The sequence below is a fragment of the Mycobacterium sp. 48b genome (assembly GCF_048282725.1).
In the GTDB taxonomy this organism is placed as follows: domain Bacteria; phylum Actinomycetota; class Actinomycetes; order Mycobacteriales; family Mycobacteriaceae; genus Mycobacterium.
The window spans coordinates 3,393,721-3,450,170 of the sequence record NZ_JBLVUL010000001.1 but is presented as its reverse complement, the minus strand read 5'-3'; the positions used below and the strand labels follow the sequence as shown (position 1 = coordinate 3,450,170).

Here is a 56,450-nt window from a genome sequence, read left to right as displayed (position 1 = left end):
CAGTGTTTCGTTCTTCCCGTCCGGGGCAGCGATGTTGTTGGCTCCGTTGATCATCCGGGCTGCCGAACACGGAGTCCAGGTTCTCGGGCGCGACATCGACGTGCCGGCGTCCCGGGCACCGGCGCAACTCGCCGACTTCGATGTCGTGGTGGTTCACCGCGATGAACGCGACGCGTCGCCTTGGGGTCCGCGCTTCGAAGCCACCGAGCTGTTACGGGAGCCACTGGACGTCGTCCTGCCGCCGGGACACCATCTCGCCGGCCGCCATCAGGTCCGGCTGGCCGATCTGGCCGACGAACGCTGGATCGGTGTCGAAGGCGGATTGATGGTCGACGACGTGCTCAACTCGATTACCATCCTGTCCGGAATACGGCCACGAATCACCCAGCGAATCAATGACTTCCGCGTCGTCGAGGAACTGGTGCACGCGGGTACCGGTATCGCCCTGATGCCCCGCTACGTGAGGCTCGCGCGTGAGTTGGTGAGGTTGCCGATCACCGACATCTCGGTGGCCCGGCGGGTCGAAGCGGTCACCCGCGCGGGTGCGACGGCGCGGCCCGCGGTGGCCGTTGTGCTCGATGTGCTGCGCGCCGCAGCCGCGGAGATCAGCTCGGCGCTCACCTGACATCCGCGTCCGTGGTGCGCCACGACACGCCGCGCCGGTCTGCCCGCCCGGTGCTTGCCGTACCGCTGAATGCTTGGTGCAGTAGTCATGATGACGAACCCTGACCGCATCGAGGCCGAACGCTGGTTCCTGACCAACGGGCTGCCCGCGGTGTTGCGCCCGGGAGCGCTGGTCCGGTCGGTGTGGGCGCGGTCGGCACCGGCCCTGGCCGCCTACGCGTGGGTGATGGTGAGTTCGGTGCTGGTGGTCGCCCTGACCGGCAAGCACACCATTGCCATCGATGGCACCCCGACTCGCACCGAGTGGTTCGTTCTGGCGGTCCTGCTACTGGTGTTGCCGACCGCCGCCGTGGTGGGGTGGGCGGTGTCCCGACTCCCGACCGGGCGCGCCGCCGATGCGGTGTCGGCGGCGGCCTGCCTGGCGATCGTGGCGAGCGGATTCTACGGCGGCCTCACCGCGCGCAGCGGCGTGAACCTGACCATCGAATTGGTGGTCATCGCCACCGTATTGGTTTGCACTGCAACAGGAATCGGATCGATCCTCGGTTTCGCAGCCCGGGTGACGATCTCTAATCTGGCGTCGGTCGGCAGCCTGTTCGTCCGGGCACTGCCGGTGGTCCTGCTGACCGTGCTGGTGTTCTTCAACACGTACGTGTGGGTGATGGCCTCCACCCTGAGCCGTCCCCGCCTCTGGCTGGCTCTGGTCTTCCTCTTCGCGGTCGCCACGGTGTTTCTGGTCTCCAGCACGCTCGAGCGGGTGCGGCCGATTCTGCGGCCCGACGCCAAGGAACCCGAGGACGACGGGCGGCTGGCCGGCACCCCGTTCGCCGACATGCCCGACCGGCCGCGGCGGGTGCGACTGTCGAAGCCCGAACGGCTCAACGTGGTGTTCGCGCTCGTGCTGTCCCAGATCGTCCAGGTGCTCACGGTCGCAATCGTGACCGCGCTGATCTTCTTCGTGCTGGGACTGATCGTGCTCAGTCCCGAACTACTGGCCGCGTGGACCCACAACGGATCACCCGACGGCCGGCTGCTGGGAATGACCTTCCCGGTCCCCCAGGCCCTGATCCAGATCACCATGTTCCTGGCCGCGTTGACGTTCATGTACCTCAGTGCCCGGGCGGTGTCCGACGCCGAGCAGCGGACCCGGTTCCTCGACCCGCTGCTCGATGACCTGCGACTCACCCTGGTGGCGCGCGACCGCTACCGCACCCACACGGCGGAATCCTGACGGGTCAGAGCTTGTAGCCGATCGCGCGCAACAGATCCCGCCGGGCTGCCACGTCATCGTCGGATTCGACGCCCAGTGGCGACTGCCCGTCCACCACTCCGACGACGCCGCGGCCCAGCGGGGTGACGGCGACCAAGACGTCGACCGGATTGGCGGTGGCGCAGAAGATCGAGCAGACCTCGGGGACCCCTTTGACCGGGTTGAGGATGTTCACCGGGAACCCGTCGCGCAGGAAGATGACGAAAACATGTCCTGCGCCGATCGCCAGCGCATTGCGCACCGCGAGCTCGACCAGGTCGGGATCGTTGCCGCTGCGGCGCACCAACCGGGGACCGGACGCCTCGCAGAATGCCAGCCCGAACCGCAACGACGGGCTGACCCCCACCATTGCCTCGTGCAGGTCCTCGACCGTCTTGATGAAGTGCGCCTGCCCGATGACGACGTTGAGGTCGTCGGGCTTGTCGACGGACACCACGTCCCAGGACAGCGCCGGTGTGGTCACAGCATCATGCTGCCACCGGCGCCGCCCGGTTGGGGCCGATTACGCCCAGCCGATCCCGGCTAGAGGTATTGCCCCAGGTTCGACTCGGTGTCGATAGCCCTGCTGGCCGACGAACTCTTGCCGGTGACCAGCGTGCGGATGTAGACGATCCGCTCGCCCTTCTTGCCCGAGATCCGGGCCCAGTCATCGGGATTGGTGGTGTTGGGCAGGTCCTCGTTCTCGGCGAACTCGTCGACGATCGAATCCAACAGGTGCTGGATCCGCAGACCGGGCTGACCGGTCTCCAGCACGCTCTTGATGGCGTTCTTCTTCGCGCGGTCGACGACGTTCTGGATCATGGCGCCGGAGTTGAAGTCCTTGAAGTACATGACTTCCTTGTCACCGTTGGCGTAGGTGACCTCCAGGAACCGGTTGTCGTCGATCTCGGCGTACATCCGGTCCACAACCTTCTCGATCATCGTCTTGATCGTCAGGGAACGGTCGCCGCCGAACTCGGCGAGATCGTCGGCGTGCACCGGCAGCGCCTCGGTCAGGTACTTCGAGAAGATGTCCTGCGCCGACTCGGCATCGGGGCGCTCGATCTTGATCTTGACGTCCAGGCGGCCGGGCCGCAGGATCGCCGGGTCGATCATGTCCTCGCGGTTGGAGGCGCCGATGACGATGACGTTCTCCAGCCCTTCCACACCGTCGATCTCCGAAAGCAGCTGCGGCACAACGGTTGTCTCGACGTCAGAGCTGACGCCGGTACCGCGGGTGCGGAAGATCGAATCCATCTCGTCGAAGAACACGATCACCGGGGTGCCCTCGGACGCCTTCTCGCGGGCGCGCTGGAAGATCAGCCGGATGTGACGCTCGGTCTCACCGACGAACTTGTTCAGCAGCTCGGGACCCTTGATGTTGAGGAAGTAGCTCTTCGCCTCGCGGGCGTCGTCGCCACGGACCTCGGCCATCTTCTTGGCCAGCGAGTTCGCCACGGCCTTGGCGATCAGCGTCTTACCGCAACCGGGCGGGCCGTAGAGCAGCACGCCCTTGGGCGGGCGCAGCGAGTACTCGCGGTAGAGCTCCTTGTGCAGGAAGGGCAGCTCCACGGCGTCGCGGATCTGCTCGATCTGCCGGCCCAGTCCGCCGATGTCGTTGTAGCTGACGTCGGGCACCTCTTCGAGCACCAGGTCCTCGACCTCGGCCTTGGGGATGCGCTCGAAGGCGTACCCGGCCTTGGTGTCGACCAGCAGTGAGTCGCCGGGCCGGAGCTTGCGGGGTCGGTCGTCGTCGAGCGCGGCCTCGGAATCCTCCGGCAGGTCCTCGACGGCGATCAGCGGCTCGGCCAACCAGACGATGCGCTCTTCGTCGGCGTGCCCGACCACAAGGGCCCGATGGCCGTCGGCCAGGATTTCGCGCAACGTGCTGATCTCACCGACCGACTCGAAGTTGCCGGCCTCGACCACGGTGAGCGCCTCGTTGAGCCGGACCGTCTGGCCCTGCTTGAGTGACGCGGTCTCGATGTTCGGGGAGCAGGTGAGTCGCATCTTGCGGCCCGAGGTGAACACGTCGACGGTGTCGTCTTCGTGGGTACCCAGCAGCACGCCGTAGCCGCTGGGCGGCTGACCCAGCCGGTCCACTTCCTCGCGCAGGGCGAGTAGCTGCTGACGGGCTTCCTTGAGGGTGTCCATGAGCTTGGCGTTGCGCGACGCGAGCGAGTCGATCCGCGCCTCAAGCTGGTGGACGTCGCGGGCACTGCGCAGTCCGCTCTGAGGCCCTACCGCATTCTCCAACTGCTCACGCAGAACCGCAGCCTCACGGCGCAGCGATTCCAGCTCGGCGGCATCATCGCTGGACATGGGCTGCGAGTAGCCCGCCGAGAAACTCTCGGCATGGCCCTCCGAACGCTCTGACTCACTCATATTGCGCTCCCTCCCGCACCGTAAGTTGGTGCAGTAACAACTTCAACGCTACCGGCGATTCAGCCATTGTGTGCGCTCTAGGAACGAGACACACCAGCACCACTGTTAGCCTCTTAGTTCAGTTGGTCCGATCGAAAGGACAATCGTGGCCTTGAAAACCCTCGTTACCGGCTTTATCACCGCAGCTGCTGCCGCCGCCGTGGTGGGCGGAGCAGCGGCGGGTGTGACTTCTATTGCATCCAGCGGCATGTCGGCCGCCCCGGCGATCCAGCCGGTCGTGTTCGACGCGCCCCTGCCGGCCACCCCGGCACCGGATCTGGCGTCGCCGCTGGTTCAGACTCTGCAGGCACTCGCCGGCGGTGGCTCGTTCAGCGGCAAGGCCCCCTACATCCAGGGCGGCATCGGTCGTATCGAGAGCATCGCCGCCGACCGCGCCTACAACAAGGCCGCCGCCGAAGGTAAGTTCCCGCTGACCTTCAACATCGCCAACATCGACGACCAGGGCGGCGTGGCGTTTGCCGATGTCACCGCCACCTCGGCCACCGGTGGGACCGCCACCCAGAACATCCAGTTCGTGGCGGGCCCGAGCCCGACCGGCTGGCAGATCTCCAAGGGATCGGCCATGGCGCTGCTGTCCTCTGTCGGCTAGGTAGTTGAACCACAGCCGTATCGCAGTCCTGGGTGCCGCCACGATCGTGGCGGCACTTGGGCTCTGTGGGTGCAGCAGCTCAGATCATCCGGCGCGCAGCTCGCACCCGAAAACGAGCGCGCTCACCACGACGGCGCCGGCAGCGCCGCCCGCCGCGCCGTTGCCCGCTCCCGAAGCGCTGACCGGTGTGCTGGACCGGCTGGCCGACGTCAACGTCCCCGGTGCCGAAAAGGTCGTCCTGGTCGAACAGGGCACGGCCGATGACGCCGCCGCGCTGGACAAGTTCGGCCGCGCGCTGGCCGACAACGGATTCACCCCGCTGACCTTCGAGGCCAACGATCTGGCCTGGTCGCAAACCGAGCCGAACAACGTGGTGGCGACCGTCAAGGTCACCGCAGGAGGCGAGAATTCGGCCCGCGACTTCAGCTTCCCGATGGAATTCACCCCGCACGGCGACGGCTGGCAGCTGACCAGGCACACCGCCGATCTGTTGCTGGTGATGGGCGCGGGCGCCGAAACATCTGCGCCGCCCGCCCCGACCCCACCCCGCTGAGATGCCATGTGGATCGGCTGGTTGGAGTTCGACCTGCTGCTCGGTGATGTGCATTCGCTCAAGCAGAAGCGCTCGGTGATCCGGCCGGTCATCGCCGAGCTGCACCGCAAGCTCGCGGTGTCGGCAGCCGAATCCGGCGCCCAGGATCTGCATCGCCGGGCAGGCATCGGCGTCGCCCTGGTCGCCGCCGACCGTGCCCATGTGGTCGAAGTCCTCGATGCCGCCGAACGGATGGTCGCGGGCCGCCCCGAACTCGAATTGCTCTCCGCTAGGCGGGGCTTGCACCACAGCGACGACTGAACGCGCCCGGCCCACGTCACCGATCAAGCCGGCCCAACTCTGATTGCCGCTTTCTGCACCAGGGCGGCGATCCCGGTCGACGAGCAGCCCGGGCGCAGAAAACGGCGGCACCAGAGAGCCGGAGGCCCGTCAGGCGCTGCCCGACTCCGACCCGACGGCGGACTCGGCGGCAGCCTCGACTGCGGCCTCGACTGCGAGCTGACGCTTCTTGCGCAGCGGGACCGGCGCCACCGCGCCCGGGGCCAACTTGCGCGCACTGACCAGAAAGGCGGTGTGGCCGCGCATGTTGTGTTCCGGGCGGACCGCCAGGCCCACCACGTGCCAGCCGCGCTGCATGCTCTCCCAGGCCCGCGGCTCGGTCCAGCACTGCTGTTCGCGCAGGGCCTCCACGACCCGTGACAGCTGCGTGACGGTGGCGACGTAGACCATCACTACACCACCGGCGACCAGCGCCTTGGAGACCGCGGGCAGCACCTCCCATGGCGCCAGCATGTCCAGCACCACGCGGTCCATCTCCGGGCCGTCGTAGTCGGCGAGGTCGGCGACCACCAGGTCCCAGTTCTCCGGGCGCTCCCCGAAGAACGTGATCACATTCTTCTCGGCGGTCGGAGCGTGGTCGTCGCGGATCTCGTACGACGTCACCCGGCCCTCGGGGCCGACCGCCCGCAACAGCGAGCAGGTCAGCGCGCCGGATCCGGCACCGGCCTCCAACACCCGGGCGCCCGGGAAGATGTCACCCTCGTGCACGATCTGCGCGGCGTCCTTGGGATAGATCACCTGCGCCCCGCGTGGCATCGACATCACGTAGTCGACCAGCAGCGGCCGCAGCACCAGGAACTGATCGCCGTTGGTGGATTTGATCACGCTGCCTTCGGGCAGCCCGATCACGTTGTCGAAGGCGATGATGCCGCGATGGGTGTGGAACTCGCCGCCGGGGTTGAGCACCATCGTGTAGCGCCGGCCCTTGGCGTCGGTGAGTTGTACCCGGTCGCCAACGGCAAACGGTCCGGTCGGTCTCTTCGCTGCCACGGACGTCCAGCCTGCCAGTACCCGCACCGGGCGTGGTGCCCGGGGTTCCGCAACTTTGTCGGGGCGCAGTCCTAGGCTTGCAGGTGTGAGTGAGGAACCGGCCCCGACGCCGCGCCGCCCGGCGCTGTCGCCGTCACGGGCCGGCGATTTCAAGCAGTGTCCGCTGCTCTATCGGTTCCGCGCCATCGACCGCCTCCCCGAGCCCCGGTCCACCGCCCAGCTGCGCGGTTCCCTGGTGCACGCCGCATTGGAGCAGCTCTACGGCCTGCCCGCGGCCGAGCGGGTGCATGACACCGCGCTGACGCTGGTCGAGCCGGCGTGGGAACAGGTGGTGGCCGCCGAACCCGAGCTGGCAGATGCCGAATATCCGGCCACGTTGCTCGCCGAGGCCAGGGCGCTGTTGTCGGGGTACTACCGTCTGGAGGATCCGACCCGGTTCGATCCGCAGTGCTGTGAGCATCGCCTCGAGGTCGAGCTGACCGATGGCACGCTGTTGCGCGGATTCGTCGACCGGATCGATGTCGCACCGTCGGGCGAGTTGCGTGTCGTCGACTACAAGACCGGCAAGGCCCCGCCCGAGGCGCGGGCGCAGGCCGAGTTCAAGGCGATGTTCCAGATGAAGTTCTATGCCGTGGCGCTGCTGCGCTCGCGTGGGGTGATGCCGTCGCGGCTTCGGCTGTTGTATCTGGCCGACGGCCAGGTGCTCGACTACTCCCCCGAGCACGACGAGCTGCTGCGGTTCGAGCGCACCCTGATGGCGATCTGGAAGGCCATCCAGGCCGCCGGGGCCACCGGCGACTTCCGGCCCAATCCGTCGCGATTGTGCTCGTGGTGTGCACATCAGAGTTTGTGTCCGGCGTTCGGCGGCACCCCGCCGCCGTATCCCGGGTGGCCAGAATCAGGAGCTGCATGATCGGGTGTCACTACCATCGGCTCGGTACCGATGGTGAGTACCAGCTGTTCGAATCCACCGCCGATACCCGGAGCAACTGGGATCCGGCCATTCAGCACGGCTCACCGCCGCTGGCGCTGTTGACCAAGGCCATCGAAGAGCTGGCCGCCGGCACGGGCCTGCGCGTCGGGCGGTTGACGCTCGACATCCTGGGCGCGATTCCGGTTGCGCCGGTGCGGGTTCGGGCCTGGGTGGATCGTCCGGGATCACGGATCTCGATGATCGTCTCCGAGATGGAGGCAGCCCGGCCCGACGGCACCTGGCGCGCGGTGGCGCGGGTCACCGCCTGGCTGCTGGCTCCGAGCGATACCAGCGACGTGGTCACCGATCGCTTCCCGCCATTGGTGGAGGGCGAGGCGGCCGGCGTGGCGCACAACTGGGAAGGCGCACCGGGTTATCTGGAGAGCGTGTCGTGGCGACGGCAGAACACGGCCGACGGCGAGTCGGCGGTGGCCTGGATGAGTCCGTTGACGCCGGTGGTCGACGACGAGGAGACCACGGCCCTGCAGCGCCTGGCGCTGGTGGTGGATTCGGCCAATGGCATTGGCGCGGCGCTCGATCCGGAGAAGTTCGTGTTCATGAACACCGATACCGCGGTCCATCTGCACCGGCTCCCGGAAGGGTCGGACTTTGCGGTTCGGGCCCGCGGTTCGATCGGGCCGGACGGCATCGGCGTGACGACAGCGGAAATCTTTGACCGCCAAGGGTTTATCGGGACTTCTGCCCAGACCCTGCTGGTGATGCGGGTGCCGTGATCGTCGAGCTGCGCCGTCAGTTCGGCCTGGCCTGGGCGCTGGCCGATCTGCACCTCTCCGCACTGTCCGACGACGACCACCTGTGGGAGCCCGGTCCCCTGGTGTGGACAGTGCACGAGGATGCGTCGGGCCGGTGGTGGCCGGACTTCGCCGATGTCGAGCCCGACCCGATTCCGGTGCCGACCATCGGGTGGCTCACCTGGCACATGATCTTCTGGTGGTCGACCGCCCTCGACCACGTCGACGGCCGGCCGCCAACGCCGCGCACCGAGATCGACTGGCCGGGCCCTGAGGCCGCGGTGCAGCGCATCAGGGTGCTGAGCGCCCGCTGGAGGGGCCTGCTGGACTCGCTGACCGACACGGATCTCCTTGTCCCCGCGACGTTTCCGTGGGGGCCGGACTCGGGCCGGTCGCTGGCCGACATGGCGTTGTGGTTGAACGTCGAGCTGACGAAGAACGCTGCGGAGATCGGCCAACTGCGCATGCTGCGCGCCGCGACCCGATCCGGGGGCTAGTCCTCACCCGCCCGGGTTGTCCGCGCAGCCGTGCGCGAAACCGTAGGGGCCATCAGCTGGTTCGATTCTCGCCTGGCTCGCGCGGATGCACCAAAGAGTCGCTGGACCTTTGCGAACGAGCACCCGCTATTCCGCGGAGCGGAAATAGGGTTCAACCGTGCCACGGAGCTTGACAACCATGGGATTTCCGCGGCGATCCTTCGCGGTAGGGACCTCGACACGTACCCAACCCTCGGCCACGTCGTATTCGTGAACGTTGGTTTTCTCGACGCCGTTGAAGCGAATGCCCACGTCGCGGCGGAGCACCTCTTCGCTGTAGAAGGCGCTGCGCGGGTCGATGGAGAGGTGATTCGGTGGAACGTCTGTGCTCTGATCCTCGGACATGATCGCCTTCGTCGATTGCTGCGTTAGGTGCTCGGATTGATCTTCAGAATCTACGCGACCCTGTAGTAGCGGGTTGCGCGTAGGTCTTGGGGGCTTCGATCGCCCCCTGCCCGTGTGTGCCGCCGCGGATTGCCGTTCACCCCACATATATTTACTTGCGTCTATATAGACGTAGTGCAATACTCGATCCATGGACGTGTTCGAGGCAGTTGCCGAACCCAGTCGACGCGCATTGCTCGACGCCCTCGTCGACGGTGAACGCACCGCAGGCGAGCTCGTCGCCACGCTCCCCGGCCTGACCCAGCCCACCGTGTCCCGGCATCTGCGGGTGTTGCGGGAGGTCGGCCTGGTCGAGGTGCGCCCCGACGCGCAGCGCCGGATCTACGCGCTGCGCGCCGACGGACTGGTGCAGATCGACGAGTGGATCGAGCGGTACCGCCGCTACTGGTCGGATCACCTCGACGCGCTGGAACGCCATCTCAAAGCGACTCACAAGGAGACGAAATGACCAGCCGTGAAGGCAAACTCACCGTCGAGGGCGACCGGGCCGCGCTGAACTTCGAACGGCGCCTGCCCTATCCGGTCGAGGCGGTGTGGGCGGCCATCACCGATCCCGAACAACGCAATCAGTGGATGGGTGAAACGACGATCGACGCCCGCGAAGGCGGCACGATCGAGATGGTTCCGCACTCGCCGCCGATTCCGCCGCAACAGAAGAAGATGTCCGGACGGATCCGGGTGTGGGACCCGCCGCGGGTTTTCGAGCACGAGTGGGACCAGCCCGTCCTGTCCGCACCCGAATCCGGCGTCGTGCGTTACGAACTCACCCCGGACGGCGACGGCACGCTGCTCCGATTCACGCACCGCGGACTGACGGTCTCCGACGGCCAGGGGTTCCACCCCGGCACGCATGCCTACCTGGACCGGCTGGAGGCGTATCTCGGCGGGCAGCCCCTGCCCGACTGGGCCCAGCGCTATCAAGTCGTCGCGCAAGCTCTCGGCACCCAATGGACCCCATAGGAGGAAACGCAGATGCCACACAACGGAACCGATATCGCCGCACCCACCGTCTCGGTGGTCTACCACTCGGGGTTCGGTCACACCGCGACCCTGGCGGAGGCAGTCGCGGCCGGCGCCGGTGACGCCGGAGCCGACGTCACCGTCACGCACGTCGAGGCCATGACCGACCAGGATTGGGACGCGTTGGACAACGCGGACGCCATGATCTTCGGCTGCCCCACCTACATGGGCAACGTGTCAGCGGGATTCCAGGCCTTTGCCGAGAAGACCGGCCGCAGATGCATGGAAGGCAGCTGGCGCGACAAGGTCGCGGCCGGGTTCACCAACTCCGGAGCCAAGAGCGGAGACAAGCTCGCCACGTTGAACTCGTTGGCAGTCTTCGCCGCCCAGCACCACATGCATTGGGTGAACCTGGGTTTGGGTGCCGGCTGGAACAGTGCGGCGGGCAGCGAACATGACCTGAACCGGCTCGGGTTCTGGCTCGGCGCCGCGGCCGCCACCGATGTGGATGCCGGGCCCGACCAAGTGCATCCCTCCGATGTGCGCACCTGCCGCCACCTCGGGCATCGGGTCGCGCTGGTGACGCGTCAGCTCAACATCGGCCGCACGCTCAGTCCAGCGGCTTCAGCTCCTGCAGCATCGTAGGCACCAGCTCGCTGACGGTGGGGTGGATGTGCATGGTCCGCGAGATCGCGGTGTACGGCAGCTTGGCCGTCATGATGTCGAGGATCGAGTGCACGACCTCATCGCCGCCGACGCCGAGGATCGACGCCCCGAGGATCTCCTCGGTCTCGGCATCCACCACCACCTTCATGAAGCCCTGGGTCTCGCCCTTCTCCACGGCACGGCCGACCCTGGTCATCGGCCGCTTGCCCACCAACGCTTTTCGGCCGGACTTCCGCACCTGGTCGACGGTCAGCCCGGCCCGGCCCAGTGGCGGGTCGATGTACAGGGCATAGGTGGTGACGCGGTCGCTCACCCGGCGCGGATCATCGTCGAGCAGATTGGCGGCGACGATCTCGAAATCGTTGTAGGACGTGTGGGTGAACGCGCCCTTGCCGTTGCAGTCGCCCATGGCCCAGATGTGCCCGGCCGTCGTGCGCAGCTGATCGTCGACCACGACGTAGCCCCGCGAGTCGAGATCCACGCCGGCGTTCTCCAACCCGAGGTCGTCGGTGTTCGGGATCCGCCCCACCGCGAGCAACAGGTGCGTTCCGGCGATGGGATCGGCGCCGTCACGGGGTGTCACCTCGAACCCGCTGTCCCGCTTGGTGAACCGAATCCCGGTGGCATCGAGCACCACGTCGATGCCCTCGGCCCGAAGGATCTCGGCGATGGTGGCCGAGACGTCCTCATCCTCGCGCGAGGTCAGCCGGGGCCCCTTCTCGATCACCGTCACCCGGGCACCGAACCGGTGATACATCTGGGCGAACTCCAGGGCGATGTAACTGCCGCCCACGATCACCAGGTGCTCGGGTACGACTTCCAGGTCGAGGATTCCGACGTTGGTCAGATAGTCGATACCGTCCAGGCCGGGAAACTCCGGAACCACGGCCCGGCCACCGACATTGAGAAAGATCCGATCGGCCCGCAACAATTCGCCGTCGACGTCGATGGTGTGCGGGTCGACGAAACGGGCGTGGCCGCGGATCAAGGAAGCACCGTCCATGCCCTGCAGCCAGTCCTCCACCCCATGACGGTCGGCCAGCATGATCGCGTCCTTGCGGGCCTTGACCTTGGCCATGTCGATGTCGATTTCGCCTGTGCCGACGCCGAAATCAGCACCGCGCCGCGCGAGATGGGCGGCATGGGCGCTGGCCACAAGGGTTTTGGTGGGGATACAGCCGTAGTTGACGCAGGTGCCGCCGACCAGCTTGCGTTCGATCACAGCGACGGTCTGCCCTGCTGCGGTCAACCGGCCCGCCAACGGCGGCCCGGCCTGTCCCGCGCCGATGACGATTGCGTCGAAACTTTGCGCGGGCGCCATGAACTAGAGGACAGAGGTCAGGGCTGCGATCGCGAAGCCGCCGAGCACGGCGACCGCGTCCTCGAACAGCGCGACCGGCAGGTCATGGCCATCATTGCGGCTGACCAAGCGCTTTCGTGCCTCGTATCCGCCGAGGGTGCCGATCACCGCACCCACCAGGGCCGCACCGAGCGCGGTGTACGTGAAGCCCCACGCGGTGCCGATCACCGCACCGGCGAACGCTCCGGTGATCAGACGGGTGATGAACTGCACCGGGGTCTTACGGCTGGGCGTGCGCGGCAGCTGATCGGTAACCAACTCCACCACAGCGAGAATGGTCAGCACGGTGACCGTGACCGGGTGGGCCAGCCACTGGGCCCAGGTGCCGTCGAGGTTGATCCAGTTCAGTGCGGCGGCCCACGCCACCGCGGCCGGAGCGGTGAATGCCCGCAATCCGGCCACCACACCGATGAGAAGAGCCAACAACAGAACCAGAAAATGCGTCACGGCGACCTCCGAGGCCTGAAATTGTCACCCGGACGCTAACACGCAATGCGGCGCTGCACGCGCCGATCAGACAGGGCGGTGTCCGCCCGTCAGAAACGGCAGAACCGAATATCTGATGCGAGTATCGCTTTGGCGCCGATCGCGGCGATCTCATCCATGATCGCGTTGACGTCGCGGCGCGGTACCAGAGCGCGCACGGCCACCCAGTCCGGATCCGCCAGTGGCGCGATGGTCGGTGACTCCAGCCCCGGCGTCACCGCGGTGGCCTGGTCCAAAACCGCACGCGGGCAGTCGTAATCCAGCATCAGGTACTGCTGTCCGAACACCACGCCCTGCACGCGCGCCGTCAGCTGGTCGCGCGCGGACGCACTGCCGTCCCCCTCGGCGCCGTCGCGTTCGATGAGCACGGCCTCCGACTCGCACAGCGGTGCACCGAACGCCACCAGGCCGTGCAGTCCCAGGGTGCGGCCCGAGCCGACCACGTCGGCGATCACGTCGGCGACCCCGAGCTGAATCGAGATCTCGACGGCGCCGTCCAAGCGGATCACCGAAGCCTCGATCCCCTGCGCCGCAAGGTCCTTGCGCACCAGGTTCGGGAACGACGTGGCGATCCGCTTGCCTGCCAGATCCTGCGGGCTCCAGTCCCGGCCGGCCGGAGCGGCGTAACGGAAGGTGGAGCCACCGAAGCCCAGCGACAGGCGCTCCCGCACCGGAGCGTCGGAGTCAGCGGCCAGGTCCCGTCCGGTGATGCCCAGGTCGAGCTGACCCGAACCCACGTAGATCGCGATGTCCTTGGGCCGCAGAAAGAAGAACTCGACGTTGTTGACCGGATCGACGACCGTCAGATCCTTGGGATCACGCCTGCGGCGGTAGCCGGCCTCGGCGAGGATCTCACCGGCCGCTTCGCTGAGCGAGCCCTTGTTGGGCACCGCGACGCGCAACATCTGATCGGCCACGGCTCACAACTTCCGGTAGATGTCGTCGAGGGTCAGGCCCCGGGAGATCATCAGCACCTGGGTCCAGTACAGCAACTGGCTGACCTCCTCGGCGAGCGACTCGTCGCTCTCGTGCTCGGCGGCCAGCCACACCTCGCCGGCCTCCTCCAGGATCTTCTTGCCGAGCCCATGGACGCCGGCGTCAAGTGCGGCGACCGTGCCGCTACCGGCAGGTCGGGTGCGCGCTTTGTCGCTGAGTTCGGCAAACAGGGCCTCGAAGGTCTTCACAGGCATGAATTGTTTCATGCTCGGCGGGGGTCGATTTGTGGGGTGCAATAGAAGGGTGAGCGAACCTGTCGGCGACGAGCTGCAGACCTACACTGCCCGGGTCACGGCGATCCGCGCGATCCTGTCCAGACACCTGACGGTCGACGGTCTCGTGCAGAGCAATCGCCTCGCCAACCCCATCCTCCCGCTCGATTGCCTGTCGGCCTCCTGGGGTGCCGACGTGGTGTCGGCTCCGACACTCACCGTGGCGATCCACCCGGTGGAGGATTTCGCCGACGAGGTCGAAGAACTGCGCCACGGTGCCGACCTCACCCGGGACACCTATGAGGCGCAACGCTCCGAACCCGACGAATTCGCCCTGGTACAGGTGCAACTGTCCAGTGTCTGGGTGGTCGTCGGGCATTGCGAGGTCTATCTGGCCCACCGTGACATCTCGCCGGAGAAACTGGTCGAGGCGGCCGTCGACATCGCCCGCAGCGTCGGTTGCGCGCCCTACGCCGACGACTACGAACCTCCGCCGCTACCTGCGAGTTGAACTGGGCGGGGCGCGGTACCGCTAGGCGCTCATCGCCTCGGCGTGCATGTCCTCGAGGTGTTTGCCCTTGGTCTCCGCGACCCACTTCCAGACGAAGAGCAGCGACAGCAAGGCGCACAGCGCGTAGAAGCCGTACGCCACACCCAACACGTTTCGCAGTTCGGGGAACGACACGGTGATCAGCCAGTTGGCCACCCACTGACCCGCGGCCGCCAGACCCAGCGCCGCTGCCCGGATGCGGTTGGGGAACATCTCCCCCAGCAGGACCCACACCACCGGACCCCACGACATGCCGAAGGCGACCACGAACAGGTTGGCCGCGACAAGAGCGATCGGCCCGGCGGCGCCGCTCAGTTGAGGCTGGCCGTCGACCTGGGGGGCCGTTCCGAAGATCACGGCCATAGTGCCCAGGGTGAGGGCCATTCCGGTGGAGCCGATCAACAGCAGCGGCTTGCGCCCGATCTTGTCGATCAGCGCGATCGCGATCAACGTGGTGACGATGTTGGTCACCGACGTGATCACAGTGATGGTGAACGCCTGACTCTCCTCGAATCCGACGGCCTCCCACAGCACATTCGAGTAGTAGAAGATCACGTTGATACCGACGAACTGCTGGAAGATGGACAGCCCCAAGCCAACCCAGACGATGCCGTAGAGCCCGCTGACGAAGGCCACCGCGATACCGAGCGCGGCGAAGACCACTGCCAGCAGCCACAATCCGAGCGAAACCGACCCCACGGCCAGGACGATGAACAGCAGCAACAGCCACCACACATAGCGTCGCACCCACGCGGTGAACCGACCGATCGATGCGCCGGGACGCAATGGCTTGAGCAGGTCCTGCCAGGACGGCGGCTTCTCGGACTTCAGCGAGTCCTCGATCCGGTGGATGGTGATCTCCAGGTTCTTCTCGCCGAGCAGCATCGACAGCACCTTGCGCGCTTCCGGAATGCGGAACTTGGCCACCAGGTACCGCGGCGACTCCGGGATGGTGTAGGCCAGCAGGCCGTACACCAACGCCGGAATGGCCATCACCAGGAACATCCACCGCCAGGCCGCCAACCCCAGCCAGAGCTCTTCGCGGGAGCCACCGGCCAGGTGAGCCAGCAGGTAGTCGACCGACAGGGACAGGAAGATCCCGGTCACGATCGCCAACTGCTGCAGTGAGCCGAGTCGCCCGCGGATGCGCGGCGGTGCAGTTTCGGCAATGTAGGTGGGCGCGATGACGGAGGCCACACCGACGCCAAGGCCTCCGATGATGCGGAAGATCACGACCAGCCAGATGTGGGTGGCAACGGCGGTGCCGATCGCGCTGATGAAGAACAGCAATGCCGCGAGCTTCATCACCGACCGCCTGCCGATCCGGTCGGCGAGCTGGCCGGCGGTCAGCGCGCCCACCGCGGCGCCCAGCAGAGCCGAGGCCACCGCGGAGCCCAGAACGACGTTGTTGATCTGGAATTCGTCCTGAAGGGCGGCCACCGCCCCGTTGATCACGGCGCTGTCATAACCGAAGAGCAAGCCGCCCAACGCGGCGACCGAAGCGATCCGGACCACCTTGCCGCTGTGCTCGGATTCCTCGTAATCCAGGTCCGATGCAGGATCGCCGACCGGTCCGTGAGTCATGGGACACCCTTCCGCAGCAATGCGTGATCAGGGTCACATTCAATCACAAGGCCCGGATCAGGCGGTGCGTTCTCCGGCTTGGGAATTCAGTTCGTGATAGACGGCGCGAAGGCCGGCAACGTCCAGTTGGGTCAGCGAAGAAACGTGGCGGCGCAACGGACCTCCGGGGACCTCCACGTCGTTGGGAACCACCAGCACCGGGCAGCCCGCGGCCTCGGCGGACGTCGTCCCGGTGACCGAATCCTCGACCGCCAGGCACGATGTGGTGGATACCCCGAGGAGGTCGGCGGCCCGCAGGTACGGGTCGGGTGCCGGCTTGCCGCTACCGACCTCATCGCCGCAGACCGTCACCGAAAAGTAGTGGCGACCAATGCTGTTCAACGCCCGTTCGGCCAGATCCCGGCGGGTGTTCGTCACCAACGCCATGGGGATCCCGGCGGCGGTGAGACCGTCGAGCATCTCCTGGGCACCCGGCCGCCACGGCAACCCCTGCTCGAACAGCTCACCGGTGTAGTCGTGCAACCAGTCCGCAGATTCGGCCATCGCGGCGGGATCGGCCGCAAGCCCCAGATCCTCATAGACGATCCGCATCACGGTCTCGGACGAACCGCCGACCGTCGACTCCCGCACCTCCGCGGTCAGCACCCCGCCCATCCGCGCATACAGCGCGTGCATGGCGATGTCCCAAAGCTTTTCGGAGTCGACGAGGGTGCCGTCCATGTCCCAGAGCACCGCACGCATGGCAACCATTCTCGCATTGTCCGACCACGCCTATAGCGTGGGAGCATGACGATTCTGGTGACCGGAGCCACAGGCAACATCGGCAGGCGTGTGGTGGATCATCTGATCACGTTGGGCGCGCGCGACATCCGCGCGCTGACCACGAACCCGGAGAAGGCGGCGCTCCCCCGATCTGTGACAGCAATCACCGGATATCTGGGCAAACCAGAGACATTGCCGGCCGCGCTGGAGGGCGTCGAGCGCGTGTATCTGGCGCCGTTCCCCACCACCGCCGGACCCACGCTCGACATGATGGTGCAAGCAGGTGTGCAGTACGTGGTGGCACTGTCGGGCGGCGCGCACTGGGCGGAGCACGCCGATGCGGTCACCGCCTCCGGGCTGGCGCACACCCAGCTCGGCCCCGGCGAGTTCTGCGAGAACTTCACGATGTGGGCCCCGCAGATCAAGACCGGCACCGTCCGCGACGTCGCCCCCGACCACGTCGAGTCCCCGGTGTCCATGGACGACATCGCCCGGGTGGCCGCGCACCTGTTGGCCGCCCCGCAGGACGCCCATCTGAGCGCGATGTACGAACTCACCGGTCCGGTCGCGTTGTCCCGCGCCGACATCGCCCGCCAGATCGGGGCAGGCATCGGCATGCCTGTCGAGATGCAACGGTGCAGCCGCGCCGAGGCCGAACAGCTGCTGCGCCCCGTCATGGGCGACGGCGCGCACTGGTACCTCGACCTGTTCGACGGCGAGCCGGAACGTCAGGCCGCCAACGACAACGTCGAACGGTTGACCGGCACCCCAGCCGAATCGATCGCGCAGTGGGCGGCCCGCAACCGCAGCCTGTTCACCTAGCGAACCCAGGCTGAGCCCGAACGGGAACTGTTCCGGCTCAACCAGTTTCGGCTCGGTCAGTCCTCGGGGTTGTAGCCGAGGTTGGGGGCGAGCCAGCGCTCGGCTTCGGCCAGCGTCCAGCCCTTGCGCTTCGCGTAGTCGGCGACCTGGTCTTGGGCCATCCGGCCGACCACGAAATACTGCGACTGCGGATGCGAGAAATACCAGCCGCTGACCGCAGCCCCGGGCCACATCGCCATCGACTCCGTCAGCTCGATTCCCGTCCGCTCCTTGACATCCATCAACTTCCAGAGCGTGACCTTCTCGGTGTGCTCCGGGCAGGCCGGGTAGCCGGGAGCCGGGCGGATTCCCACGTACTTCTCGCCGATGAGTGCCTCGTTGTCCAGGTGTTCGTCAGGCTGGTAGCCCCAGAACTCCTCGCGGACCCGTTGGTGCATCCGTTCGGCGAACGCCTCGGCCAACCGGTCGGCCAACGACTCCAGCAGGATCGCGCTGTAGTCGTCCAGGGCGGCCTTGAACTCCATGATCTTGTCCTGGCCGCCGAGGCCCGCGGTGACGGCGAAAGCACCGACGTAGTCATCCAGGCCCGTGGTCTTGGGCGCGATGAAGTCGCCGAGGCTCCGGTTCGGGATACCGTCCCGGTGCTCACCCTGCTGGCGCAGGTTGTGCAACGTGGTCAGCACCTCGGTGCGGGTCTCGTCGGTGTAGACCTCGATGTCGTCGCCGACCGCGTTCGCCGGGAAGAACCCGATGACCCCGTTGGCGCGCAGCCACTTCTCCTTGATCAGGGTGTCGAGCATTTCCTGGGCGTCGTCGTACAGCTTCCGGGCAGCCTCGCCCGACGCCGGGTTGTTGAGGATGTCGGGAAAGCGGCCCTTCATCTCCCAGGCGTTGAAGAACGGCTGCCAGTCGATGTACTCGCGCAGTTCGGCGAGGTCGTAATCATGAAATTCCCGGACGCCGACACCCTGCGCGGGCACCGGCGGGGTGTACCCCTCCCACTCGATCGGTGTCCGGTTCGCGCGGGCCTTCTCCAGCGTCAGCATCGGCCGGTCGTTCTTCTGCGCATGCCGTTCGCGCAGAGACGCATAGTCAGCCTCGGTGGCCTCCAGCAGGGCCGGCCGCTGCTTGTCGTCGAGGAGAGCGGCCGCGACGGGCACCGAGCGGGAAGCGTCCTTGACCCAGACCACCGGGCCGTTACGACGCGGCGATATCTTCACTGCCGTGTGAGCACGCGAGGTGGTCGCCCCACCGATGAGCAGCGGGATCTCCAGCCCCTGGCGTTCCATCTCGACGGCGAAGTTGACCATCTCGTCCAGGGACGGGGTGATCAGGCCGGACAACCCGATGATGTCGGCCTCGTGCTCTTTGGCCGCGTCCAGGATCTTCTGGGCGGGCACCATCACCCCGAGGTCGATCACCTCGAAGTTGTTGCACTGCAGGACGACTCCGACGATGTTCTTGCCGATGTCGTGGACGTCGCCCTTCACCGTCGCCATCACGATGGTGCCGTTGGTGTCCTTCGAATCGGCAGCCCCGTTCTCCGCTTTCTCCGCCTCGATGTACGGCAGCAGGTACGCCACGGCCTTCTTCATCACCCGGGCCGACTTCACCACCTGCGGCAGGAACATCTTGCCCGCGCCGAAGAGGTCACCGACGACGTTCATGCCGTCCATCAGCGGGCCCTCGATCACCTCGATGGGCCGGCCACCCGCCGCGGCGATCTCGGCCCGCAATTCCTCGGTGTCGGCGTCGACGTGGGCGTCGATGCCCTTGACCAGGGCGTGGGTGATCCGCTCGCGGACCGGGAGGCTGCGCCACTCGGCGGCGGCCGGATCCTCGGATTTTTCTGACTTGTTGAACTGTTCGGCGATCTCCAGGAGCCGTTCTGCCGCATCCTCGCGGCGGTTCAGGACAACGTCCTCGATGCGGTCCCGCAGCTCGGGGTCGATCGAGTCGTAGGGCACCAGCGCGCCCGCGTTGACGATGCCCATGTCCAGGCCGGCCTTGATGGCGTGGAACAGGAAGACCGCGTGGATCGCCTCGCGCACCGGGTTGTTCCCCCGGAACGAGAACGACACGTTCGAGATGCCGCCGGAGATGTGCACGCCGGGAAGGTTTTCCTTGATCCAGGCGCAGGCCTCGATGAAGTCGATCCCGTAGGTCGCGTGCTCCTCGATACCGGTCGCCAGCGCGAAGCAGTTCGGGTCGAAGATGATGTCCTCGGCCGGGAAACCGACCTCTTCGGTCAGGATCCGGTAGGCGCGCCCGCAGATCTCCTTGCGGCGCTCCAGATTGTCGGCCTGCCCCTGTTCGTCGAAGGCCATCACGACGACAGCGGCGCCGTACTTGCGGCACAGCCGCGCCTCGCGGATGAACTTCTCCTCGCCCTCCTTCATGGAGATCGAGTTGACGATCGGCTTGCCCTGCACGTTCTTCAGGCCGGTCTCGATGACCTCCCACTTGGAGGAGTCGATCATCACCGGGACGCGGCTGATGTCCGGCTCGGCCGCGATCAGCTTGGTGAACCGGTCCATCGCGGCAACGCCGTCGATCATGCCCTCGTCCATGTTGATGTCGATCACCTGCGCACCGACCTCGACCTGCTGCAGCGCGACCGACAAGGCGGTGTCGTAATCCTCGGCCTTGATCAGGTTGCGGAACCGGGCAGAACCCGTGATGTTGGTGCGCTCACCGATGTTGACGAACAGGGAGTCCTTGGTGATGTTGAGCGGCTCCAGGCCCGCGAGCCGGGTGGCAACCTCGATCTGCGGCACCGCACGCGGCGGCTTGCCCTCGACGACCTTGGCGATCTTGGCGATGTGCGCCGGTGTCGTTCCGCAGCAGCCGCCGGCCATGTTGATCAGACCCGCCTCGGCGAACTCGGCGATGTAGGAGGCCTGACTGTCCGGGGACTCGTCGTACTCGGCGAAGGCATTGGGCAGGCCGGCGTTCGGGTAGCACGAGACGAAGGTGTCCGCGATCCGTGACATCTCGGCGATGTAGGGCCGCATCTCCGGCGCGCCGAGGGCGCAGTTGAGCCCCACCGCGATCGGGTTGGCGTGCCTGATCGAGTTCCAGAACGCCTCGGTGACCTGACCGGACAGCGTCCGCCCGGAAGCGTCGGTGATGGTGCCCGAGATGATCACCGGCCAGCGGCGTCCGCGGTCCTCGAACAGCGTCTCGAGGGCGAACACCGCGGCCTTGGCGTTCAGCGTGTCGAAGATCGTCTCGATGATGATGAGGTCGGCACCGCCGTCGACCAGGCCACCGGCGGCTTCGCGATAGGCGGCGACCAGCTGGTCGTAGGAGACGTTGCGGGCTCCTGGGTCGTTCACGTCCGGCGAGATCGACGCGGTCCGCGTCGTCGGACCGAGGGCGCCGGCGACGTAGCGGGGCTTGTCCGGCGTGCTGAACTCGTCGCAGGCCGCCCGCGCCAGGGCAGCACCGGCGTAGTTCAGCTCGTAGCTCAGGTCCGCCATGTCGTAATCGGACAGCGAGACCGCGTTGGCGTTGAACGTGTTGGTCTCCAGGATGTCGGCGCCCGCCTCGAGATACTCGCGGTGGATCGCCTCGATGATCTGCGGTTGCGTCAGGTTCAGCAGGTCATTGTTGCCCTGAAGGTCGCTCAGCCAGTCCTTGAACCGCTCACCGCGGTAGCCGGCCTCATCCGGCCGGTCGCGCTGGATCGCCGTGCCCATCGCGCCGTCGATCACCAAGATCCGTCGGCGCAGGGCTGCTGTCAGTTCGTCGGTGCAGTCGGGGCGGATGTTCGGCTCGAAGGCACTCGGCTCCGAGACCGTCGACCCAGAGACCTGCAACTCAGAGGCGTTCACGTGCGTTCCTTCCATGGCGGAAGGCGTCCTTGACTCTGCCGAGCGTGGCGGATACCAGGAGGGATCCCGGCCCCCCGGATAACCGTTGCAACGCCTCTCGACCAGAAAAGTCTACGTCGTCACCCGATCGACGTCTGGACGCCCAACTCATCGCTGCGATCGACTCGACCCGCTCGGCGACACATGCCCTGTAGTGGCAGCGCGCGGATCTTGTCGGCAATGTCGTGGATACCAAAGCTAACCAGATTGCAGCCGAACGTATTTCGTCTCGACGGCGCCGTTACCCACCTTTACCCGCATCGACACGGTGTCAGGCGTGTCGGTGTCGTAGGCAGATTTGTCAGCGGCAGCCACACAAACAGGGTAGACGGTCTATCAAAGCGGCTGATCGGTGCTGCCGCGACCCGCGAGCACAACGGTCTCATCGGCACCATCCAAGGCTTACGCTGAACGTGTGACACCGTCGTATCCGAACGCCGGCCGGCGTATGAACCTGCCCGAATTGAAGGACGCCACCATCGTGGCCGCCTTCGAGGGCTGGAACGACGCCGGCGACGCGGCCAGTGACGCGCTGGACCACCTGGATGCGATCTGGGAGGCCCAGCCGATCGTCGAGATCGACGATGAGTCGTACTACGACTATCAGGTGAACCGCCCCGTGATCCGCCAGGTCGACGGCGTCACCCGGGAACTGGTGTGGCCGTCGATGCGGATCTCGCACTGCCGTCCTCCTGGCAGCAACCGTGACGTGGTGTTGATGCACGGTGTCGAACCGAACATGCGCTGGCGCACCTTCTGCGCCGAGTTGCTGGCCATCGCCGACAAGCTCAACGTGCAGACCGTGGTGATCCTGGGTGCGCTGCTGGCCGATACCCCGCACACCCGGCCGGTACCGGTGTCGGGTTCCGCGTATTCGTCCGAGTCGGCGAAGTTCTTCGGTCTGGAAGAGACCCGCTACGAAGGCCCCACCGGGATCGCCGGGGTGTTCCAGGACGCCTGCGTGCAGGCCGGCATCCCGGCCGTGACGTTCTGGGCCGCGGTACCGCACTACGTGTTGCAACCACCCAGCCCCAAGGCCACCGTGGCCCTGCTGCGCCGGGTCGAGGACGTCCTCGACGTCGAGGTCCCGCTGGCCGACCTGCCCGCCGCCGCCGAGGAGTGGGAGCAGGCCGTCACCGAGATGACCGCCGAGGACGAGGAGATCGCGGAGTACGTCGCCTCGTTGGAACAACGCGGCGACGCCGAGGTCGACATGAACGAGGCCCTCGGCAAGATCGACGGCGACGCGTTGGCGGCTGAGTTCGAGCGCTACCTGCGGCGTCGCGGCCGCTGAGTTCTGCTGAAGTCCCGCAGAGTGGCCACTTGGTGCACGGAAACTGCCGCATCACGTGTCACAACTGGCCGCTCGGCGTTGACGCCGCTAGGACTCCGGCTTCTCCAGGGCCTCGATCCGGGCGCTGGTCGAACGACCGAGGGCGGCCGCCTCCGCGTCGAGTTTCGGCAGCAACGTCGGGGTGAACTTGAGGATGTCGCGCTCTGCCAGCGGCGTGGTGACGAACGGCCGGATCCAGCGGAACGCCCCGACCCACTGCGGGCTGTAGATGCGCTTCTTGCGCCCCTCGATGCCCTTGACGAAGGCGGCGCCACAGGCGTCGACGGTCGTCGTCCGGTTCAGCGGCGGCGGCAGCTTGGACAGCATCTCCCGGAACGCCGACAGGTCGGATTTGGCGTCCTGCACCAGCGGGGTGTCGATCCAGCTCATGTGCGCCGAGCCGACGTCGACGCCGAGGTGGGCCACCTCCAGTCGCAGCGTGTTGGCGAAGTACTCGGCGCCGGCCTTGGAGGCGTGGTAGGCGGCCAATCCGGGCGCCGAGGTGAACGCTGCGAGCGAGGACACCACCAGCACGTACCCGCGACGCTTGACGACGGCGGGCAGGGTGGCGCGCACGGTGTTGAACACCCCGACGACGTTGATGTCGACGACCCGCTTGAACGCCTCGGGATCGACCTGCATGACCGAGCCGAAGCTGGCGATGCCCGCGTTGGCCATCACGATGTCGATGCCGCCGAACCGCTCGACGGCGGCGTCGGCGGCCTTCTGCATGGCGGTCAGATCGCGCACATCGGCGAGCGCGGTCAGCACGTGCTCCTCGCCGAGTTCGGCGGCCAGCGCGCTCAACGGAGCCTCATCGAGGTCGGTGAGCACCAGCTTGGCGCCCCTGAGCCGCAGCCTGCGGGCCACCTCGGCGCCGATGCCGCGGGCACCGCCGGTGATGAAGACGACTTTCCCGTTCACAGAACCCATGTCGGCAACGTACCGCACCTGGGCGCGCCCGACGAGGCCTAGAGCTCGACTCCCAGGAGTGCATCCACCGTGGCGGCGACCTGGCGTGGCGCGGCCGGGTCGTGGCCACCGTAGGCCAGTGCGTCGGTACACCAACCATCCAGTGCGGCAAGTGCTTTCGGTGTGTCAAGGTCGTCGGCGAGGTACTGGCGCACCCGGGCCACCACGTCGGTGGCGTCCGGACCGGCGGGCAGCGCGGCGGCGCTGCGCCAGTGCTGCAGCCGGGTGTTGGCCGCTTCGAGTACCTCGTCGCTCCAGAACCGGTCCGACCGGTAATGGCCCGCGAACAGCCCCAGCCGGACCGCCGACGGGTCGACGCCGTCGGCGCGCAGCCGAGAGACCAGCACCAGGTTGCCGCGGCTCTTGCTCATCTTGTGCCCGTCCCAGCCGATCATGCCCGCGTGCACGTAGTGGCGGGCGAAACGCCGCTCCCCCGTGACGGATTCGGCGTGCGCGGCGGAGAACTCGTGGTGCGGGAAGATCAGATCGCTGCCACCGCCCTGGATGTCCAGGCCCGAGCCGATGCGCGTGAGCGCGATGGCCGAGCACTCGACGTGCCAGCCAGGCCGGCCCGCACCGAAGGGAGAGGGCCAGCTGGGCTCGCCGGGCCGCTGGGCCCGCCACAGCAGGGCGTCCAGTTCGTCGCCCTTGCCTGCCCGGTCCGGGTCACCGCCGCGCTCGCCGAACAGCCGGAGCATGGTCTCGCGGTCATAGCCCGACTCGTAGCCGAACTGCACCGTGGCGTCGGCGCGGTAGTAGACGTCGGGATACTCGGCGTCATCGACGACGTAGGCCGCACCCGAGGCCAGCATCTTCTCCACCAGCTCGATCACCTCGGTGATCGCGTCGGTGGCGGCGACGTAGTCGTGCGGCGGCAGGACGCGCAGGGCGGTCATGTCATCGCGGAACAGCTGTGTTTCCCGGTCACCCAGGTCGCGCCAGTCGATGCCGTCGCGTTCGGCCCGTTCGAACAGCGGATCGTCCACATCGGTGACGTTCTGCACGTAGTGCACGGTGCGCCCGGCGTCCAGCCACAGCCGGTGCACCAGGTCGAAGGTCAGGTAGGTCGCGGCGTGACCGAGATGGGTGGCGTCGTAGGGGGTGATGCCACACACGTACATGGTGGCGGTCGGCCCGGGGGTCACCGGACGAACCTGCCGGTCGGCGCTGTCGTACAACCGCAGTTGCGGACCACGCCCTTCCAGCACCGGAATTGACGGTGCCGACCACGATCGCATGGTCTCGACTCTAAGGTGCTCGCTCAGGACGGCCTCCCGCCGGTGGGTCCCACACAGTTCAGCTTCAGCAAGTCAGACAACGCGGCCGCCGAATCCATTCCCGGATCGCTGCGGAAAGCTCTCATCGGGCCACCCCGATGGCCTCGAGCAGGATCGGTGCCAGTTCCTTGCGGCACATCACGAAATCCGGCAGATACGGGTCGGCGCGGTTGTAACGCAGCTCCGAGCCGTCCAGCCGGGACGCATGCAGACCCGCGGCCAGCACCACACCCGCGGGTGCGGCCGAATCCCACTCCCACTGCCCGCCGGCATGGATGTATGCGTCGACGTCGCCGCGCACCACGGCCATCGCCTTGGCCCCGGCCGAGCCGATGCGCACCATCCGGAAATCGAGCTGCTCCCGCATCCGCCACAGCACTGCCGGGGGGCGGTTCGAGCTCGCGGTGATCAGCAGGGGGCCGGGGCGCCGCGGCCCGGGCGGGGTGACCGTGTCGCTGCGGTACACCTCACCCCTGGCGGGCAGGGCCACCACCGCATCCGACAAGCCCCCGTCGGCACCCACCGAGCGCTGCCACAGGGCGATGTGGACCGCCCAGTCCTCACGGCCCGGCAGAGAGAACTCATGCGTGCCGTCCACCGGATCGACGATCCAGACCCGGTCGGCTTCGACGCGGGAAAGGTCGTCGACGGCCTCCTCGCTGAGCACGGAATCACCGGGGCGGGCCTGGGCCAGACGAGCGAGGATCAGCGCGTTGGATCGCCGGTCACCCTCGTCGCCGAGGTAGTACGGGTCGTAGAAGCCGACCTCCTCGCGCACGGCCAACAACAACTCACCGGCCTCCTTGGCCACTGCGGCGGCCAGGTCGGCGTCGGTCGAGTGCACCGACTAAGTATCGGTGCCGGGCCAAATTGGTGCGGTGGCGGGGCACGTTGCGCCGTTAGGGTCGGGCAATGCGCAGCCTTGACTGGCACACCGGAGACCGTGACGAACTCGGCGCGTTCATCCGTTCTCACCTGGTCGCCGGGTTCTGGGGATACGACGAGATGGTCGACGTGGCTCACGAATGGGTCGACGACTCAGGCGTGATCGACCCCGCCGAGGTGCCCGAGCTGGTGGCCTCACAGTGGCGCCGACGGCTGGCCGAGCAGGCAGCCTGGGCCGACACCGGAGACTACGGCCGATTGCAGTACACCTTCGCCCAGCTCGAATCCGAGGGCATCCTGGCCCGGATGTGCTTCTCCTGCTGCACCACCTGCGCGACCCACGACATCGATGACGAACGCTCGCCGAATCCGAACCCCGACGAGTGGTACCGCTACCGGGAGTGGGCCTACACATACTTCCATGAGCAGGATGCGCTGCGACTGGACGACGCCGAACCGGCGCTGTACCTCGGTTTCAGTTCATTTCGGCCCCACCCTGCGCTGCCGGACTCGCTGGTGCGCGCAGCCGCTGCAGGCGACGAGGCGGCCACAGCAGAAATCACCGAGCGCACCGATACGATGGTCGGCGAACGAATCGTGGTGCTGGCCAACCACTACGGCCTCGACGCGTCATGGTCGGGATCGCATCGCAGCCGCATCGAGCTCAACGTTCCCCAGTGGCGAAAGCCCCTACCGCAGTAGGAGATCCATGACCGAGCAGGCTCCCGTCGACAAGCTGTCCGACTCGTGGCGCTGGAAGTTCGACTTCTTCGACACCTACGGGCTGCCCAGCGCGACGCCCGAGGCCAAGGCCGCCTACCGCAATCTCAGCTTCATGGCCAAGCTGCGGCTGACCTCCAACATCCTGGCGTTCCTGTTCGGGCCGCTCTACTTCATCGTCAAAGGCATGTGGCGGAAGGGCTTGGCCCTGTTGGCGCTGACGATCGCCGTAGGGGCGGTGCTGGTTGTCCTCGACGTCAACGACACCATCACTCGCGGGATCGGGATGGGTATCGCGGCGCTGGCAATGTCCGCCGCGAATTACGCCTACTACCTGCACGTGGTGCGTGGCAGCCGGTCCTGGAATCCGTTCGAGGGCTTCGGGCGCGCCCGCTAGAAGGCCGGCCACGGGATCGGCCGGTGCCGGTCAGGCGTCGGCATCACCGGGTTGTTCAGTAGCCCAACAATTCTGGACCGCAGCGCGGCGACCTCAGCTTCGGTGATGTTGGTACACAGCTGCTCGGCGAGGGCGCCGAAACCGTCGCGCAGCGCGGCGACGTCGGCAAGGGTTTCGTCGTCGACGGGCTTGCCTGCCCAACCCCACAACACGGTCCGCAGCTTGTCCTCGACATGCAGGCTCACCCCGTGGTCGACGCCGTACACGGACCCGTCGATGCCGGCCAGGATGTGTCCGCCCTTGCGGTCGGCGTTGTTGATCAGCACGTCGAACACCGCCATCCGGAACAGCCGGGGATTGTCGGCGTGCACCAGCGTCACCTCGTCGCCGGCGTAGTCGTAGGCCTGCAGGATCGGCAGGAATCCGGGCGGGAGGTGCCCGGCCGGCAGCAGGTCGACCAGATCGGGGCCGGAATCGGGCTCATCCCCCACCTGGTCCCCGGGCTGGTCGACCCACAGCTGCAGCATGCCCGGCCCGGCGGGTCCGTCACGAATTATGGTGCGCGGCACGATGTTCCAGCCCAGTGCGGCCGACACCAGATAGGCGCTCAGCTCGCGGCCGGCCAGGGTGCCGTCGGGGAAATCCCACAGCGGCGCCTCACCCCGGATCGGCTTGTAGACGCAATGGACCTGCCGCTCACCGGAGGTCGCCTCGCACAGGAAGGTGGCGTTGCTGGCCGAGCGGATCCGGCCGATCACCGTCAGTTCGCCTTCGGCCAGGACCACGCCATCGTCGGGGTCGGGATCGGAACTAGGAATCTGCGTCATCTTCGGACCCGGCCACCTCACCGCGGCGATAGCCGTTGGTACGCACGCAGATGTGACCATCGGGGTCCAGCGGCTCATCGCACAGCGGGCACGGCGGGCGTCCGGCCGAGATCACCCGGTTGGATCGGGTGGCGAACTCGCGGGCCGACTCCGGGGTGAGGAACACCCGAACGGCGTCGGGCCCGTCCTCGGCATCGTCGAGCACCACCGACGCGTCGAACTCGCCTTCGGAGACCGCGAGCAGCTCCACCACGACGGTCTGCGCTTCCGAATCCCAGCCCAGCCCCATCGTCCCGACGCGGAACTCGGCGTCGACCGGGGTGACCAGGGGCAGCAGATCATTCACCTCACCGGTATCCGGCGGGATCGGCGTGCCGAAGCGCCGGTTGATCTCAGTCAACAGCGCAGCGATCCGCTCGGCCAGCACTGCGACCTGCTGCTTTTCCAGGATCACCGAGATCACCCGCTTGTCGTGGACAGCCTGCAGGTAGAACGTCCGGTTACCGGGTTGGCCGACGGTCCCGGCCACAAATCGGTCGGGAGTGCGGAAAACATGAATTGCGCGGGCCATGGCACCTTCCAAAATACCGGTAGCGGTACCGCGGGTCAGTTGGTGGACCCACCCACCACGGCGTCGGTGGCGGGTTTGGCCGCCAGTCCCGCGCTCAACTGCGCACCGGTGTGGTTGATATGCATCACGAATGGGCGGAGGTCGGTGTAGCGGATGACGCTCATCGAGGCCGGGTCGGCGGTGATCCGCTGAAAACCGTCCAGATGCACGCCGAGGGCATCTGCCAGTACCGCCTTGATCACGTCGCCGTGGGTGCAGGCCACCCACAACACGTCGGCGCCGTGCTCCTCGGCCAGGGCACGGTCACGTTCGCGCACCGCGGCGACCGCTCGGGCCTGGACCTGAGCCAGGCCCTCGCCCTCGGGGAACACCGCGGCGCTGGGCTGCTGCTGCACCACGGCCCACAGCGGCTCCTTGACCAGCTCGCCGATGGCGCGGCCGGTCCAGCTGCCGTAGTCGACCTCGGTGAGCCGGTCGTCGACGACCGGCTGCAGCGCGAGCGCCTCGGCCAGCGGCGCCACCGTGCGCACACAGCGCAGCAGCGGCGAATGCACGATCGCGGTGACCGGCAGATCCCCGATGCGCGCGACCAGGCCGGCCGCCTGTTCGGCACCGCGCTCGTCGAGGTCGACGCCCTCACTGCGGCCGGCCAGGGTATGCGCGGTGTTCGACGTCGACCGGCCGTGCCGCAGCAGGATCACCGTCATAGTGCAGCCCTCGCCTTCTGAGTCATCACAGTCATTCGATCATTGCGCGGCAACCACGCCGGTACCGAGTAGGGCCAGCACCACCGCGCCCAGCACCACCCGGTACCCGACGAACCAGTACATGCTGTGCGACACCAGGAATTTCAGGAACCAGGCGATGGCCGCGAAGCCGACCACGAACGCGATCAGGGTGGCGACCAGCAGTTGTGCTCCACTGGCGCTCATCCCCTCACCGACCGGGTGGAACGCATCGGGCAGGGAGAAGATGCCGGAGGCGAACACCGCGGGGATCGCCAACAGGAATCCGAACCGGGCAGCCAGCTCGCGCTCCATGCCCAGGAAGAGCCCGGCGCTGATGGTCGCGCCCGAGCGGGAGACCCCCGGCACCAGGGCCAGGCACTGGGCCAAACCGACGATGATGCTGTCGCGCCAGGTCAGCTGCTCGACGCGGCGAGTCTGCCTGCCGTAGTACTCGGCTGCGGCGATCACCGCCGAGAACACGATGAGCGCCGAGGCCACCAGCCACAGATTGCGTGCGCCGGTACGGATTTCGTCCTTGAACAGCAGACCGAACACCCCGATCGGAATGCTGCCGATGATCACCCACCAGCCCAGCCAGTAATCGGCGGAGCGATGCGCCGCGTTGGTCAGTCCGCTGAACCAGGCCTTGATGATGCGGGCGATGTCGCGGGCGAAATACACCAGCACCGCGAGTTCGGTGCCCAGCTGGGTGACCGCTGTGAACGAGGCGCCCGCGTCGTCGTCGAAGAACACCCGCGAGGTGATCGCGAGGTGTCCCGAGGACGAGACCGGCAGAAACTCGGTGAGCCCCTGGACAATCGACAACACAACCACTTGCAGCCAGGACATGGCACCGACGTCAGTCACGCCGACGACCGTACCGTGACGACGGGGCCGGAATTCGTCAGCGACTGGTGCGCGGAACCGGCTGTGCGCCGGCGACCGCGTCACGGACCGTTGCCGACAGGCTGCGTTCATCAGTCAGATCGATATCGGTCAGTTTGCGGGTGGCCACGGCCACCACGTCGTCCTCGACCGGGACCGGGCCGGACAGCCGCGGACGGTAGATCTCGATCATGAGCTGCTGGCGTTCGATGTGGAACGAAAAACTCCGGCCATCGCCAACTTGGCCAAACCCGCTGGCGTGTACACCAGTGGAAATATCCTCCATAGCAAACTCGCGGTTACCCAGTTCCCGGTCTGCGGCGAGGGTCATGATCGAACCATACCTCGACTTATGCCGCGTTGGTTGCAGACGCGACCAATTCCGGCCGACGGCCATGCCTAGACTGGATTCCTGCACCTCACCGACCATCCGTTCCCGATCGAGAGCCATCCGTTGCGCCCAATTCTCGCAGGTCAGCCAGTTCGCGCCGGCCTCATTGCGCTGGCCCTGCTGCTCACCGCGGGCTGCAGCTCCAACCCCTCTGACGCCCCGCCGCCCACCATCGAGCCCGCTCAGGCCGCAGTTTCGCCCCCGGTCGCGGCGACCCCGGACGGTGAGATTCGGCAACTGCGCGGACACGCCGAGAGTGCGGTCTTCGACCCAGCAACCGGCACTCTGGCCGTTCTGGCTCCCGGGTCCGAAGGGCTCTCGACGCTGAGCCTGCTGACCGGCAACCGGCCCCCGCGCGACGTGACACTGACTCCCGCGGCCACCTCGCTGAGCGTCGACGGCCACGGTGACATCCTGGCCGCCACCCTCGGCGGATACTTCCGGGTGAACGTCGGCGAGGCCAAAGCCAGCAAAATCGAGGTGGATGGCGCCCAGGGCGTGGAGTTCACCGCGATCGCGCGACGCGCCGACGGCAACCCCGTGCTGGGCACTGCCGACGGAGCGGTTTACACCCTGTCCGGCGACCACACCGTGGCCGCCCGGCTCAAGATCTTCGCCCGCGTGGATTCCCTTGTCACCCAGGGAAATACCGCCGTGGTACTGGACCGCGGACAAACATCGGTGACGGCGGTCAACGCCAGCGGGACGAAGGCCGCGCAGGCCTTGCGGGCCGGCGAGGGCGCCACCACCATGGCCGCCGATACCCGGGGCCGGGTACTGGTTGCCGATACTCGCGGCGACGAGCTACTGGTGTTCGGCGCCGACCCGTTGATCATGCGTCAGCGCTACCCGGTGCCCGCCGCCCCGTACGGCCTGGCCGGATCCGCCGAGCTGGCCTGGGTGTCGCAGACCGCGGCGAACACCGTGATTGGTTACGATCTCTCCACCGGCATACCCGTGGAAAAGGTGCGTTATCGAACCGTGCAGCAACCGAACTCCCTGGCCTACGACGACAAGACCGACACCCTCTACGTGGTGTCCGGCTCGGGAGCCGGTGTGCAGGTGATCCGGACGGCGTCGGGCCGCCGATGACCACCATCCAGCAGGGCCGCATGCCTCCCGGATGGGACAAGGTCGTCGCCGAGGACCGTTCCGGGGAATACGACTGGATACCACTGCGGCTGCCGCCGGATGTCACCAGGATCAGCGCCTCGATCCGCTTGTCGATCGAGGCCGAGTACCGCGGCTGGGAGCTGACCCGGGTGCGGGCCTACACAGATGGGAGTCGACGGGTGCTGCTGCGCCGCAAGAAGACCGCGTCAACGATGCCGGGCACTCCGCAGGCGCCCTCGCTGTGATCTACGCGGCTCTGCGGCGGGCATTCTTCCTGGTGCCGCCGGAACGGATTCACCTGTGGGTGTTCGCCCTTCTGCGCACGGTCACCGGTCCCGCGATCCTGCGCCGCGCACTGGGGCGGCGCCTGGCACCCGCCGATCCGGTACTGGCCAGCACGGTGTTCGGGGTCCGCTTCCCCGGACCCATGGGCCTGGCCGCCGGTTTCGACAAGGACGGCCGCGGCCTGGAGACCTGGGGAGCGCTGGGCTTCGGGTATGCCGAGGTCGGTACCGTCACGGCCCAACCGCAGCCAGGGAATCCCGAGCCCCGGCTGTTCCGGCTGCCCGAGGACCACGCACTGCTCAACCGGATGGGATTCAACAACGAGGGTGCGGGGGCACTGGCCATCCGGCTGGCCCGGCACACCCCCGACGTACCCATCGGGGTGAACATCGGCAAGACCAAGCTGACCCCGCCCGAGGACGCGGTGGCCGACTACGCCGAGAGCACCCGGTTGGTCAGCGCGCTGGCCGCCTATGTCGTGGTCAACGTCAGCTCGCCCAACACCCCCGGATTACGAGATCTGCAGGCTGTCGAATCGCTGCGGCCGATCCTCGCCGCGGTCAAGGCCGAGACGGACAAGCCCGTCCTGGTCAAGATCGCCCCCGACCTCTCCGACGCCGATATCGACGAGATCGCCGATCTGGCAGTCGAATTGGGGCTGGCGGGGATCGTGGCCACCAACACCACCGTGTCCCGGGAGGGGCTGGCCACGCCCGGCGTCGCCGAACTGGGCACCGGCGGGATCTCGGGGCGCCCGGTGGCAGACCGGTCCCTGCAGGTGCTGCGACAGCTGCACTCCCGCGTGGGCGGCAAGCTCGTGCTCATCAGTGTCGGCGGCATCGAAACCGCCGACGACGCATGGGAACGGATCACCTCCGGGGCCACCCTGCTGCAGGGTTACACCGGGTTCATCTACGGCGGCGGACTGTGGGCCAAACAGATCCACGACGGCATCGCCGAGCGGTTGCACGCCGGCGGGTTCGCGTCGCTGAGCGACGCGATCGGCTCCGCGACGCGCTGAGCCCCCGCCGCCCTACTCCAGGCCGGCAGAGCCGTCAGGTTTGACGGTGACCTTGGCGCCCGCGATGTCCTCGCGGATGCTGGCCTCGGCCTGGGACAGATCGGAAACGACGGCGAGCGCCCGGCCACCGCTGGGGGTGCGGACGGCGACGAACACCTTCTCGAGCTCGCCGTCCCGGTTGAACGGCGTGGTCCAGGTCTCCAGCGTCCCGGTGCCCGACCAGCCGTCCTCGGCCACCACCGTCGGCTCCGCATCGACCTCGGATTGCACATCTTCCCAACGGAATTGCTCCCGGGGCGGTTCGGTGCTGTAGATGCCGAAACTGTGCTTGCTCAGGTAGCCGCCGTTGGCGGTGATCAGGCCGAGCTGACCGGGGTTGGCCGTCAGCCGTTCGGCCATCGTGGCAATGGAATGCGACACGTAGTTGTTCCACGGCCCACCGGCGAAGGTCAGACCACCTGTCACCGTCAGTGGACGCTGCGGATCGTCCAGCGGCAGCCCCAGTTCCTTGGCGGCCACCTGGACCGCCGACGGGAAGCACGAGTACACGTCGACCATCGCCAGATCGTCGACACCCACGCCGGCGAGCTCCAACACCCGAGCGCCGGCGATCCGGATGGCCGGCGAACCGGAGAAGCTGCTCCTCTGCCCGATCAGGTAGGTGTCGTGAGCATCGGTGCCGGCATATGGGAAAACCCAACGCTCCCTGGGGATCTGCAGCTGCGTCGCCTTGCCCACCGACGTCAGGATCAGGACGGCACCCTGGTCGACCATGTTGTTGGAGTTCATCAGCTTGGTATACGGCCAGCTGATCATCCGGTTGGCCGGACCCGGCTGCCAGATCTCGTCGGCCGGCACCGCCTCCCGGCTCCAGGCGTGCGGATTGCCTTCGGCGACTTGGCTGAAGCGCGACCACAGCTCGCCGATCCGGCGACGGTGGTCCTCAGGCCGCTCCCCCGCCTCGATCCGCAGGGCCTGCTCGAACATCGGATAGACGTGCGACGGCGCCACCAGGCCGATCCGGATCTCGGCCGGCCCGGCCATGTCGAACTCCGGATCGCTGGGCGCCATCGGCACCGACTCGTCCTGCTCGGTGCCGGCCAGCCGCTCACCGCGTGACTTCAATCGGCTTCGGGTACGCCAGGTTTCACCCCCGGCGATCAGCACCACCTCGTTGCGGCCCTGCTGGATGTCCAGGCAGGCCTGATTGACCAGCGACTGCGGCACATTACCGCCGACCGGGGTGTAGCGGGTCGCGGCATCGGGCGCACCGATCCGCTGGGCCAGCAGCAGACCCGGATCCCGGTAGCGCAGCGACAGCAGGTTGACCACCCGGACGGCGTCGACCGCTTTCAGCACCGCGGCGTCGGCGGCACCCCGGGCGGCCGCCTCCATCAGGTCGACCGGCTCGCTGCCGGGGTTCTCCTCGTGCTGGTTGACCTGGCCGTAGCCGACCAACACCGGGGTTCTGGGATCAAGTGCCACTTTCGAATTCCTATTCTGCCGCCGGGCCGACCCGGTAGATCGACTTCAGACTCTGGTAGGCGGCCAGTCCTTCGGGACCGAGTTCACGGCCCAGCCCGCTGGCCTTGACACCGCCGAACGGCGCTGCGATGTCCAGTTGGTAGTCGTTGACGCCCACGGTGCCGGTGTGGATGGCGCGGGCGACGTCAGTGGCACGCTCGGCATCGGCGGACCAGACCGTTCCGCCCAACCCGTACTCACTGTCGTTGGCCAGTTCGATGGCGTGCTGTTCAGTCTCGTACGGGATCACCGCGAGCACCGGACCGAAGATCTCCTCCTGGGCGATCCGGGCCGAATTGTCGACGTCGGCGAACACGGTCGGTGACACGAACCAACCGTCGGGCTGATCGGCCGGAATCCCACCGCCGGCGACAAGCCTCGCGCCGTCGGCCTTGCCGGCTTCGATGTATCCCAGGACGCGGTCTCGCTGACGCGGGCTGACCAGCGGCCCCACCTCGGTCGACTTGTCCAGTGGGTCACCCACTTTCAACCCGGCCGTCAGGGCGGCCAGCGCGTCGACCACCTCGGCGTAGCGCGACTTCGGCGCGAGAATCCGCGAATTCAGGTGGCAGGTCTGCCCGTTGTTGACGAACGACGCGTTCTTCAGGCCCTTGATGGTGGTGTCCAGGTCAGCGTCCTCGAGGATGACTGCTGCCGACTTCCCGCCCAATTCCAGGGTGACCGGCCGCAACAGCCGCCCGCACTCCTGCGCGATGAGCCGTCCCACGGCGGTCGACCCGGTGAACGACACCTTGTCCACGCCGGGATGCGACACCAGGTGGGCGCCGGCGTCAGGGCCGCCGGCGATGACGTTGAGTACACCCGCGGGCAACCCGGCCGCCAACGCCGCCTCGGCGAAGATCAATACGTCCAAAGCTGTTTCGGGGGATGCCTTCAGCACCACGGTGCAGCCGGCCGCCAGCGCGGGGGCCAGCTTGAACGCGGCCAGCGCCTGAGGGTAGTTCCACGGCACGATCGCCCCGACCACGCCGACCGGTTCACGGCGGACGATGGTGTGCCCGATCGCGGCGGGCCGGATCTCCTCGGCGGCGGTCTGGCCGATCAACCCGGCGTAATACCGCAGCAGTCCCGCAGGAAAGAACCCGTTGGCCCCACGCGACAAGCGGATCGGCATGCCGTTCTCCCGCGTGCACAACTCATCGGTCGACGACGCCCGGGCGAGCAGCTCGTCGGCCAACCGGCCCATGGCGGCCGCCCGATCGGCAGGCGGCGTCGAGGCCCAGCCGGGCAGCGCGGCCCGCGCGGCGGCCACCGCCGCGTCGACTTCGGCCCCGTCGGCGGCGGCACCGTCACCGAGCAGCGCACCGGTGGCGGCTTCCAGCACGGGCGTGGATGCCCCGGCGGCCCGGAAGCGGCCTCCGATGAAGACCCGTGCACCATCATCGACAACGGTCATGCGGGACTCCTTCGACGCTTGAACGAGACGGACCCATCACTGCGTCACAGCGACGCAGTGATGGGTCCACCTTCGCGCGAGCGGGCCCGCGCTGTAAACGACATGCAGGGAAACCCCTGCGTGAGCGATCGGGACATCTAGTCGCCCGGATCGCCGCGCCGAGGAGGCGCTCCCGGCCCTAGTTCTGCTCGTAGGTGCCGTGGATGACGGCGCGGGCGATGGCCTGACCGAACAGGTTGAAGCCCAGGTAGGCGGGGGTGGCGCCCTCCGGCAGTTCCAGTGACTCCACCGGCAGTGCGTGCACCGCGATGTAGTAGCGGTGCGGGCCGTGACCGGCAGGCGGGGCCGCACCCAGGTAACGCTTGAGGCTCGCGTCGTTGGTCAGCGTGACTGCCCCACCGGGCAGCTCGCCGCCGTCACCGGCGCCGGCGGGCAGTTCGGTCACCGTCGCTGGCAGGTCTGCGACCGCCCAGTGCCAGAAACCGGAGGCGGTCGGGGCATCCGGGTCGTACACCGTGACGGCGAAACTCTTGGTCTCGGCCGGGAATCCCGACCAGCTCAGCTGCGGCGAGACGTCCGAACCGCCGGCTCCCATGATCCCGCTGACCTGATCATTGGCCAGCGACTGTCCGTCGGTGACCGATTCGGAGGTCAAGGTGAACGTCGGCAGCTTCGGCAGGCTGTCGTACGGAGATGTGCTCATGGTTCCCTCTCGTCGTGACTCGTGCGGTCAGCAGTTCTGCAGAAAGTGTTCCAGAACGCCCGCCCCGAACTGCAGCGCGTCCACCGGCACCCGCTCATCGACGCCGTGGAACAGCGCCGCGAAGTCCAGCTCGGGCGGCAGTCGCAGCGGCGCGAATCCGAAGCAGCGAATGCCCAGTCGGACAAACGCTTTCGCATCGGTACCGCCCGACATCATGTAGGGCACCGTGCGGGCGTCGGGATCGACGGCCAGGATCGCGGCGTTCATCGCGTCGACCAGATCGCCGTCGAACGTGGTTTCCACGCTGGGCAGGTCACGTTCCCAGGTGCGGGCGATGTTGGGACCGAGCAGCGCGTCGAGCTCCCGCTCGAAGGCCTCCTTGCGGCCGGGCAGGACGCGGCAGTCGACCATGGCCTCGGCCGTGGCCGGGATGACGTTGGCTTTGTAGCCGGCCTTGAGCATCGTGGGGTTCGCGGTGTCGCGCAGGGTGGCGCCGACGATGCGCGCGATGCCTCCCAATTTTGCGATCGAGCCCTCCAGATCCGGCGAGTTCGGGTCGAGGTCATAGCCCGTCTCTTCTGAGACCGCGGTCAGGAACTGCTCGACCGACTCGCTGAGCACCAGCGGGAACCGATGCCGGCCCAGCTTCGCGACGGCATCGGCGATCTCGGTGACGGCGTTGTCGTCGTGCACCATCGAGCCGTGGCCGGCACGTCCGCGCGCCGTCAGCCGCATCCAGGACAGACCCTTCTCGGCCGTCTCGATGAGGTACAGGCGCTTCTCGCCGCCGTCCTTCGTCGGGACGGTCAGCGAGAAGCCACCGACCTCGCCGATGGCCTCGGTGACGCCGTCGAACAAATCGGGGCGATTGTCGACAAGCCACTGGCAGCCGTAGGTGCCGCCGTGTTCCTCGTCGGAGACGAACGCGAACACCAGCTCGCGGGGCGGCACGATGCCCGTGCGCTTGAAGTGTCGCGCCACCGCGATGGCCATCCCGACCATGTCCTTCATGTCGACCGCGCCGCGGCCCCAGACATAGCCGTCCTTGACCGCGCCGGAGAACGGGTGCACGCTCCAGTCGGCCGGCTCGGCCGGCACCACGTCGAGGTGTCCGTGGATCATCAGCGCACCACGCGAGGGGTCCGCGCCCGGCAGGCGGGCGAACACATTGCCCCGGCCGGGCGCCCCGGCCTCGACGTACTCGGTCTCGTAGCCGACCTCCTGCAGCTGCTCGGCCACCCAGTGAGCACACTCGGCCTCACCCTTGGTGGTTGCCGGGTCACCTGTGTTGGAGGTGTCGAATCGGATGAGCGCACTGACGAGATCGACCACCTCGTCCGCGCTGGAGGCGGGGACAGTCACAGAGTCCATTGGTACCACCGATTCGCTGCGGGACGCCGGTTTGGGTCTTCGGCACTCGATCCGATAGCCTTAGGCGCCCAGCCCGCGAGGCTGGCAGGTCCGAGTGGCGGAATGGCAGACGCGCTAGCTTGAGGTGCTAGTGCCCTATTAACGGGCGTGGGGGTTCAAGTCCCCCCTCGGACACACACCAGAGGCGAGCGAAATGAACGCTCGCCTCGATCAATCTCAGGCCGGGTTCAATTTGCCGGCGGCGACAGCCACCCAGGTCAATTCCTCGTGGAAAATATCGCTGTGCGCCCCGGAGGGACTCTTGTCCTCGACCACCACTTCCGACGAGTTCAGATTCAGGATCTGACCGGGTTGGAACGGGTAGCTCGCGCCCTTGGCTCCCAGGCTCTGGGTTTGCGACTGGTATGCCCCGTGTGAGCCCATGGCCCGCCAGCGGAACAACGGGTCTTCGGCCGCGGCCGCATCTTCACCCGCCGCGGCCGAGGCCAGCGGATAGAACGTCCCGAGGGCCCGGTCATGGCTGGAGAAGCAGACCGTCAGCGGGCCGTCGATGCGGTCGAGCAGACCCGTCAGCTCACCGGCGCCCTTCCGGAACGGCAACCGCTCGGTGAAGGTGAACCGGGAGTAGGCCCCCTGCAACAGGGTCACCGCCTTGACCGGTGAGGGCTGGACCGCACTCATCCCGGCAAGCGCGTACGACACCACCCTGGCCCCGAAACTGTGTCCGACCAGATGAATCCGCAACTCGGGGAACTCGGCGTGCAGCTGATCGATGACGGGGCCCAGGCCCTGCCGTCCCACCACCCCGGCGCGGTTCTTCATCTTCCAGTAGCTGAGCTGACGCAGCGCCTCCTTGGCACCGTGCCACAATCGGCCGACGAAATCGCCCAGGCCGGCCGCTCCCCCGCCATCGTCGTCGAATTCCACACCGGCATTGGCCAATTCATCGGCGAACGTGGTGAACAGCTTCTCCGGGTCTTGGTCCTTCGCGAGCATCCCAGGGCCGGCGTCGGGGGCATCGCCCTCACCGTCGTCGAACCCGGTCTGGGTGGCTGCGTTGAACGCACGCAACGCGTCGAGCAGCTCCGGCGCCCGTTCTTCGCTCGGTGGGGCGGCCAGCAGGGCGGCGATGGTGTCCAGCTGCTCCTTGCCGCCGGGGAAAAGGTCCTTGAGCTCGTCGAGCTGGGCCGGGTCGATGGTCACCGGCCCGGCGGGCACCGCGACCTCGTCGCCCAGCGCGGCCGCGCCTCCGCCGTCGTGTGCCGCCGGCCCGCCGAAATCCGGGATCGGCTCGTCGCGCCAGAGCTGCGACGGCCACCGCAACCCGACGAAGCCGACCGTGCGGGCGGGGTCCAGTTGCGGCGCCAAAATCTCGAACCACCGCTGGTACAACGACGTCGCGGCCGCTTCGTCGTTGTTCCAGCCGTGGGAGAAGATGATCAGGTCGGTCGGCCCCGCCGCCCCGATCCGGCTCTTGAGATCGGCCAGCACCCCCGGATCGGGGTCGCCCTCGGCATCGAACACCAGGCGCCACATCCGGGCCGCCACATCGTTGGTCATCGGAGGTCCTTTCAGGTCAAACGGATTGCAGGGCACGCATGAGATCCAGCAGGCCGCTGCCCTGGAATGCCGGGTCCCGATTCAGCGAGGTCGCCGATTCGACGAAGATGCGTTTGATCGCCTCGGGTTCGCTGACGAACTCGCGCTGCACCGACAGGAACGCCGCGATCGCGCCGGACACGTGCGGCGCCGCCATGCTGGTACCGCTCTCCTCGACGTACACGGGCACGTCGTCGGCCAGATCGATCTGGTTGCTGACCTTTTCCCGGCGGCTGCCGGCAGCGGCCGAGGTGATGCGTTCACCGGGCGCGACCAGATCGGGCTTGCGCCGGCCGTCCCCGGTGGGACCGCGCGACGAGAAGTACGAGACGCCGAAGGTGTGCGGCGAACTCCGGTGCGTGGACCCCACCGTGATCGCGCTCTCGGTATTGCCCGGGTCGTTGATCGTCATGTCGGCGGTGAACTTCATCGAGTCCTTGCTGAACGCCGTATTCAACGACACGTAACCGGAATTGCCCGCGGCGACGACCACCACCACACCCGAACGCACGGTCTTGTCGACCTCGATGCACATCGGGCTCTGCCCGCACGCATACCACTCGGCGTCGAATTCGTAGCCGAGGCTGAGGTTCACCCCGTGTATCCGGGGCACCCGCTCGCTGCCTGCGTTGAGTTTCCGGACGTAGGCCAGGGCCCGCATCACCCGGCTCACCCGGGACGCGTCATCCCCGGGCCCGAGCACCTTGAGGCTGACCAGCTTGGCCTTGGGCGCCATGCCTGCCAATCGCGACGGATCGGCCACCGTGCGCGGCGCGGTGATCGGATCACCGCCGAACTCAGGGTCGTTGAGCCGCTTCTCGACCACCACGATGTCCTCGGGCTTGCGGTCCACCAACCCCCCGGCGATGATCCCGGCCACATGCGTACCGTGTCCGTCGGTGTCGGTCAGCGGGGCATCGCCCCCGGTGAAGTCGCAGTGCAGATCGGCCACCGCGGGATCACTGAGGTTGCGATACGCCGCGAAGTGGGCGTGCTTCTCGTCGATACCGGAATCGACCACCGCCCAGACGATTCCCTCTCCGAAGCTGTCGAACGACCGCTGGGCGGCGACAGCTTTGATGGTCGTCGAGGAGGCATCGATCTGCGGGTGCACCTCGAAGTCCGGCCAGATCCGGTAGATCGCACGCTCCGGCCAGGTCTGCGGGACCGCGTCAGCCGACACGATCGCCTTGATCTGGTCGGACGTAAGGTCGCCTGCCATGAACTGATCGGCCAGCGGCTCCGGAGTACCCGACGCGCGCACCAGTTTCCACAGCTCCCCGACCCGGTCCATCGCGGCGCCCACCGACGGCTGGAACGTGAGGTTCAGCTCGATCATGACGGGTATCGGGGTGTCGCTGCTCTCCTGCGCCATCGTCTTCCGCAACGGCGGTGTGACGACGCCGGCGAGAACCGGATCACGTTTGGGCGGTTCGGTGGTCCCGACCTCCGGGGCGGTCGCGCACTCGGCCGAGGGCGCGACGGTCCGCGTCGCAGGCTGAGCGGCCGCCTCGGTCCGGTCCCGGGCACCCGCGACAGCCTTGCCGCCCGCCTCGGTCAACCGCACCGCGTCGCTGCGGGCGACCTTCGGCGCGACCAGTTTCCGCCTGCGCAGCGCCGCGACGGCATCACGAACCCGGTTGTGCCAGTACGGCTTGTCGTTCTCGTACTGTCGGTCGCGCTCGGTGAATCTCGCCGCGAATTCGGCTGCCACGGTCTCGGTCAGCAGCTGCATGTCCACGGCATTGCCGGAATCCTCCAGATCTCCCAACGCAACCAGAACCCGATCTGCCCAGTTCTCCCCAGTTGAACTCACCGCGCTCCTCGGCATGCTCCGCCACCCCAGGTTTTCCTGCGTCGAATGATCGTCGCTCAGCCGGGCCGCCCGTACACGCGTATTCGACTACTCGAAACGCACCCGTGTCGGCAATGCCGGATCGAGTAGCCCACTACTCATGTCATTTCCGCCGACGTGAACAACAATCGTGTACCGGGAGGCAGCACGCATTCCGGCCGGAGGGAAACGACGAATGGTGACCACGGCGAGACAGGCTCCAGCGTTGATCGCAGACGTCTGGTCCCGGTCCCGGTCGGTGACGGTCGCGTTGGCGGCCCGGATCGCCCAGCACATCGATCAGTCCGTGGGATGGGCCCGGCTGCCCAAGGCCATCGGCCTGGCCGTGCTGATCGGCCTGCGGCACCAGCTGCGGACGGCGAATCTGTATGCCGCCGAACCTGCCCCGATCCCACCGACCGGCCCCGTCGGGGTCGGCAATTACCTGAGCGCGCGCACCCGCGACGGTTCCTACAACGACCTGAGCGACCCGAGGATGGGTGCGGTGGGTTGCCGCTTCGGCCGTAACGTCCCGCCCGAATACTCGTATCCGGAATCGGCCAAGCAGCTGCTCGACCCCAACCCGCGCCTGATCAGCCGCACCCTGCTCACCCGGGACAGTTTTCAGCCCGCCACCACGCTGAACCTCCTGGCCGCGGCGTGGATTCAGTTCGAGGTGCACGACTGGTTCGCCCACGGCTCGGCACCCGCCCAGCCCTGGGTGGTGCCGCTGCGCGACGACGATCCGTGGCCCGAGCGGCCGATGCGGGTGGAGCGCACCCCGCCCGATCCCCACCCCAGCCCGGCCGGACCGCCCACCTTCGTCACCCAGGAATCGCATTGGTGGGATGCCTCCCAGATCTACGGGACCACACCGGCGTTCGCCAGCGCCCTGCGCGCGCCGGAGCGCGGCAAGCTGCGAATCGACGATTCCGGCCTGCCACCACCTGAGGTCGAGGCGACTGCTGACCTGACCGGCACCGCGGGCAACTTCTGGGTGGGCCTGGCCCTGCTGCACTCACTGTTCATGCGGGAGCACAACGCCATCTGCGATCGCCTGGCCGAGGCGCACCCCCACCTGACCCGCCAACAGCTCTACGACAAGGCGCGTCTGGTCAACTCAGCACTGATGGCCAAGATCCACACCGTGGACTGGACGCCGGCCATCATCGCGCACCCGACGACGGTGACGGCCATGCGGGTCAACTGGTTCGGGCTGCTGGGCGAGAAGCTCGGCCCCAGGTTCCGACGGAGCTTCGGGCGCGTCGGCAGCAGCCCGCTGCTGCACGGCATCCCCGGCTCGCCCACCACCCATCACGGCGTGCCCTATTCGCTGACCGAGGAGTTCGTCGCGGTGTACCGGATGCACCCGCTGATCCCCGACGAGTTCATCTTCCGCTCGCTGGCCGACGACCGGGTCACCGCGCAACACGAACTACCCGAACTCTCGGTGCTCAATGTGCGTGCCCGGCTGGCCGAAAGCCCGATGGCCGACCTGTTCTACTCCTTCGGTCGCGCCCATCCCGGGGCGCTGTCGCTGCACAACTTCCCCCGGCACCTGCAGCACATGCATCGCGTCGACGGCACCCTGATCGATCTGGCCACCATCGACCTGATCCGGTGCCGGGAGCGGGGTGTGCCGCGATACAACGAGTTCCGGAGGTTGTTCCGGCTCAAGCCGGTGAAGACGTTCGAGGAGCTGACCGGCGAGACAGACCTGGCTGCCGAGCTGCGCGAGGCCTACGACGACGATGTGGACCTCGTCGACCTGGTGATCGGGCTGTACGCCGAGCCCAAACCGCCCGGATTCGGCTTCAGCGACACCGCATTCCGGGTCTTCATCCTGATGGCCACGCGGCGGCTGGAAAGCGACCGCTTCTTCACCACGGACTTCCGTGAAGAGACCTACACCGTCGCCGGCATGAAGTGGGTCAGGGACAACGACATGCGCTCGGTGTTGTTGCGCCACTTTCCCGAGCTTGCGCCGGCCCTGGCCGGCGTGGCCAACCCGTTCGCCCCTTGGAATGTCGTCTCCCCCACCCGAAAGGCATCCGTATGACCGCAGCCATGACCGCCGCCGAAGTGCGTCGCATCGTCGAGAACCTCAAGCCGGTTCCCTACCGCGACGATCTCGAGCAGCCCAAGGCGGGCGAGGCCCAGGACATCGAGAAGATCGTCAATGCTCTGCGCAAGAACAACGAACGGGCCTACAAGAAGTTCAAGCACGGCCTGCGTGACGCACATGCCAAGAGCCACGCCATCCTGCGCGGCGACCTCATCGTCAACCCGGATCTGCCGGAGGTGCTCGCCCAGGGGATCTTCGCCGAAGCGCGCAGCTATCCGGTGATCGCCCGCATCTCGACGACCTCGGGGGTACTGCGCAGCGACAGGAACCGCGGCGTGCGCGGACTCGGCATCAAGGCCATCGGCGTGAAGGGCGAGCGCGCCATGAAGGACCCGGAGGACGAACAGAATGTCACGCAGGACTTCGTGCTCGTCACCCACGAGGAATTCCTGTTCGCCGACGCCCACGCGTACCGCAAGCTGGGGATGCTGAGCGCCACGCTGCTGGCCCGGTTGTCCGACGGCGCGCTGTGGGCAGTCAGCGAACTGCTCGGCGCGCTCAAGAAGATCCGCCTGCCGATACCGGAGAATCTGGCCGTGTTCGCCGCCCCCAACCGGCCGATCCTGGGCGAGACGTTCTTCTCCTCCGCCCCGATCCGGTACGGCGACTACGTGGCGCGATTCAAGTACGAACCGACCTCACCGGAGGCCAAAGCGCTTGCCGATCAGACCCTTCCGCGCAATCCCGGACAGGACGAGCACCGCGATCTGATCATGGCATTCTTCGAAAAGCATTCCGCGGAGTACACATTCAGCGTCCAACTGTGCCTCGACGCGAAGAAGATGCCGATCGAGGACGCCACGAAACCCTGGAAGTCATCCCCGTACCTGCCGGTCGCCAAGGTGGTTTTCCCCAAACAGAATCCGTACAGCGCGCTGCGCCGCGCGTACGGCGACGACGTGCTGTCCTTCAACTCATGGCGCGGCCTGGAGGCACACCGGCCGCTGGGGTCCATCAATCGGCTGAAGCTCAAGGTGTACGAGGCGTCGAGCGACTTCCGGCACAAGATGAATCACATCGACCGGCACGAGCCCTCCGACATCGCCGAACTTCCGGACTGACCCCCCAGCGAACGGGAAATACTTGCAATGGGAAGAACATTCGCCGCCACCACCGACAATCACCGCCCCGTCGACCCCTTGTTCGGCAGCGTTCCGGCCCCGGTGCCCCTAGACTCAGGATTCATGCCTGGTCAGTGGCAGCTTTTGGACCGGCCCGCCGAGCACGAGGCCATTCGGGCCGCCCTCAGCGGGACGGACAGCTGCGGAGTCGTCCTCGTCGGAGCCGCCGGAGTCGGCAAGACCACGTTGGCGCGCACCGTCACCGCGTCGTTGAGCCGCAAGGTGCACTGGACCGCGTGCACCGAGTCGTCCCGGAGCATCCCGCTCGGCGCGTTCGCCCACTGGGTGTCGTCGTCGGGATCGCGAGACCCGATCGCCCTCATCGGATCCGCACGGGAATCCCTTGTCGCCGACGGGGACACCATCGTCGGCATCGACGATGCGCACCTGCTGGACCAGTTGTCGGCGACGCTGCTGCACCAGATCGCCGTGGAGCGCTCCGGCCACGTCGTCGCGACCGTACGCACCGGCGAGCCGGTGCCCGACGCCGTCACCTCGCTGTGGAAGGACGGCTACCTGCAGCGCTTCGAACTCAGCCCGTTCACCAAGCAGCAGAGCATCGCCCTCATCGAGACCGTGCTCGGCGGGACCCTTGAGGGACTCAGCGCCGACGTGATGTGGGAGACCTCGGGCGGCAACCCGCTGTTTCTGCGCAACATGGTCGAGGGCGCCGTCGACGCCGGCACGTTGACCAAGGTCAACGGGGTATGGCAGTTCCGAGGCCCCACCGTCATCCCGTCCGGACTCGTCGAACTGCTCGACGAGCGGCTGGCGCACGCCGGTGAGGACGTGCTGCACGCGCTGAAACTGCTGGCACTGTGTGAACCGCTGGACATCGACGCCCTGGCCGAACTGGCCGGGGAGGAGGCGGTGGACGCGGCCGAGATGCGGGGCCTGATCCGGATCGTCGCCGACGACGGCCAGATCAACGTCCGGTTCAGCCACCCGCTGTTCGGCGAGGCCGTGCGCCGACGGGTCGGCACCGCGTCGGCCCGCAAGTTGCGCGGCAGGATCGCCAAGATCCTCCACGAGCGCAATCTCGACTCACCCGCCAGCCGAATCAAGCTGGCCGAGTTGGCCATCGAGAGCGACCAGGGCACCGACATCGAACTGCTGATCACGGCCGCCAAGGACGCGGTGTTCCTGTCCAACCTTCCGCTCGGCGAGAAACTGGCCCGCGCGGCCTTCGCCCACGGCGGTGGCCTGAGCGCAGCCGCCCTTCTGTCCCGGGCACTGTTGTGGCAGGGCCATCCGGCCCAGGCCGACGCCATCCTCGAACAGTTCTCCCCCGGTGACCTCAACGAGATGGAGCTCGTGCAGTGGGGCATTCCCCGGCTGTCCAACCTCTTCTGGTCCATGGGCGATGTGGGCCGGGCCGATCAGGTGCTGGCCCTCCTGCGGGAGCGGGTCACCCACCCCATCCTGAAGCTGATCGTCGATGCGACCGGCGCAGGCATGGCCGTTCACCGGAACAAGATTGCCGAAGGGCTGGAGATCGCAGAACGGGTGCTGGCAAACCCTGAGGCGCCCCGGCAGGCCGTGGATTTCGCGGCGTTCGCGGCCGGGCTGTCGATGCCGTTGATCGGCCGCGGAAACGACTTCCTGCCGATCGCGTCGCGGTGCCGCAGCGAGCGCAAGACCACCGACGGCATGGTCCGGATCATGGTGTTCTACGGCGAGGTGCTGGCCCTGGCGTACACCGGCAAGTTGGAACTCGCCCAACGGCGGGCCACCGAGTACGCCGAGTTCTCCTCGGCCGGCCAGTTCGCCGGCTGGGCCATCGCCAAGATCATGGACGGCGTTGCGGCCACCCACAGCGGCCGCTTCCATGACGCCATCCTGGCGATCGAACAGGCCCTGGCCGCACTGAACGCCGAGAGCTCCCTGCCCTGGCAGCTGCCCGGCCGGTTGCTGCTGGCCCGCGCCTACGCCGGGGTGGGCAACCCCGCCGATGCCGAGCGGGTACTGGAGGACGCCAAGGAACACTCGGGTGAGTTCATGGCGCTGCACGAGCCCCTTCGGATCCTGGCCAAGGCATGGCTGGCCGCGGCCAAGGGCGGGCACCGCTCGGCGATCGACCAGGCCCGGGCGGCCGCCGATGCCGCGCACTCCTCCGGACAGTTCGCGGTCGAGGCCGAGGCCCTGCACAGCGCGGCACGCTTCGGCGACCGCAGCGTGACCCGTCGTCTGCAGGACCTGGTGGAGCGTACGGACGGTCCACTGCCCGCCCTGTATGCCCGGCACGCCGCCGCCGTGGCCGCCGCCGACCCGGTCGAACTGGACAAGGTGGCCACCGCGTTCGAGGAGGCCGGCCTGCTGCTGTCTGCCGCGGATTCGGCCGCCCAGGCCGTGCCCCTGCACGACAAGGCCGGGCATCGCCGCAACAGCACCGAATCCGCTGCGCACGCACTGCAGTTGGCGTCCAAATGCGGCGGCGCCGCGACCCCGGCGATTCGATCGGCTGCCCGCCCGTTGCCGGTGACGGCACGCGAACGCGAGGTGGCCGGCCTGGTAGCCCAGGGCTTGTCCAACCGCGACATCGCCGAACGGCTCACCGTCTCCGTTCGCACCGTGGAAGGCCACATCTACCGGGCCGGCATCAAGCTGGGCGTGACCGAACGGGACGAACTCGCGAAGATCGTGTGGAGCGACCTGGGTCAGTAGACGTCGCGCACATATCGCTTCTGGGCGACCAGTTCGCGCTTGTAGTCGCGCGCGGCGTCTTCGGACATCCCGCCGTGGGTGCGCAGGATCGTGGTCAGCGTGGCGTCCACATCCTTGGCCATCCGGGCGGCGTCACCGCAGACGTAGAAGTGGGCGCCGTCGTCGAGCCAGCGCCACACCTCGGCCCCGCGCTCCAACATCTTGTGCTGTACATACACCCGATCGGCCTGATCGCGGGAGAACGCCAGATCCAGCCGGGTCAGGAAGCCGTCGCTGACCATGTCCTCCAGGTCGTCGCGATAGTAGAAGTTCTCGTTGCGGTGCTGATCGCCGAAGAACAACCAGTTACGACCGCCGTGCCCGAGCGCTCGACGCTCCTGCAGAAATCCACGGAAGGGTGCCACGCCGGTACCCGGGCCGACCATGATCATCGGCGTGCCCGCGTCCTCGGGCGGACGGAAATGCGGTGAACGCTGCAGGAACACCGGCGCGGCGGCAGCCCGGTCGGCGAGGAAGGTGGAACACACCCCGCCCCGGACCGCCCCGCCCGGGCCGCGGTAACGCACCACCGACACCGTCGTCTGGACCTCGTGCGGACTGACCAGCGGACTGGACGAGATCGAGTAGTTGCGTGGGGTCAGCCGGACCAGGACCTCTTGCCACTGTTCGGGTTCGGCGTGCACCGCGAACTCGGTCACGACGTCGAGACCGTTGCGATTACGCAGCCAGTTGCTGCGCCGCTCACCGGAATTGCGCAGGATCTTGGCGGCCGAGCGGTCCCGGCAGGAGTCCGCGACGAAACGCAACAGGTCCGGCGTCACCCGGCAGATGTCGTACGACGAGATGAGAGCGTCCCGCAGCGACTGCTCGACACCGTCGACCTCGATCACCGAATCCGGGTTGAGAGCGGTGGCCGCCAGCCAGGAGTCGACCACCACCGGATCGTTACTGGCATAGACACCGAGTGAGTCGCCGACCGAATAGCTCACGTCGTACTCCGAGACGTCGAAACCGAACTGGCGCACCTCCTTGGCCGCACTCGGCGTCGTCAGCAGCTCGTTGCGCGCCAGCGCAGCCAAAATAGGCTTGGCCCTGGTGAATTCGTCGGGCTCGGTGGGGATGGCGGTGCGGATGCCGCCGCCGACGGCCGCCGGGACGGGCGTCGCGCCGGAGAGCGCCGTGGTGACCGAGTCGGCCCAGCGCCGCAACGGCTCGTCATCGTAGGCCTCGCAGTCCGCGCGCTCGAGCAGCTTGGTGGCACCCAGATCGGCCAGCCTCTGGTCCAGCGACTTGGCGTGTCCGCAGAAGTTGTCGTAGGCCTTGTCCCCGATACCGAGGACCGCATACCGAACCCCGTGCAACTGAGGGGCATCCGGGGCCTGCAGCCGGCTCCAGAAGTCGGCGCCGTTGTCCGGCGGGCCACCGTCACCGAATGTGCTCGTGACCACCAGGATGTCGCGGGCGGCGGCCAGGTCGGCCAACCCGAGGTCGTCCATGTTGACCAGCGTGGCACCGTCGATGCGACCCGCCAGCCCGGCCGCGAACTCCTCGGCGGTGCCGGTCTGCGAGGCCCACAACACCAGTGGTCCACCTGGTACCGGCCGCTCCCCCGGCGCACCCTCGCCGGCCCGTGAGTAGCGTCCGGCCAGCACCCCGTCCACCCACAGCCGCACCCTGGCACTCAGCGGCGCTGCCGCCGGAAGCACCGGGACGCCCACGGGGTCGTCCGGCAAACCGGTGAAAAACCCTGCCAGATAGATTTTCTCGTCCTGGCTCAGGGCGGGCTTGTGCACGGCGCCCAAGCCCATTTCCGCGGCGAGCGGATGCACTGCCGGGGTACCGTCGACCGACCGGACCGGGCGGAGGCTGACCGCGCACACCTTGAACTCCGGCTGCAACGAGTCCGGGTCGACGGCGTCGTTGGTCACGGCATTGACGGTGAGGTACTCGCCGTGTTCGTCGTTCCAGTGAAACGGGGCAAAGCAGTTGCCGGGCCGGACCCGGTCCGACAGCACCGCGGGCAGCACCGCGCGGCCGCGCCGGGATGTCAACTCGACCGGCTGCCCCTCCACGATGTCGAGGTCCAGGGCGTCCAGCGGGTGGATTTCGACGAACGGCGCGGGATTGAGCTTGTTGAGCTTGTCCACCTTGCCGGTCTTGGTCATGGTGTGCCATTGATGTTGCAGCCGACCGGTGTTGAGCACCATCGGATAATCGTCATCGGGCAGTTCCGCTGCATCCATGTGCGGCCGAGCGTGGAAGACGGCCCGCCGCGACGGCGTCGCGAAGGCCAGTCGGGGCCGGTGACCGTCGGTGTCGACGAACAGTTCCTGGCTGACGCCGTCGTTGAGATAGCGGATCGGGTTCCGGTCGCCCTCTGCGCCGGGGCCGTCCACCGGTGGAACCGGCCACTGCAACGGCGTTCGGCGCAGCCGCTCATAGTCCGCGCCGCGCAGGTCGTATCCGGTCTTCGGGTTGGCGAACGCGCGGATCTCCGAGAAGATCTCCTCTGCGGACCGGTAATCGAAGTATTCGGCGAAGCCCAGGTGCGCAGCCACCTGGCAGATCAGCTGCCAGTCCGGCCGGGCCTGCCCGAGCGGGGCGACCGACGGCGACAGCAGGGTCAGGTTGCGCTCCGAATTGACCATGACGCCTTCGGATTCCGCCCACAACGCCGCGGGCAGCAGAATGTCGGCGTAGTGATTGGTGGCCGTGGACCGGTAGGCATCCTGGACCACCACCAGCTCGGCCGCCTCCAAGCCGTTGATCACGGTCTTCCGGTTGGCCACGCTGGCAACGGGATTGGTGCAGATGATCCAGCAGGCCTTGATCTGGCCCTGCTCCATCTGTTCGAACATGCCGATGGTGCCCGGGCCGACCTCGGAGCGGATGGTGCCGGGTTCGACGCCCCAGCGCGTCTCGACGAAGGCCCGGTCATCGGCCGCGAGCACCGACCGCTGTCCCGGCAGACCCGGTCCCATGTAACCCATTTCCCGGCCGCCCATGGCGTTGGGCTGACCGGTCAGCGACATCGGGCCGCTGCCCGGGCGGCAGATCGCGCCGGTGGCAAGGTGCAGGTTGCAGATGGCGTTGGTGTTCCAGGTCCCGTGCGTGCTCTGGTTGAGGCCCATGGTCCAGCAGCTCATCCACTCCCCGGCCTCGGCGATCATCGCTGCGGCGGTGTGGATGTCGGCTTCGGGGATCCCGGTGATCTCGGCGACCCGGTCCGGCGGATAGTCGGCCAGGAATTCCGGCATCGCCTCCCAGCCGGTGGTGTGTTCGGCGATGAACTCGTCGTCGATGTCGCCCCGCTCCACCAACAGGTGCAGCAGGCCGTTGAGCAGTGCCAGATCGGTTCCCGGCTTGATCTGCAGGAACAGATCGGCGCGTTCGGCAGTCGCGGTCCGGCGTGGGTCCACGACGATCAGCTTGGCGCCGGCCTTGAGCCGATCGGCCATGCGCAGGAACAGAATCGGATGGCAGTCGGCCATGTTCGCACCGGTGACGAAGAACAGATCGGCGCGGTCGAAATCGGTGTAGGAGCCGGGCGGACCGTCGGCGCCGAGCGACTGTTTGAACCCGGTGCCTGCACTCGCCATGCACAACCGGGAATTCGACTCGATGTGCACGGTACGCAGGAAGCCCTTGGCGAGCTTGGTGGCCAGGTACTGGGCCTCCAGCGTCATCTGGCCCGACACATAGAGGGCGACGGCGTCGGGGCCGTGCTCGGCGACGATGGCCCGCAGCCGGCGTCCCGCCTCGGCTACCGCGTCGTCCACCGGTGTCGGCAGCAGTTCATCCGAACGCGTGGGCCGCAGCAAAGCGGAGGTGAGCCGGTCGTCGTCGGCGGCCATCATCTCGGCGTGCATCGCCCCCTTGGTGCACAGCCGCCCGAAATTCGTGGGGTGCAGCTTGTCGCCGCTCACCCTGGCGATCATGGTGCGGCCGTCATCGACCCTGGTGGTGACCTCGATACCGCATCCGACGCCACAGTACGAACATGCAGTCCGGTGTGTCTTGTCCGGGACCGAACCCGGGGCCGCGCCGTCCGCCATGTCCCCATCGTGCGGTGAGGGTGTTGTCGGATCTTTCCAGCGACGTTATCGCCACGAAAACTGATCCTCACCGCGTAACAATGCGCGTTGTGAGGTGAATAACCCCAGTTCAGAGAGTATCAGTGATGCTCAGGCTTGACCGCAAGAACCGGTTTGGGGCATTCCAGCAGCAATTGTTGCGACACACTGCCCAGCAACAGCTTGCCCACCGGGCTGCGGTGCCGGATGCCGATCACCAGCAACTCCGCGTCCTCGGCCTCCATCGCGTCGAGCAGTTCGGTTGCCGCGTCGACCCCCACCGGCTGGCGCAACTCGAACGGCACGCCGCTCTCCCGCAACCGTTCCTCGACATCGTGGACCTGACCGGAACGGGCGAACCGGGAATCCACATAGGCCTCACCCGAGGTCGCGTTGATCACCAGCAGGCTGGTGCCCCGCAGGGCAGCCTCGACGATGCCGTGCTCGACAGCGGCGATGCCGAAGGCATCCGCGGTGTAGCCGATGACGATCATCAATTCTCCTCGCGCAAGCGCTCGTCGGTGGTCATTGTTGGGCCGCCTTCTGCTGCTGATCCGCATCATCCTCGACGATCAACAGCGTCTCCTCACTGCGGTGCATCAGCTTGAGCACCAACGGCATGACCAACAGGATGGCCATGAGGACATAGGTGACGATCGCGACGGGCTCGGTGAACAGGCTGGTCCAGTCACCGCCGCCGAGTTGCAGGCTCTGGCGCAGTTGCCGCTCGATGCGGGGGCCCAGGATCACCCCGATGATCAACGGCAGCACCGGTAATCCGAACCGGCGCATCATCAAGCCCAACAGCCCGAACACCAGCAGCAGGGCCAGGTCGAGCGGTTGCACGTTGACCGCGAGCGCGCCCAGCGTCGCGAAGAACAGGATGCCGGCGTACAGGTACGGCCGTGGCGTGCGAAGTAGCTTGGCCCACAGCGGCGCCAGCGGCAGGTTGAGCACCAGCAGCAGGAAGTTGCCGATGAACAGGCTGGCGATCAGCGTCCAGATCAGCAGCGGTTCCTTCTCGAAAAGCGTTGGTCCTGGCTGAATTCCATAGGACACGAACGCAGTCAGCATCACTGCGGCGGTGGCATTGGTGGGCAGGCCCAGCGACAGCATCGGCACCAGGGTGCCCGCCGCCGAGGCGTTGTTGGCCGCCTCGGGGCCGGCCACGCCCTCGATGGCACCCTTTCCGAACTCCTCGGGATGTTTGGAGAGCCGCTTCTCGGTGATGTAGGACAGGAACGTCGGCAACTCGGCACCTCCGGCCGGTAGCGCGCCGAACGGGAACCCGTAGGCGGTGCCACGCAGCCACGGCTTCCACGACCGGGCGAAGTCCTGGCGACTCATCCACGGCCGCCCCACAGGGATCACGTCGGCCGGCCGGCGGCGCAGATGCGCCGCCACCCACAGCGCCTCGCCCAGGGCGAAGATCGCCACCGCGATCACCACGATGTCGATGCCGTCGGACAGCTGCGGCAGGCCGAAGGTGGCGCGCGGCTGGCCCGTGAGGAAGTCGATGCCGACCACCCCGATCGCCAGACCGAGAAACAGCGAGATCGCACCACGCAGCTTGGAGGAGCCGAGGACGGCAGTGACCGCGACCAGGGCGAAGAGCATGATCGCCAAATAGGAGGGCGCGCCGAGGGTCACCGCGAACCGCGAGATCGGCGGTGCGAAGGCGGCCAGCAGCGCGGTGCCGATCGCACCTGCGACGAAGGATCCGATCGCGGCGGTCGCCAACGCCTGCGCGGCGCGGCCGGCCTTGGCCATCTTGTTGCCCTCGATCGCGGTGATCACCGACGAGGATTCACCCGGAGTGTTCAGCAGGATCGAGGTGGTCGACCCACCGTACATCCCGCCGTAGAAGATCCCGGCGAACATGATGAACGCGGCGCTGGGGCTGACGTTGTAGGTCACCGGCAGCAGCAGGGCCACCGTCATGGCCGGACCGATCCCCGGAAGCACACCGACCGCGGTACCCAGCAGCACCCCGATCACGGCGTACATCAGGTTCATCGGTGTCGCGGCCTCGGCGAACCCCTGAAGCAACCATTCGAAGTTACCCATTACAGAATCCCGTCCAAAATGCCTGCGGGCAGCGGGATCCCGAGCCCGGAATAGAACGCGTAGAAGCTCGCCACCGAGAGCACCGCGCCGATCGTGAGGTTTCGGATGTAGTGGCGATTACCGAGAATCGTTGCCGCCCCGGCGAACAGCAGGGCACCGGTGATGGCCCAACCCAACGGCTTGACCAGGACGATCACCAGCACGAAGAGGCCGACCAGCAGTCCCACCGTGCGCCAGTCCCCCGGCATGTTCGGGTCGACATCCTCACCGGCATCCGCCTCGCCGACCGATCCGCGCGGGATCGCCAGAGCCAGGACGATCGCGAGCGCGATCAGGATGATCCCGATCCCCAGCGGAAATGCCCGCGGCCCAACGGGGTCGACCTTGGCGAACCCACCGGTCAGGGTCAGCGCGTCATAGATCAGGAATCCGCCGACGGCCACCAGGACCGCGCAGACCAGATACTGGGCCCTGTCGACCTTCACAACAACCCCAATTCGTTCAGCGTCGTCGAGACGCGGTCATCCTGGTCACGCAGGAACTGTTCGAAGTCGGCACCTGTGCTGAACGCGTCACTCCAGCCGTTCTTGACCAGCGCGTCGCGCCACTGCGGGGTGCCGTGCAGCTCGGTCAGGGCCCGCACCATCGCATCCTTGGCCTCGCCGGAAATTCCTGGCGGCGCGAGTATTCCGCGCCAGTTGGTGAACGTCAGGTCGATGCCGGCCTCAGTCAGAGTGGGTGCATCGATACCCTCCACCCGTTTGGCACCCGACACCGCCAGCACCCGGACCTGCCCGGCCTCGATCTGATCGACGAACTCGCCGAGCCCGGTGGTGCCCGCCGCGATCTTCTTGCCCAACAGGGCCGTCAGCAGGTCACCGCCGCCGTCGTAGGTGATGTAGTTGACCTTGCGCGGGTCGACACCGACCGCACGTGCGGTTTCCATCGGGAACAGGTGATCAGGACCGCCCGGTGAGGATCCGCCCCCGATCGTGACCCTGGCCGGATCGGCCTTCCACGCTGCGACCAGATCGCCGATCGTGCGGAACGGCGAATCCCCGGGAACCAGAATGCCTTCCTGCTCCTCGACCATCTTGGCCAGTGCGGTGGCATCCGACGCGCGCGCCGAGGACCCGTTGGTGTACACCGCACCGACCACCCCGAGCCCCATCATCATCATGAGGTCGTCGTTGCCCTTTTCGTTCATCAGCCGGGCCATCGCCACCGTGCCGCCGGCCCCGATGACGTTGAATACCTCGATCCGTCCGGTGATGTCGGTGTCTTCCATGATCTTCACCGCGGTACGCGCCGTCAGGTCGTAGCCGCCGCCCGGGCTGTTGGGCACCATCATGCGCAGCCGGTGCAGGCCGCGGGACTGGTCACCGCGGGTGACGCCGCACGCCGTCACCAGGACCAGTGCGACCACGGCCACCATCAGCGCGGCACCTAGACGTCGAAACCTCATGTTCAGCAATACTGGACCCCGGACGTGACGCAGGTCACCCATTCGGACGCAAAGGAAGTTTTGTTCGTTGAGTTCATCGGTCGGGCGTTCATCGTTGTCCGCGCGGACCCGGTTGTTGCGGCGCGGCAGCCTGGCCGGCCGATTTCTCGTGTTTCAACTGCTGGTGGTCGCGGTGGTACTGGTCGCGGTGGCAGCGGTGTCGGTGACGCAATCCACCCGCGAGTTCCGCGACGTGCGCGGGCAGCGGATGATCGCGGTCGCCGAGAACGTGGCGTCCACGCCGATCGTGCGGGACCGGTACGACGATCCGTTCGCCGCCCAGGTCCTGGCCCCCGAGGTCGACCGCGCGGTGGCGCTCTCGGGCGCTGAGCTGGCCGAGATCGCCGATCCGGCCGGAACTGTGCGGGTCTCGTCCGATCCGGCGCGCGTCGGCCAACGACTCGACCTGAACATCACCCGGGCAGACGAGGGCCGTGCCTGGTCGGGCGACGCCGATGTCGACGGCACACATCGCCTGGTGGGCCAGGTCCCCATCCTGGCCGCCGACGGCGCCGTGCTGGCGATCGTCTCGGTCAGCGAGCGCTACCCGTCGGTGTGGGAGTTGCTGGGCGGGGCCGGCGAACGGCTGCTGATCTATCTCGGACTGGGCGCGGCGCTCGGGATGCTCGCCTCGTGGCTGTTGTCGCGCCGCATCACCCGCCACACCCGTGGTCTGGACATCGCCGAGATCGCCAGCCTGGCCGATCACCGGGAAGCGCTGTTGCACAGCATCCGTGAGGGCATGGTGGCGGTGAACAACGATGGCGTCATCACGGTGATCAACGACAGCGCATCGGACCTTCTCGGCATCGGCTCCGACGCGGTGGGCCGCCGTGCCGACGAGGTCGGATTGGAGCCGGCCGTGGTGGCATTCCTGTTGTCCGGCCAGGGAACTCGCGCCGACGAATCGGACGTGGTGATCACCACCCGCACCCGGGTGCTGGCACTCAACCGGCGTGCAGCCCGCAGCCAGGGCAGGAGCATCGGTACCGTGACCACCATGCGCGACAGCACCGAGCTCGCCGCACTACAGGCACAACTGTCCTCACACCGCAGCGTGACCGACACGCTGCGGGCACAGACCCACGAGTTCTCCAATCAGCTGCACACCATCTCCGGGCTGGTCCAGCTGGGCGAGTTCGACGCGGTTCGGGATCTGGTCGGCACCCTGACCCGCCGGCGTGCGGAGATCAACGAGGCTGTCACCCAACATGTTTCCGATCCCGCGGTCGCGGCACTGCTGATCGCCAAGACTTCGCTGGCGGCCGAGAGCGGGGTCGCCCTCGCCCTGACCGGCGACAGCCACCTCAGCGCG

General features: G+C 67.3%; 53 protein-coding genes and 1 tRNA gene (2 of these 54 only partly in view). 24 read left to right on the top strand and 30 right to left on the bottom strand.

Annotation, left to right across the window (positions count from 1 at the left end):
• A protein-coding gene (locus ACNQR1_RS16720; protein ID WP_418047294.1) for a LysR family transcriptional regulator crosses the window boundary here: on the top strand, positions 1-625 show its 3' portion. Its footprint begins 278 nt before the window's first position; 625 of the gene's 903 nt are visible here — the last part of the coding sequence; the start codon falls outside the window, past its left edge; the stop codon is at positions 623-625.
• An 87-nt stretch (positions 626-712) separates the two neighbouring features.
• Positions 713-1,855 (top strand): hypothetical protein, encoded by a 1,143-nt coding sequence (locus ACNQR1_RS16715; protein WP_418047293.1) that lies wholly within the window; start codon positions 713-715, stop codon positions 1,853-1,855.
• Positions 1,856-1,859: 4 nt separating this feature from the next.
• Here the strand turns inward: ACNQR1_RS16715 and ACNQR1_RS16710 are convergent, their stop codons facing one another.
• The gene (locus ACNQR1_RS16710; protein ID WP_418047292.1) at positions 1,860-2,357 is read right to left on the bottom strand and encodes an adenosine-specific kinase; all 498 of its coding nucleotides are present in this window, start codon (positions 2,355-2,357) and stop codon (positions 1,860-1,862) included.
• Positions 2,358-2,416: 59 nt separating this feature from the next.
• Positions 2,417-4,258 carry a proteasome ATPase gene (arc, locus tag ACNQR1_RS16705; RefSeq protein ID WP_418047291.1) on the bottom strand — a complete coding sequence of 614 codons (1,842 nt, stop codon included), beginning with the start codon at positions 4,256-4,258 and terminating at the stop codon, positions 2,417-2,419.
• 145 nt (positions 4,259-4,403) lie between these two features.
• Between arc and ACNQR1_RS16700 the strand changes: the two genes are divergently transcribed.
• From ACNQR1_RS16700 to ACNQR1_RS16690, 3 genes are read left to right on the top strand one after another with little or no spacing between them, the layout of a single operon-like run.
• The gene (locus ACNQR1_RS16700) at positions 4,404-4,907 is read left to right on the top strand and encodes a hypothetical protein (protein ID WP_418047290.1); all 504 of its coding nucleotides are present in this window, start codon (positions 4,404-4,406) and stop codon (positions 4,905-4,907) included.
• A gap of 4 nt (positions 4,908-4,911) precedes the next feature.
• Positions 4,912-5,460: a hypothetical protein gene (locus tag ACNQR1_RS16695; protein ID WP_418047289.1), complete on the top strand. Its 549-nt coding sequence runs from the start codon at positions 4,912-4,914 to the stop codon at positions 5,458-5,460.
• Between the two features lie 6 nt (positions 5,461-5,466).
• Entirely contained in the window at positions 5,467-5,760 is a 294-nt protein-coding gene (locus tag ACNQR1_RS16690; RefSeq protein ID WP_418047288.1) for a DUF503 domain-containing protein, read from the top strand.
• Positions 5,761-5,889: 129 nt separating this feature from the next.
• Here the strand turns inward: ACNQR1_RS16690 and ACNQR1_RS16685 are convergent, their stop codons facing one another.
• A complete protein-coding gene (locus ACNQR1_RS16685; protein WP_418047287.1) occupies positions 5,890-6,789 on the bottom strand; it encodes a tRNA (adenine-N1)-methyltransferase in 900 nt (299 codons plus the stop codon).
• Between the two features lie 85 nt (positions 6,790-6,874).
• Between ACNQR1_RS16685 and ACNQR1_RS16680 the strand changes: the two genes are divergently transcribed.
• Genes ACNQR1_RS16680 through ACNQR1_RS16670 form a run of 3 tightly spaced genes read left to right on the top strand, consistent with a single transcriptional unit; the run spans position 6,875 to position 9,011 of the window.
• Positions 6,875-7,702: a PD-(D/E)XK nuclease family protein gene (locus ACNQR1_RS16680; RefSeq protein WP_418047286.1), complete on the top strand. Its 828-nt coding sequence runs from the start codon at positions 6,875-6,877 to the stop codon at positions 7,700-7,702.
• Positions 7,699-8,496, top strand: a complete 798-nt coding sequence (locus ACNQR1_RS16675; RefSeq protein ID WP_418047285.1) for a thioesterase family protein — start codon at positions 7,699-7,701, stop codon at positions 8,494-8,496. The genes ACNQR1_RS16680 and ACNQR1_RS16675 overlap by 4 nt, the downstream gene beginning before the upstream one ends.
• Positions 8,493-9,011 carry a DinB family protein gene (locus ACNQR1_RS16670; RefSeq protein ID WP_418047284.1) on the top strand — a complete coding sequence of 173 codons (519 nt, stop codon included), beginning with the start codon at positions 8,493-8,495 and terminating at the stop codon, positions 9,009-9,011. The genes ACNQR1_RS16675 and ACNQR1_RS16670 overlap by 4 nt, the downstream gene beginning before the upstream one ends.
• Positions 9,012-9,137: 126 nt before the next feature.
• Here the strand turns inward: ACNQR1_RS16670 and ACNQR1_RS16665 are convergent, their stop codons facing one another.
• Positions 9,138-9,395, bottom strand: a complete 258-nt coding sequence (locus ACNQR1_RS16665; protein WP_418047283.1) for a DUF3297 family protein — start codon at positions 9,393-9,395, stop codon at positions 9,138-9,140.
• Between the two features lie 190 nt (positions 9,396-9,585).
• Here ACNQR1_RS16665 and ACNQR1_RS16660 point away from each other — a divergent pair, with 190 nt between their 5' ends.
• The 3 genes from ACNQR1_RS16660 to ACNQR1_RS16650 are packed head-to-tail and all read left to right on the top strand — an operon-like array spanning position 9,586 to position 11,060.
• Entirely contained in the window at positions 9,586-9,903 is a 318-nt protein-coding gene (locus ACNQR1_RS16660; RefSeq protein WP_054602559.1) for an ArsR/SmtB family transcription factor, read from the top strand.
• Positions 9,900-10,415, top strand: a complete 516-nt coding sequence (locus tag ACNQR1_RS16655; RefSeq protein ID WP_418047282.1) for an SRPBCC family protein — start codon at positions 9,900-9,902, stop codon at positions 10,413-10,415. The genes ACNQR1_RS16660 and ACNQR1_RS16655 overlap by 4 nt, the downstream gene beginning before the upstream one ends.
• A gap of 12 nt (positions 10,416-10,427) precedes the next feature.
• Positions 10,428-11,060, top strand: a complete 633-nt coding sequence (locus ACNQR1_RS16650) for an NAD(P)H-dependent oxidoreductase (protein ID WP_418047281.1) — start codon at positions 10,428-10,430, stop codon at positions 11,058-11,060.
• Here ACNQR1_RS16650 and ACNQR1_RS16645 read toward each other — a convergent pair.
• From ACNQR1_RS16645 to ACNQR1_RS16630, 4 genes are all read right to left on the bottom strand, one after another.
• The gene (locus tag ACNQR1_RS16645) at positions 11,026-12,402 is read right to left on the bottom strand and encodes an FAD-containing oxidoreductase (RefSeq protein ID WP_418047280.1); all 1,377 of its coding nucleotides are present in this window, start codon (positions 12,400-12,402) and stop codon (positions 11,026-11,028) included. The two genes, ACNQR1_RS16650 and ACNQR1_RS16645, sit on opposite strands and share 35 nt — an antisense overlap.
• A gap of 3 nt (positions 12,403-12,405) precedes the next feature.
• Positions 12,406-12,888, bottom strand: a complete 483-nt coding sequence (locus ACNQR1_RS16640) for a DUF4126 family protein (protein WP_044523824.1) — start codon at positions 12,886-12,888, stop codon at positions 12,406-12,408.
• 89 nt (positions 12,889-12,977) lie between these two features.
• Positions 12,978-13,832 (bottom strand): ATP phosphoribosyltransferase, encoded by an 855-nt coding sequence (gene hisG / locus ACNQR1_RS16635; RefSeq protein ID WP_418050396.1) that lies wholly within the window; start codon positions 13,830-13,832, stop codon positions 12,978-12,980.
• A 15-nt stretch (positions 13,833-13,847) separates the two neighbouring features.
• Entirely contained in the window at positions 13,848-14,129 is a 282-nt protein-coding gene (locus ACNQR1_RS16630) for a phosphoribosyl-ATP diphosphatase (protein ID WP_029108834.1), read from the bottom strand.
• A 37-nt stretch (positions 14,130-14,166) separates the two neighbouring features.
• Between ACNQR1_RS16630 and ACNQR1_RS16625 the strand changes: the two genes are divergently transcribed.
• The gene (locus ACNQR1_RS16625; RefSeq protein ID WP_418047279.1) at positions 14,167-14,646 is read left to right on the top strand and encodes a hypothetical protein; all 480 of its coding nucleotides are present in this window, start codon (positions 14,167-14,169) and stop codon (positions 14,644-14,646) included.
• Between the two features lie 21 nt (positions 14,647-14,667).
• Here the strand turns inward: ACNQR1_RS16625 and ACNQR1_RS16620 are convergent, their stop codons facing one another.
• Positions 14,668-16,269 carry a sugar porter family MFS transporter gene (locus ACNQR1_RS16620; RefSeq protein ID WP_418047278.1) on the bottom strand — a complete coding sequence of 534 codons (1,602 nt, stop codon included), beginning with the start codon at positions 16,267-16,269 and terminating at the stop codon, positions 14,668-14,670.
• Between the two features lie 57 nt (positions 16,270-16,326).
• Positions 16,327-17,010 carry an HAD family hydrolase gene (locus ACNQR1_RS16615; RefSeq protein ID WP_418050395.1) on the bottom strand — a complete coding sequence of 228 codons (684 nt, stop codon included), beginning with the start codon at positions 17,008-17,010 and terminating at the stop codon, positions 16,327-16,329.
• A 45-nt stretch (positions 17,011-17,055) separates the two neighbouring features.
• On the opposite strand from ACNQR1_RS16615, the gene ACNQR1_RS16610 reads away from it, so the two are divergent.
• Positions 17,056-17,853 (top strand): NAD(P)H-binding protein, encoded by a 798-nt coding sequence (locus ACNQR1_RS16610; protein WP_418047277.1) that lies wholly within the window; start codon positions 17,056-17,058, stop codon positions 17,851-17,853.
• Positions 17,854-17,909: 56 nt separating this feature from the next.
• On the opposite strand, the gene metH is transcribed toward ACNQR1_RS16610, so the two are convergent.
• Positions 17,910-21,704, bottom strand: a complete 3,795-nt coding sequence (gene metH, locus ACNQR1_RS16605; RefSeq protein ID WP_418047276.1) for a methionine synthase — start codon at positions 21,702-21,704, stop codon at positions 17,910-17,912.
• A gap of 439 nt (positions 21,705-22,143) precedes the next feature.
• On the opposite strand from metH, the gene ACNQR1_RS16600 reads away from it, so the two are divergent.
• Positions 22,144-23,022, top strand: a complete 879-nt coding sequence (locus ACNQR1_RS16600) for a PAC2 family protein (protein WP_418047275.1) — start codon at positions 22,144-22,146, stop codon at positions 23,020-23,022.
• Between the two features lie 87 nt (positions 23,023-23,109).
• Here ACNQR1_RS16600 and ACNQR1_RS16595 read toward each other — a convergent pair whose 3' ends face one another.
• The 3 genes from ACNQR1_RS16595 to ACNQR1_RS16585 all read right to left on the bottom strand — a co-directional run bounded on the left by ACNQR1_RS16595 (position 23,110) and on the right by ACNQR1_RS16585 (position 26,154).
• A complete protein-coding gene (locus tag ACNQR1_RS16595) occupies positions 23,110-23,994 on the bottom strand; it encodes an SDR family oxidoreductase (RefSeq protein WP_418047274.1) in 885 nt (294 codons plus the stop codon).
• Positions 23,995-24,032: 38 nt separating this feature from the next.
• On the bottom strand, positions 24,033-25,271 hold the full coding sequence (gene mshC, locus ACNQR1_RS16590) for a cysteine--1-D-myo-inosityl 2-amino-2-deoxy-alpha-D-glucopyranoside ligase (protein WP_418047273.1): 1,239 nt from the start codon (positions 25,269-25,271) through the stop codon (positions 24,033-24,035).
• Positions 25,272-25,392: 121 nt separating this feature from the next.
• Positions 25,393-26,154 carry a 3'(2'),5'-bisphosphate nucleotidase CysQ gene (locus tag ACNQR1_RS16585; protein WP_418047272.1) on the bottom strand — a complete coding sequence of 254 codons (762 nt, stop codon included), beginning with the start codon at positions 26,152-26,154 and terminating at the stop codon, positions 25,393-25,395.
• Positions 26,155-26,222: 68 nt separating this feature from the next.
• Here ACNQR1_RS16585 and ACNQR1_RS16580 point away from each other — a divergent pair, with 68 nt between their 5' ends.
• Positions 26,223-26,897: a DUF6891 domain-containing protein gene (locus tag ACNQR1_RS16580; RefSeq protein WP_418047271.1), complete on the top strand. Its 675-nt coding sequence runs from the start codon at positions 26,223-26,225 to the stop codon at positions 26,895-26,897.
• A 7-nt stretch (positions 26,898-26,904) separates the two neighbouring features.
• Positions 26,905-27,312: a DUF2628 domain-containing protein gene (locus tag ACNQR1_RS16575; protein WP_418047270.1), complete on the top strand. Its 408-nt coding sequence runs from the start codon at positions 26,905-26,907 to the stop codon at positions 27,310-27,312.
• Here the strand turns inward: ACNQR1_RS16575 and ACNQR1_RS16570 are convergent.
• The 5 genes from ACNQR1_RS16570 to ACNQR1_RS16550 are packed head-to-tail and all read right to left on the bottom strand — an operon-like array spanning position 27,309 to position 30,654.
• The gene (locus ACNQR1_RS16570) at positions 27,309-28,139 is read right to left on the bottom strand and encodes an SCO1664 family protein (protein ID WP_418047269.1); all 831 of its coding nucleotides are present in this window, start codon (positions 28,137-28,139) and stop codon (positions 27,309-27,311) included. The genes ACNQR1_RS16575 and ACNQR1_RS16570 overlap by 4 nt on opposite strands.
• Complete coding sequence (locus ACNQR1_RS16565; RefSeq protein WP_418047268.1) at positions 28,123-28,710, bottom strand: DUF3090 domain-containing protein; 588 nt, start codon at positions 28,708-28,710, stop codon at positions 28,123-28,125. Before ACNQR1_RS16565 ends, ACNQR1_RS16570 begins: the two co-directional genes overlap by 17 nt.
• Before the next feature lie 35 nt (positions 28,711-28,745).
• Positions 28,746-29,417, bottom strand: a complete 672-nt coding sequence (locus ACNQR1_RS16560; RefSeq protein WP_418047267.1) for a histidine phosphatase family protein — start codon at positions 29,415-29,417, stop codon at positions 28,746-28,748.
• 39 nt (positions 29,418-29,456) lie between these two features.
• Positions 29,457-30,287: an undecaprenyl-diphosphate phosphatase gene (locus ACNQR1_RS16555; protein ID WP_418050394.1), complete on the bottom strand. Its 831-nt coding sequence runs from the start codon at positions 30,285-30,287 to the stop codon at positions 29,457-29,459.
• Between the two features lie 55 nt (positions 30,288-30,342).
• The gene (locus tag ACNQR1_RS16550; protein WP_418047266.1) at positions 30,343-30,654 is read right to left on the bottom strand and encodes a hypothetical protein; all 312 of its coding nucleotides are present in this window, start codon (positions 30,652-30,654) and stop codon (positions 30,343-30,345) included.
• Between the two features lie 123 nt (positions 30,655-30,777).
• Between ACNQR1_RS16550 and ACNQR1_RS16545 the strand changes: the two genes are divergently transcribed.
• From ACNQR1_RS16545 to ACNQR1_RS16535, 3 genes are read left to right on the top strand one after another with little or no spacing between them, the layout of a single operon-like run.
• Positions 30,778-31,806, top strand: coding sequence for a YncE family protein (locus ACNQR1_RS16545; RefSeq protein ID WP_418047265.1), 1,029 nt, complete (start codon positions 30,778-30,780; stop codon positions 31,804-31,806).
• Positions 31,803-32,072 carry a DUF5703 family protein gene (locus ACNQR1_RS16540; protein WP_418047264.1) on the top strand — a complete coding sequence of 90 codons (270 nt, stop codon included), beginning with the start codon at positions 31,803-31,805 and terminating at the stop codon, positions 32,070-32,072. Before ACNQR1_RS16545 ends, ACNQR1_RS16540 begins: the two co-directional genes overlap by 4 nt.
• Positions 32,072-33,133 (top strand): quinone-dependent dihydroorotate dehydrogenase, encoded by a 1,062-nt coding sequence (locus ACNQR1_RS16535; RefSeq protein WP_418050393.1) that lies wholly within the window; start codon positions 32,072-32,074, stop codon positions 33,131-33,133. Before ACNQR1_RS16540 ends, ACNQR1_RS16535 begins: the two co-directional genes overlap by 1 nt.
• Before the next feature lie 12 nt (positions 33,134-33,145).
• Here the strand turns inward: ACNQR1_RS16535 and ACNQR1_RS16530 are convergent, their stop codons facing one another.
• The 4 genes from ACNQR1_RS16530 to ACNQR1_RS16515 form a co-directional block, all read right to left on the bottom strand.
• A complete protein-coding gene (locus ACNQR1_RS16530) occupies positions 33,146-34,618 on the bottom strand; it encodes an acetyl-CoA acetyltransferase (protein WP_418047263.1) in 1,473 nt (490 codons plus the stop codon).
• Positions 34,619-34,628: 10 nt separating this feature from the next.
• The gene (locus tag ACNQR1_RS16525) at positions 34,629-36,074 is read right to left on the bottom strand and encodes an aldehyde dehydrogenase (protein WP_418047262.1); all 1,446 of its coding nucleotides are present in this window, start codon (positions 36,072-36,074) and stop codon (positions 34,629-34,631) included.
• A gap of 178 nt (positions 36,075-36,252) precedes the next feature.
• Positions 36,253-36,777, bottom strand: a complete 525-nt coding sequence (locus tag ACNQR1_RS16520; protein ID WP_418047261.1) for a YbhB/YbcL family Raf kinase inhibitor-like protein — start codon at positions 36,775-36,777, stop codon at positions 36,253-36,255.
• Between the two features lie 27 nt (positions 36,778-36,804).
• Positions 36,805-38,148 (bottom strand): M20/M25/M40 family metallo-hydrolase, encoded by a 1,344-nt coding sequence (locus tag ACNQR1_RS16515; RefSeq protein WP_418047260.1) that lies wholly within the window; start codon positions 38,146-38,148, stop codon positions 36,805-36,807.
• 88 nt (positions 38,149-38,236) lie between these two features.
• Between ACNQR1_RS16515 and ACNQR1_RS16510 the strand changes: the two genes are divergently transcribed.
• Positions 38,237-38,322: transfer RNA gene (locus tag ACNQR1_RS16510), tRNA-Leu, on the top strand.
• 42 nt (positions 38,323-38,364) lie between these two features.
• Here ACNQR1_RS16510 and ACNQR1_RS16505 read toward each other — a convergent pair.
• Together ACNQR1_RS16505 and ACNQR1_RS16500 are read right to left on the bottom strand one after the other, a co-directional pair.
• The gene (locus tag ACNQR1_RS16505) at positions 38,365-39,708 is read right to left on the bottom strand and encodes a serine-threonine protein kinase (protein WP_418047259.1); all 1,344 of its coding nucleotides are present in this window, start codon (positions 39,706-39,708) and stop codon (positions 38,365-38,367) included.
• A 16-nt stretch (positions 39,709-39,724) separates the two neighbouring features.
• Positions 39,725-41,563 carry a S8 family peptidase gene (locus ACNQR1_RS16500; RefSeq protein ID WP_418047258.1) on the bottom strand — a complete coding sequence of 613 codons (1,839 nt, stop codon included), beginning with the start codon at positions 41,561-41,563 and terminating at the stop codon, positions 39,725-39,727.
• 214 nt (positions 41,564-41,777) lie between these two features.
• On the opposite strand from ACNQR1_RS16500, the gene ACNQR1_RS16495 reads away from it, so the two are divergent.
• The 3 genes from ACNQR1_RS16495 (at position 41,778) to ACNQR1_RS16485 (ending at position 47,491) form a co-directional block, all read left to right on the top strand.
• A complete protein-coding gene (locus tag ACNQR1_RS16495; protein WP_418047257.1) occupies positions 41,778-43,640 on the top strand; it encodes a peroxidase family protein in 1,863 nt (620 codons plus the stop codon).
• A gap of 8 nt (positions 43,641-43,648) precedes the next feature.
• A complete protein-coding gene (locus ACNQR1_RS16490) occupies positions 43,649-44,767 on the top strand; it encodes a catalase family protein (protein WP_418050392.1) in 1,119 nt (372 codons plus the stop codon).
• 123 nt (positions 44,768-44,890) lie between these two features.
• Positions 44,891-47,491 carry a LuxR C-terminal-related transcriptional regulator gene (locus ACNQR1_RS16485; protein WP_418047256.1) on the top strand — a complete coding sequence of 867 codons (2,601 nt, stop codon included), beginning with the start codon at positions 44,891-44,893 and terminating at the stop codon, positions 47,489-47,491.
• Here the strand turns inward: ACNQR1_RS16485 and ACNQR1_RS16480 are convergent.
• From ACNQR1_RS16480 to ACNQR1_RS16460, 5 genes are all read right to left on the bottom strand, one after another.
• A complete protein-coding gene (locus ACNQR1_RS16480; RefSeq protein ID WP_418047255.1) occupies positions 47,485-51,546 on the bottom strand; it encodes a molybdopterin-dependent oxidoreductase in 4,062 nt (1,353 codons plus the stop codon). The two genes, ACNQR1_RS16485 and ACNQR1_RS16480, sit on opposite strands and share 7 nt — an antisense overlap.
• 119 nt (positions 51,547-51,665) lie before the next feature.
• Complete coding sequence (locus tag ACNQR1_RS16475) at positions 51,666-52,058, bottom strand: universal stress protein (RefSeq protein ID WP_418047254.1); 393 nt, start codon at positions 52,056-52,058, stop codon at positions 51,666-51,668.
• A gap of 31 nt (positions 52,059-52,089) precedes the next feature.
• Positions 52,090-53,631, bottom strand: coding sequence for a tripartite tricarboxylate transporter permease (locus tag ACNQR1_RS16470; protein ID WP_418047253.1), 1,542 nt, complete (start codon positions 53,629-53,631; stop codon positions 52,090-52,092).
• The gene (locus ACNQR1_RS16465) at positions 53,631-54,116 is read right to left on the bottom strand and encodes a tripartite tricarboxylate transporter TctB family protein (RefSeq protein WP_418047252.1); all 486 of its coding nucleotides are present in this window, start codon (positions 54,114-54,116) and stop codon (positions 53,631-53,633) included. Before ACNQR1_RS16465 ends, ACNQR1_RS16470 begins: the two co-directional genes overlap by 1 nt.
• Positions 54,113-55,096, bottom strand: a complete 984-nt coding sequence (locus ACNQR1_RS16460; RefSeq protein ID WP_418047251.1) for a Bug family tripartite tricarboxylate transporter substrate binding protein — start codon at positions 55,094-55,096, stop codon at positions 54,113-54,115. Before ACNQR1_RS16460 ends, ACNQR1_RS16465 begins: the two co-directional genes overlap by 4 nt.
• A gap of 67 nt (positions 55,097-55,163) precedes the next feature.
• Here ACNQR1_RS16460 and ACNQR1_RS16455 point away from each other — a divergent pair, with 67 nt between their 5' ends.
• Positions 55,164-56,450, top strand: partial view of an ATP-binding protein gene (locus ACNQR1_RS16455; RefSeq protein ID WP_418047250.1) — the 5' portion only. It continues 339 nt past the right edge of the window; only the first 1,287 of its 1,626 coding nucleotides appear in the window; it begins with the start codon at positions 55,164-55,166; its stop codon lies off the right edge, out of view.

Bases quoted from the DNA above. Each gene is read 5' to 3' on its own strand.
- ACNQR1_RS16490 (WP_418050392.1), top strand. From the start codon at position 43,649: ATGACCGCCGCCGAAGTGCGTCGCATCGTCGAGAACCTCAAGCCGGTT.
- ACNQR1_RS16540 (WP_418047264.1), top strand. From the start codon at position 31,803: ATGACCACCATCCAGCAGGGCCGCATGCCTCCCGGATGGGACAAGGTC.
- ACNQR1_RS16520 (WP_418047261.1), bottom strand. From the start codon at position 36,777: ATGAGCACATCTCCGTACGACAGCCTGCCGAAGCTGCCGACGTTCACC.
- ACNQR1_RS16525 (WP_418047262.1), bottom strand. From the start codon at position 36,074: ATGACCGTTGTCGATGATGGTGCACGGGTCTTCATCGGAGGCCGCTTC.
- ACNQR1_RS16475 (WP_418047254.1), bottom strand. From the start codon at position 52,058: ATGATCGTCATCGGCTACACCGCGGATGCCTTCGGCATCGCCGCTGTC.
- ACNQR1_RS16675 (WP_418047285.1), top strand. From the start codon at position 7,699: ATGATCGGGTGTCACTACCATCGGCTCGGTACCGATGGTGAGTACCAG.
- ACNQR1_RS16570 (WP_418047269.1), bottom strand. From the start codon at position 28,139: ATGACGCAGATTCCTAGTTCCGATCCCGACCCCGACGATGGCGTGGTC.
- metH (WP_418047276.1), bottom strand. From the start codon at position 21,704: ATGGAAGGAACGCACGTGAACGCCTCTGAGTTGCAGGTCTCTGGGTCG.
- ACNQR1_RS16515 (WP_418047260.1), bottom strand. From the start codon at position 38,148: ATGGACTCTGTGACTGTCCCCGCCTCCAGCGCGGACGAGGTGGTCGAT.
- ACNQR1_RS16565 (WP_418047268.1), bottom strand. From the start codon at position 28,710: ATGGCCCGCGCAATTCATGTTTTCCGCACTCCCGACCGATTTGTGGCC.
- ACNQR1_RS16715 (WP_418047293.1), top strand. From the start codon at position 713: ATGATGACGAACCCTGACCGCATCGAGGCCGAACGCTGGTTCCTGACC.
- ACNQR1_RS16645 (WP_418047280.1), bottom strand. From the start codon at position 12,402: ATGGCGCCCGCGCAAAGTTTCGACGCAATCGTCATCGGCGCGGGACAG.
- ACNQR1_RS16550 (WP_418047266.1), bottom strand. From the start codon at position 30,654: ATGACCCTCGCCGCAGACCGGGAACTGGGTAACCGCGAGTTTGCTATG.
- ACNQR1_RS16470 (WP_418047253.1), bottom strand. From the start codon at position 53,631: ATGGGTAACTTCGAATGGTTGCTTCAGGGGTTCGCCGAGGCCGCGACA.
- ACNQR1_RS16575 (WP_418047270.1), top strand. From the start codon at position 26,905: ATGACCGAGCAGGCTCCCGTCGACAAGCTGTCCGACTCGTGGCGCTGG.
- ACNQR1_RS16665 (WP_418047283.1), bottom strand. From the start codon at position 9,395: ATGTCCGAGGATCAGAGCACAGACGTTCCACCGAATCACCTCTCCATC.
- ACNQR1_RS16595 (WP_418047274.1), bottom strand. From the start codon at position 23,994: ATGGGTTCTGTGAACGGGAAAGTCGTCTTCATCACCGGCGGTGCCCGC.
- ACNQR1_RS16495 (WP_418047257.1), top strand. From the start codon at position 41,778: ATGGTGACCACGGCGAGACAGGCTCCAGCGTTGATCGCAGACGTCTGG.
- ACNQR1_RS16560 (WP_418047267.1), bottom strand. From the start codon at position 29,417: ATGACGGTGATCCTGCTGCGGCACGGCCGGTCGACGTCGAACACCGCG.
- ACNQR1_RS16505 (WP_418047259.1), bottom strand. From the start codon at position 39,708: ATGACCAACGATGTGGCGGCCCGGATGTGGCGCCTGGTGTTCGATGCC.
- ACNQR1_RS16655 (WP_418047282.1), top strand. From the start codon at position 9,900: ATGACCAGCCGTGAAGGCAAACTCACCGTCGAGGGCGACCGGGCCGCG.
- ACNQR1_RS16610 (WP_418047277.1), top strand. From the start codon at position 17,056: ATGACGATTCTGGTGACCGGAGCCACAGGCAACATCGGCAGGCGTGTG.
- ACNQR1_RS16485 (WP_418047256.1), top strand. From the start codon at position 44,891: ATGCCTGGTCAGTGGCAGCTTTTGGACCGGCCCGCCGAGCACGAGGCC.
- ACNQR1_RS16660 (WP_054602559.1), top strand. From the start codon at position 9,586: ATGGACGTGTTCGAGGCAGTTGCCGAACCCAGTCGACGCGCATTGCTC.
- ACNQR1_RS16555 (WP_418050394.1), bottom strand. From the start codon at position 30,287: ATGTCCTGGCTGCAAGTGGTTGTGTTGTCGATTGTCCAGGGGCTCACC.
- ACNQR1_RS16630 (WP_029108834.1), bottom strand. From the start codon at position 14,129: ATGAAACAATTCATGCCTGTGAAGACCTTCGAGGCCCTGTTTGCCGAA.
- ACNQR1_RS16460 (WP_418047251.1), bottom strand. From the start codon at position 55,096: ATGAGGTTTCGACGTCTAGGTGCCGCGCTGATGGTGGCCGTGGTCGCA.
- ACNQR1_RS16480 (WP_418047255.1), bottom strand. From the start codon at position 51,546: ATGGCGGACGGCGCGGCCCCGGGTTCGGTCCCGGACAAGACACACCGG.
- arc (WP_418047291.1), bottom strand. From the start codon at position 4,258: ATGAGTGAGTCAGAGCGTTCGGAGGGCCATGCCGAGAGTTTCTCGGCG.
- ACNQR1_RS16620 (WP_418047278.1), bottom strand. From the start codon at position 16,269: ATGACTCACGGACCGGTCGGCGATCCTGCATCGGACCTGGATTACGAG.
- ACNQR1_RS16690 (WP_418047288.1), top strand. From the start codon at position 5,467: ATGTGGATCGGCTGGTTGGAGTTCGACCTGCTGCTCGGTGATGTGCAT.
- hisG (WP_418050396.1), bottom strand. From the start codon at position 13,832: ATGTTGCGCGTCGCGGTGCCCAACAAGGGCTCGCTCAGCGAAGCGGCC.
- mshC (WP_418047273.1), bottom strand. From the start codon at position 25,271: ATGCGATCGTGGTCGGCACCGTCAATTCCGGTGCTGGAAGGGCGTGGT.
- ACNQR1_RS16615 (WP_418050395.1), bottom strand. From the start codon at position 17,010: ATGCGTGCGGTGCTCTGGGACATGGACGGCACCCTCGTCGACTCCGAA.
- ACNQR1_RS16650 (WP_418047281.1), top strand. From the start codon at position 10,428: ATGCCACACAACGGAACCGATATCGCCGCACCCACCGTCTCGGTGGTC.
- ACNQR1_RS16580 (WP_418047271.1), top strand. From the start codon at position 26,223: ATGCGCAGCCTTGACTGGCACACCGGAGACCGTGACGAACTCGGCGCG.